The following is a 57,671-nucleotide window of genomic DNA, read 5'->3' as shown; positions in this document are numbered from 1 at the left end:
GGATGGGCAGCATGGCTTGGCGTTGGACCGCCGCGGCGGAGATCCGCGCGGACCGCGACACCCCGTACCACAGCGCCCCGGCCGGTGGTACGCCGGCCGCGCGCTCCGCGAGTTTCCCGGCCACCGGCCGATGGAGTAGGGTCGCCCCATGCGGACCGGCTCGTTCGGCCTCGCCTCCTCCGCGCTCGCGCTCGCGCTGGTCGCGCTCGCGCCCGCGGTCCTCGTGGGGTGCCCCGAGAACTCCTGCTTCCTCAAGATCTGCCAGGGCAGCAGCTGCCGCTGCTCCATCTCGTCGTGCAGCGACGGCGCGGCCTTCGACACCACCCAGAACCGCTGCCGCTGCTTGAAGGGCTACATCCCGATCGCGGGGCAGTGCCTCACGCCCCAGGCGGCGAACGCCTACTGCGGCGTGGGTCGCCACTACGAGAGCGGCGGGTGCGTCGCCGACCGCTGCCGGCCCGGCGACGAGATCGACCAGAGCACGGGCTACTGCGTGTCGCGCGAGCAGGTGGCGAGCAACATCGGCGTCGCCGTCGGCGCGGGGCAGAAGCTCGGCTGCCCGCCCGACCAGGAGCTCATCGTCGACGGCCCGACCGCCGCGTGCGTGCCGCGCGCGCAGACCTGCGCGCGCGACGAGGTGTGGACCGGCCAGGTTTGCGCGAAGGTGGGGCAATGCCCGACGGGCGCGATCTGGGACCCCGCGCTCGCGCAGTGCGTGCAGTACGCGCAGGGCTCGGGCGACAGCGGGCTCATGGTCCACGTGGGGCAGTGGGCGTCCGCGAACTACGGGCCGAACGGCGGCATGGGCACGAGCGGCTTCTGCGGCGCGTTCGCGAAGAAGCCGCACAGCTTCGGGATCGTCGAGGGGGCGTCGGCGTACGTCCGGATCACGGTGATGATGTCCTTCCCCGAGGGCGAGATCGCCCGCGGCGTCGTGCAGGCCGTGACGGTGTTCGACGCGAGCGGGAACCCGGTCCCGCCGCGCGGCGCCGCGGAGGTCGACGCGGCGGCGCGCAGCATCTTCAGCACGCTCGTCCAGGGGGGCGGGCGAGCGAGCGCGCCGACGTCCTCGACCACCGTCCGGTGCGCGATCGTCCACGCCGGCAAGCCCCAGCCGGTCCCCGCGGTCGGCGGCCTATAGAGCGACGGTCCCCCGCTTCGGATACGGGCCCATCTCGACGTTTTTGGTGCTCAGCGCCCTTTCGTGCGCTTGCGCGCCGAAAACGCCGATCTGGGCCCGTCTCCTGTGCGGGGGACCGCCGCTCTGTGCCGGGGGGCAGAGCGGGGGGACGGCGTGCCGCGTCACGGCCTCGACAGCGTGCTGACGACGCGCGTGGCGGGGAGCGCGCTGAGGCCGACGCAGCTGACCACCTTGTTGCGCTCCAGCACGAAGTTGCGCGCGGTGGGCTCGATCTTCGCGAACTCGACGCTCAGCCGGGTGCCGTCGAAGCTCGCGCGCAGGGGGCGACCCTCCACGGCGCTGCGGACGTCCTGGCAGGTGCCGCGCGAGCGCGCCGGGTCGAACGGGCGCGCCCCGGGCGCGATGAAGCGGATCCGATCCTCCACGGCGAAGACCGCCGTCTCGCCGGGGATCTCGCGGAGCGAGAAGCGGGCCTCGCCCTCCACGTAGTCCTGCGGCGCGAACTGCTCCGGGCGGCGGACGCGGAATTCGAGCGCCTCGCCGGCGAGGACGGCCTCGAGCTCGCGCCCGTTGCCGATCCACAGGCCGACCAGCCCGGCGAGCGGCGAAGGCTGCGGCGCCTTCGCGCTCGTCTCCGGGGCGGCGACGCTCGCGCTCGCGTCCGGGGGCGGCGGCCGCACGCCGCCCTCCTCCTCGCCGTCGACGTCGGGCTGCCCGCCGAGGACGCCCAGCCCGAGCACCGCGGCGGCCCCGCCGACCACCGCGAGGGCCCCGGCGCCGATCGCGAGCCACGGGCGCGATGCGCGCGCGCTCGCCCCCGCGGCGCCCGGCGGCGACGGCGCTGCGAGGTGGGCCGCGTCGACGGTCGTGGCCGCGGGCGGCGGCGGGCGGCTCGAGGCGGCGAGCGGCGCGGCCGAGATCGCGGTCGACGCAGGGCGCGCGATGGCGTCGAGCGCCGCGAGCAGCTCCTCGCAGCTGCCGAAGCGGTCCGCCCTGTCCTTCGCGCACGCCCTCTGGAGCAGGGCGTCGAGCTCCGGGGAGACGTCGCGCCGCGCCGCGCCGACCCTGGGGAGCGGCGCCTCCGCGTGCAGGCGCATGATCTCGATGTCGCTCGCGGCGTCGAACGGCACCTGCCCGACCAGCATCTCGTAGAGGACGATGCCGAGCGCGTAGATGTCCACCCGCTTGTCGAGGTCGCGGCGCCCGAGGACCTGCTCCGGCGACATGTAGTCCAGCGAGCCGATGATCCCCTTCGTCAGCCCGCGCCCGGCGAGCGCGTCCGCCTCGGCCTTGGCGATGCCGAAGTCGGTGACCTTCGCGACGCCATCCTTGCCGCGGATGAGCACGTTCGCCGGCTTGAGGTCGCGGTGGATCACCCCCTCGCGGTGCGCGGCGGCGATGCCGGAGGCGATCTGCCGGAAGAGCGAGAGCGCCTCGGGCACCGGCATCGGCCGCCGCTCCTCGGCGTACCGGGTGAGCCGCTGCTCCAGGCTCTCCCCGTCGATGTACTGCATGACGAGCCAGAGCTCGTCGCGCTCCGCGACCACCGCCTTCAGGTGGACGACGTTCGGATGATCGATCTGCGCCAGCGCGCGCCCCTCGGCGAGCGTGCGCGCGCGCACGTCGGACCGGTGCGCGAGCTCCTGCCGCACCGCCTTGAGGACGACGTGGAGCCCGGTGTGGACGTCCCGCGCGAGGTAGACCACCCCCATGCCGCCCTCGCCGAGCACCCGCTCGATCACGTACTTCTGGTCGACGAGCGTCCCGGCCGGGAGGTGACCCCCCAGCGCGCGCCGCGGGAGCGAGCCCGCCAGCGGCGCCGGGATCACGGCCGGCGCTGCCCCGGGCGCGTGCGCGCCGCCGGCCCCGGGCCCCGGGGGGCTCCCTCGATGCGCCGGATCCTCGGGCAGCAGCGCCCCGAGCAGCGGCTGCCCAGGGACGGTCGCCCGCGGGCCGCCCGGCGCAGGCGACGCGGGAGATTGCGCGGCCTCGCCCGCGTCCCGCGCGGCGAGCGGAGCGCCGCACGCCACGCAGAACCGGGCCGAGTCAGGGTTCTCTCCGCTGCAAGCCGGGCACCTGGCCATGGCACGGTCAGCTGGAGCCGCGGCGCGCCCCTCGAGCAGCGCGCCGGAGGCGCCGCGTCACGTCCAGTGGCCCGCGCGGAGGGCCGCGGAGTCGATCGTCTTGATCTTCGGCGCGAGCGCCTCGCGGAAGATGGCCTCATCGTCGTCGTCGAGGCCGCTCTCTCCGAAGCCGGACGCGACCTCCATCGAGGTCGCGAGGATGCGGAGGAACTGCTGGAAGCTCGATGCGCAGAGCTCCGGCTTGAGGGAGTCGGTCCCGGTCATGCAAGTGAACACGGGACAGTCCCCCTCGGCGTCGAGCTTCGAGATGTCGAGAAAGTAAGGATCTCCGAGCAATGCGCTCCGAGCGATGAGGATCCAGCTCTTGCGCCAGCCCGCGAGAGGGCCGTCGCCCCCGTTCGCTTGCTGCTCGGCCAAGAGCCTGTCGGAGGGAATGAGGCGTACGCGCTCGACCGGAGTCACCGTCTCGACGTCCACCGGGTCTGCCTCCTGCAGGAAAGCGCGGTACCTGGAGGGCACCCGCAGCGTCCTGCGCAGCTCTTCCACCACCGCTGGAGCCGCCTTTCCGAACCTCGCAGGAATACCTCTTCGGGCAAAGGCATCCTTGAGCGCCGTAACCGACTCGGCAAGGTCGCTATCCACCGAACGTCCCTTCCTTTGCAAGTCCACCGGGCGGCCGCCGGGGCGGGCGCCCTCATCGCTTTGAAACCGTCTCGCTCCCGGGGAGAGTACCGGCGCGCGCCCGGAGGAATACCCCGCGCCGGGCCAGGTAGTGTAACAGAAAAACGATGGTCGACGTCGCGTACGCTGAGAGTCGATTCCGGCCCCCGGAAATCGCGCACCGGTACGGCCCGGGGGTGCATCTGCTCGATGACCCGCTCGCATGGACCCTGCTGGCTCGAGCCTGCTCCCCGGAGACGGTCCAGCCCGACGTCGGACGCCTCGTCCGGGTCCTCTACCAGATGCTGGCGCGCACGGTCCTCGCCGCCGAGCTGGGGCGCATGCGCGTGGACATCCCGACGCGGATGATCTCCTCCCACCCCGAGGCCGTCTACCGGGGCGCCGCGCTGTCGCGCGCCACCAGGGCGGTCACGGTCGGCATCGCCCGCGCCGGGACCATGCCCTCCCAGGTCGTCTACGAGCTGCTCAACGAGGTCCTCGACCCCGCGCTGGTCCGGCAGGACCACCTGTTCATGAGCCGGCAGACGAACGAGCACGGAGAGGTCGTCGGCGCGACGTGGCACGACGCCAAGATCGGGCGCGACGTCGAGGGGCGCCTCGTGCTCTTCCCCGATCCGATGGGCGCGACCGGCACCTCCATGGTCAGCGCCCTCTCGTACTACAAGACCGCGCTCGAGGGGCGGCCGGCCAAGTGCGTCGCCATCCACCTCATCGTCACGCCCGAGTACCTCCGCCGGGTCACGACGGCCCACCCGGACGTCGTCATCTACGCGCTCCGGCTCGATCGCGGCCTCTCGCCGCCGCGCGTCCTCAAGACCGAGCCGGGCACGCACTGGGACGAGGAGCGCGGCCTGAACAGCATCCAGTACATCGTCCCGGGCGCCGGCGGCGTCGGCGAGATCCTCAACAACGCCTGGGTGTGAGCGGAGCGGGGCCGCGTCAGCGGCGGCGCTTCGTGCGCCGGTTGTGGCCGGCGGCGAGCGCGCGGTAATCGATGGCCGCCGGCGGCCGGCTCATCGCCGGGCGCAGATCGCCCGAGATCCGCGTGAGCTCGGCGATCATCGCGCCGAGATCGCTCGCGCCGGGGGCCCTCTGCTGGGCGAGCTCGGCGTAGGCGGCCTCGAGCGCGGCGATGCCCTTGCCGGAGACGTGCCCGCGGCGCGACAGATCGACGTAGCTCCGCGCGAGCGCGACGCTGTCGAAGTTGTGCGCGACGACCAGATCCTGGGCGACGCGGAGGACGGCGTGGGCGGAGATCCGGCCGTCCCCGTGGAGCACGAAGGCCGCCTGCAGGTAGTTGTAGAAGGGGACCACCCGGTCGCCGAAGATCCGGAAATCCGACGGGGAGGACTGCCGATCGAGGTGGATCAGGATCCGCTCGACGACCGGGCCCTTCTCGACGTAGCTCGCGAACCGCGTCGCATCGACGATGGTGTCCTCGTAGGCGTGGCCGAGCCGCATCACCTCGCCGAGCTCGCGCGGGGTGACCTTCCCCTCGCAGACGTCGGCGTACAGCGAGTAGACGAACGCGTCGGCCTCGGCGTCGTCCCCGAGGAGCACCTCCCGGATCAGCGCGCCGCTCGCGTCGACCTGGCTCGGGAGCTCGCAGCGCCGCTGGAGCAGCGCGGGCAGCTTGTAGCCGAGCTGGCCGCGCAGCGCCCGGAAGCGCAGCCGGAGCAGGTTCTGCAGGTTGGGCTTCAGCGTGAGCGACGCCCAGCGCGCGCCGTCGAGCCTGAGCTTCTGCTCGATGCGGGAGCGGAGCTGCTCCGGGCTGCCCGAGAGGATGTGGGTCTCGACGCCCGCGCGGCCGAGCTCGCGCAGGAGCGAGCCCGCGCCCGGCACGGTGCGCTTCTGATCCGGCCGCTCGATCGCCGTCCGGACGAGGTCGCGCAGCGTGTCGAAATCCGTCCTGAGGTAGGTCTTGTCGAGGTCCCAGCGCGCGATGAAGGGGACGCGCGGCGTCGTGGCCGCGGCCTTCGCCGGAGCTCGGGGATCTTGCGCTCGTTCCTCGCCGTTCACCGTCTCTCGCTCAGCGCGACATCCACTCGCGCCGCATCTTGTCGAGCGATTGCACCACGTCGTTGTCGGCGCTCTGCCGGGCGAGGTCGAGCGCCTCCCGGAGATACATCGACGCCTCGCCCGTGCGCTCGCGCTGGTGCGCCACGTACGCCAGCGCGCCGAGGACGAGCGCGCGATCGGGGCCCCCGGGGCCGGCGAGGTCGAGCGCCTCGCGCAGCACGCCGTCGGCGTCCGTCAGATCGCCGGCGCGCGCGAGCGCCTCGCCGAGCTTCCGGCTGAAGATGAGCACGGCGCGCACCGGATCGTCGAGCTCGCCCCGGAAGATCTCCCGCCGCGCGAGATCGAGGCCGCGGCGCAGGGCGAGCACGCTGCCGGCGCCGTCCCCGCGCGCCGCGGAGCGGTCGGCCGCCTGCTCGAGGAGCATCAGCGCGACGAAGGCGTTCTGCGCGTGGTAGGCGTGGATCGCCTGCACCTCGAGCGGCAGCGCGAGCGGATCGCCGGCGCTGTCGAACGTCGCCTTGGCGTGCAGATCGCGCCGCACGCCGGCCGGGATCGTCGCGAGCGTCACGTCGCGGAGGAGCGGGTGCGTCGTGCGGATCCCGCTCGCGTGCTCCTCGATCATGCCCGCGACCACGAGCTTGCCGAGCAGCTCGTCGAAGGCGCGGATGTCCGGGAGCAGGCGCTGCAGCGTGGACCTGTCCGCGGCGTCGCCGATGACGGCGAGCGCCTGCAGCGTGCGGCGCGCGTCCTGCGGCAGCCGCTCGATGCGCGCGGCGACGAGATCCGCCATCCGCGCGGGCGGATCGCTGCCCCCCTCCAGGGTGTAACGGACGAGCTGGTCGAGGTAGAGCGGCGGCACCACGGCGGCCCCGTCGCCCACGCCGTTCGCGATCGCCGCGTCCGGCGGCAGCCCCAGCACGACGGGCTCGGCGCCGCCCTCGGCGAGATCGCGCCGCGGCGAGGTCCGCGCGCCCGCCCCCGGGCCCGAGGGGCTCTTGCGGGCGGCGCGGTGGTCCAGGCTCGCGCTGCTGCTCCGGAGCAGCGAGAGCGCGATGTCCTTCGGCAGCCCGAGGAGCGTGCGCGCGACCCCGCCCCACTCAGGCTCGAAGCCCGGCGTGTGGCTCGCGAGGATGAGCAGCGCCGCGAGCGGCGGCTCCGCGATCACGTCGGCGAAGGCGTTCCGGCTCGCGCCGTCGACGGCGTGCAGATCGTCGATGGCGAGCAGGACGCGGTGCGGGTAGGCGGCCTGGTGCGCGCGAGAGAGCGCCCAGCGCAGCGCCTCCGCGGCGATGAAGCGGCGATCGTCGGGGGACAGGCTCCCCGCCGCCGGCTTGCTCCAGACGTGGCGGCGCATGTCGCTGCCGCGATCGCCCTTGCCGAAGATCTCGAGCAGCCCGCGGCGCGCCTCCGGCGTCGCGCCGCTCCAGTGCGACGCGTTGCCGCCGTCGGACGGGAGCTCCGCGAGCCCGGCGATCGCCCAGCGGAGCGCGTAGTAGCCGACCTCGGCGCCCCACGGATCCGGGCCGGTCTGGATCACGACGTCGCCGCGCCTCGCCGCGGCGTCGAGGAACTCGCGGAGCAGGCGGGTCTTGCCGACGCCGTGCTCGCCGACGACGCGCGCGGCGACGACCGAGCCCTGCACGTCGGCCAGGCAGGCGTCGAGCCACGCGAGATCCTCCTCGCGCGCCGCGAACGGGAGCGGGAGCGGCGGGCTCGACGACGCGCGATCGCGCCGCGCCGCGGCGGGCGCCGCGCGCGTCGGCGCGGGCGAGTGCGCCTGCGCGATCCTGGCGCCGCACTCGCCGCAGAATTTCTGGCCGCGCGGCACGATGGCGCGGCACGCGCCGCAGATGACGGTCGCGTCGGCGAACGAGAAGCGACCCGACGGCGTGTCGAACGTCCCGATGGACGCGCGCAGGGCGGCCGCGAACTCGTCCGCGGACTGGTAGCGCCGCGCCGCGTCCTTCTCGAGCGCGCGCAGGGTGACCTCGACGAGCGCGTCGGGGATCTCGCGCTCGGGCGCGATCATCGCCGGATCGGGCGGCGGCAACGAGAGGTGCATCAGCACGACCTGCGTCGGCGACTCCGCCTCGAAGGGGAGCCGGCCGGTCAGGAGCTGGAAGAGGATGACGCCGCACGCGTACAGATCGCTCCGCGCGTCGATCGGGTCGCCGCGCCCCTGCTCCGGGGCCATGTAGTCGGGCGTCCCGCACACGATGCCGGGGCTCGTGATGCTCGGCGTCGCGACCTCCGCCTTCATCTTGGCGAGGCCGAAGTCGACCACCTTCACGAAGTCGCCGCCCGAGCGCATCGGCTCGAGCACGACGTTCTCGGGCTTGAGATCGCGGTGGATGATGCCGAGGTGGTGTGCCTCGGCGAGCGCCGCGAGCACCTGGCAGAGGATGTCGACGATGCGCCGGAAGGGGAGCGGGCCGTCCTCGTAGACGACGCGGGCGAGATCGCGCCCGCGCAGGAACTCCATGACGAGGTAGAGCTGCCCCCCGTTCTTGCCGAAGTCGATGACGCCGACCGAGTTCGGGTGGTTGAGGCGGCTCGCGGCGCGGGCCTCGGTGATGAACCGGACGGACGCGCTCTCGTCCCCGAGCAGGTGGGGGTGGATGATCTTGACCGCCACCGTGCGCCCCAGGGCCTTCTGCTCGGCCCTGTAGACGCGCCCCATCCCGCCCACCCCGACGAGCTCGAGGATCACGTAGTTGCCGGGCAGCGTCGTTCCGATCAGGGGGTCGTCCGACGTGCGGCTGAGCTCCGAGATCGGGAACCCGCAGACCGGGCAAAATTTGTGCGCCTGCTCGCACGGATTCGCGCATTGCGGGCAGACCACTGTGGACACGCGCGGGACCTTACCACGTTCGGGATAGCGATTGGAGGCGAGGTCTCCCTCGGGCCGGGAGGCGCGGCGAAGAGGGGGGCGGGAGGGCTCGTCCAGCCGTCTGTTAGGACCTGGATCCTTCTTGGGGTAACCTCGGGCGCGATGGTTACGCCTCGCCTACGTCTCGGTCAGCTCCTGGTCGACGCGCGGATGATCACCCAGGAGGCCCTCGAGAGAACCCTGGAGCTGCAGCGCACGGACGGCCGGCGGTTGGGCACGCTCCTTGTCGAGCAAGGTCTGATCAACGAGACCCAGCTGACGCAGATCCTGTCGCACCAGCTCGCCGTCCCCTGGGTGTCGTTGCTGCACATCGAGTTCTCGCGGCAGCTGCTCAACCTCGTCCCGCACGATGTCGCCGAGCGGTACTGCCTCGTCCCGATCTACGTGCGCCACGTCCGCAACCAGGGCGAGACGCTCTACGTGGCGATGGACGATCCGACGAACGAGGACGGAATGAAGGAGTGCATGGCGTTCTCCGGCCTGCCCGTCCGCGCGATGATCGCCCCGCCGAGCGACATCCGGAACGCGATCCGGGTCTACTACGGGGCGCGGGCGCGCTCGGTGCCGCCGCCCGCGGCCGCGCCGCGGGGGCAGGCGAACGAGCCGGCGTCGCGGGCGCGCCCGGCCGACCCGCCGCCTTCCTCCGAGCTCACCGCCGCCCCGAGGACCGCCAGGCCCTCGGAGGAGGTCTCGTCGACGCCGGAGCCGCTGCTGCTGACGAGGCCTTCCCACCGGTCCGGGTCTCGGTCCGTCGAGGACACGGTCCCCGCGATCGAGACCTCCGAGGTCGACGAGGCCGAGGTGGCGGTCGTCCAGAACGAGATCGACGGGTGGGAAGCGTCGCAGCCGACCCCGCGGCCGGAGCCGGAATTCCACAGCCGACCGGAAGAGCGGCAGATCCGCGGCCGTCCCGACGAGCGCTCGCGGCCGACGCTGAAGGTCGCGCCGTCGCCGGAGCTGCTCGCGGCGGCGCAGGCCGCGCAGGCGGCGCAGGCCGCGCAGGCGGCTCCGTCGGAGCGCCGGAAGACGCTGCGCCCCAGCGCCGCGCCGGGGCCCGCGGGCGAAGGTGCGTCGGGGGTGGAGGCGGGCGCGGCGCCGAGCACGCCGGCTGCGGCGCTCCTCGGGGCCGTGCTCGGGCGCCCCGCCGCTGCAGCGCGCAGCGCGCCGGAGAGCGTCCCCGAGCTCGGCGATGAGCCCCCGAGCGAGCGCGAGGTGCGCAACATCCCCGCGCCGCAGGGCCGCGGTCGCCGGCGGATGGTCTCGCTCACGCTCCTCGACGGCACGACCATCACGTTGCCTGCGCGCGGGACCAAGTCGCAGCAGCGCCAGGGGCCAGCCTCCACCCGGGCTGCCCAGTCCGAGCCGCCTCCGCCGGCCACCACGGACGATCCAGGCCTAACCGCGCGCGATCTCGTCTCCGCGCTGCGCGCCGTCTCCCACGGCGCCGACGCGAGCGAGATCCTCGGCAACAACGTGCGCTGGGAGGCGATGTTCGCGGCGCTCCTGTCGCTGCTGCTCAAGAAGCACCTCATCGCCGACTGGGAGTTCGTCGACGAGCTGAAGAAGATCTGACGCCCGGGGACGCCGGCGCTCCGCGCGCCGCGCCGGCGTTCAGCGCGCCTCGCGCGCCGCGCCGGCGTTCAGCGCGCCTCGCGCGCCGCGTCGGCGTTCAGCGCGCCTCGCGCGCCGCGCCGGCGCGGATCAGCGCATCGACCTCGTCCTCCGAGAAGCCGGCGTCGCGGAGCACGGCGCGCGTGTGCTCTCCGGCGCGAGGCGCCGGCGCGAACGAGGCGTCGCGCGGCGTGACGGGCGTCCGGAGCTGCGGGACGCGGCCGCGCGGCGAGGCGATCTCGAACAGCAGCCCGCGCGACGCGAGGTGGGGATCGGTCGCGGCGGTCCATGGATCGATGACCGGCTCGAGGCAGCAGTCGCGCTCGGCGGCGAACGCCTCCCACTCGGCGCGCGTCCTCTCCAGGAAGACGGCCGCGAGCCTGTCCTTGAGCTCGACCTGGTGCGGCCCGGGCACGAGCGCGTCCACCTCCGGATCGAGGCCGGCGCCCTCGCAGAACGAGCGCCAGAACTTCGGCTCCAGCGCGGCGAGCGCCATCGCGTGCCCGTCCTTCGACAGGTAGACGTTGTACGGCGCGACCCCGCCGGTGAGCAGCTCTTCGCCCGCGCGCGCGGGCGCGCCAGCAGGCGACGCGCCGCCCGCGAGCGCCGCGGCGAGCGTCGGGAGGGCGAAGCCGAGCACGCCGTCGGTCATGGCGATGTCGAGCACCGCGCCCCGGCCTGTCCGCTCCCGCTCCCGCAGCGCCGCCAGCACCGCGATGGCGCACCACATCCCGCCGCTCACGTCGGCGACCTGGGAGCCGGGCACCTGCGGCGGCCCCTCCGGCGGCCCCTGCGCGCCGAGGACCCCCGCGCGCGCGACGTAGTTCAGGTCATGGCCCGCGCGCGCGGCGAGGGGGCCCGTCTGGCCGTAGCCGGTCAGCGCGCACACGATGAGCCGCGGGTTGTCCGCGCGCAGCGCGTCGTGGCCGAGCCCGAGCCGATCGAGCACCCCCGGGCGGAACGGATCGAGGAGCACGTCGTACGTCGCGACGAGCCGGCGGAAGGCGTCGCGCCCCTCGGGCCGCTTCAGGTCGAGCAGGACGCTCCGCTTCCCGCGGTTCAGCAGCTGGAACGCGGCCGACTCGCCGGCGAGCTGGGGCGGCATGTGGCGCAGGAGGTCGCCGCCGCCCACGTCCTCGAGCTTGTCCACGGTCGCCCCCAGATCCGCGAGCACGAGCGTCGCGAACGGGCCGGGGAGGAGCCGCGAGAGATCGAGGATGCGCGTGTCGGTGAGCGGGCGCATGACGACGTCGATGGCCGTCGCGCAGGGGCGCGCGCGTCGAAGGGGGCCCGGCGGAGATCCGCCGGGAGCTGGGTCAGCCCGCGCCCTGGAGCTGGAACAGCTTCGGGAGCTTCATCGCGAGCATCTGGTTGCCCGTGACCTTCAGCTTGCCCGCGAAGAAGAGCTGCATCGAGTTGGCCTGCGGGTTCTCGTACAGCTTCTGGAAGTCCTCGCTGCTGACGGTGATGGTGACATCCGCGCTGCCCGGGTTGCCTGCTTCGGCCTTGGGGCCCGCGTCGGTCAGGTCGAGGAACCACTCACCGCCGCCTTCGCCCGTCACGTTGAGCTGGTACTTCGCGCCGATCTGCTTGGCCGCGTCGGGGTTCTTCGCCAGGGCGGCAGGGAGCTCCTCGTTGAACAGCTTCTGGATATCGACGGCCATGGATCGCCTCCGGATGTCGTAGGGGACGCAGCGACTTGAATCGTCTGAGCGCTTGGCGCGGTTTACCCGCGCCTGAACGCGCGCGTCAAGCGAAGCCCGACGCCGGAGCGCCGGCGCGCTCCATCCGCAGGGCCCTCACGCGCGCGCCCTCACGCGCGTGCGCGCGGCGCCTGCGCGGCGGGGCGGGGCGCCCTGTCCAGCGCGGATCGGATGGGGACCATGAGCAGGCGATCGATCGCGACGCGCTGCTCGGCGGGCGGCGGGCCCTCCGGCGTGCCCTGCATCAACCGGAGATCGCGGAGCGCGCCGCGATCGAGCGGGCCGAGCGCCGCGCTCGATCCGTCGGGCGCCGGCGTCATCGCGGGCAGCAGACAGACGAGGACGAGCTCGCTCGTGTCCTGACGTATCCACGTCCCCTGGTAGACGGCGATCGCCTGTCCGAGCGCCTCCTGGAACACGAACGCGCGCCACTCGAGCGGCGCCGTCAGATCGAAGACGCGGCCGCCGGCGCGGAGCTCTCGGCTGTCCATGCTGAGCATCGCGCCGCGCGCGTCGGTCAGGACGAAGCGCTCGAGGCACCCGGGCGAGCGGAGCGTGAGCTCGTCGAGGAGCGCGGCGAGCGCCGCCGGGCTGAGCGCGATCGGCTCGCCGTCCGGGCCGATCGCCTCGAGCCCGACCTCGTCGGAGCTCACGACGGACGCGCGGTCAAGCAGCGCGGCGAAGGCGCGGCGGGACGGTCCGTCGAAGCTCGCGCCGACGCAGGACATCCCCGCGCTCGAGCTGAGCAGCGCAACGAGATGATCGCGGCGAGGGGTCGCGAGGAGCGTCACGCCGAACCGTTCGCCCGTCGTGAGCAGCGCGTGAGGCGCCACGCCGTCCTCGCCGTGAAGGAGCAGCCGATCGCCATCGAGGCTCAACCCGCGCCGGCTCGCCTGCGCGGCGGGCGAGCGCGGCCTCCGCCGGCCGCGCGCGGCGAGCGCCACCGCCAGCGCGGCGAGGGCGGCCGGGACGATCGCGCGGAGCAGCACGCCGCGCGCGGTCGCGGCCAGCACGAGCGCGACCACGAGCAGCGGGAGCGACCAGCGCCAGCGAGACGCCGCGCCGTCCGTCTGCGGCATGCCGGGAGCGACCGTGTCGAACCACCGCGTCGCTCCCGTCCCTGGAGGAGGCGCGGCGACCGTGTCGCCCGTGCTCTCGTCGGGGCGCTGCGCGGCCTGCCAGCCTGAGGCTGGTGGCGGCTCGTGCGCGCGAGCCTCGAGCGGTGGGAGCGTGGCGACGGCCTCAAGAGGGTCCTTCTGGCCCTTCGCCTCGCGTCCCATCGCACCTCCACCCCAGCCGAGAGTCCGCGTGCAGGATAGCACTGGGCATGTCCGGCGCGAGAGGAGACTTTGGCGCAACGCGCTGCGTATAGGCAGCGCGGAGGTGCGTCAGGGCTTCTGTGCGTCCATGCGTCGGGGCGTGCCTGGCGCCGTTCGCACAGGAGGGCTCACCTGAAGGCCCTGTGCTGGATCACCCAGGGCGACAGCCGCGGCGCGCCCGGCTCGGGGACGCCGCTGCCAGCGGGCCGCCGCTCCGCCCGGGCGGCCGCGATGGCGAGGGCGGCGGCGAGCGCGGCCTCCTCCTCGGGGGGGACCGCGGTGGGCCCGCAGAGCTCCGCGGTGTGCTCGGCGATGAAGCCCGTGTCGTAACGACCGGCCTGGAAGTCGGGGTGAGCCAGGAGGTTCTCGTGGAACGCGAGGTTCGTCCGGATGCCCGTGACGGCGTACTCGGCGAGGGCGCGGCGCATGCGCGCGATGGCGGCGCGCCGATCGGGCGCCCACACGGAGAGCTTCGAGATCAGCGGGTCGTAGTGGCTGGGGACCACCGCGCCCTCGTAGAAGCCGCTGTCGTCCCGCACCCAGGGGCCAGCCGGCGGGCGGAGCGTCGTGAGCGCGCCAGGGCTGGGCAGGAAGCCGGAGCTCGGATCCTCCGCGTAGATGCGGCACTCGAGCGCCGCGCCGCGCCGCGTGATCGCCTGCTGCCGCAGCGAGAGCCGCTCGCCGTCGGCGATCTTCACCATCTCGGCGACGAGGTCGATCCCGGTCGTCCACTCGGTGATGGGGTGCTCCACCTGGAGCCTCGTGTTCATCTCGAGGAAGTAGAAAGAGCCGTCCTCCGCGAGGAGGAACTCGAACGTGCCCGCCGAGTGGTAGCCGACCGCGAGCGCGCCGCGCACCGCGACCTCGCCCATGCGCTGCACGAGCTCCGGGCTGGCGACGGGGCAGGGGGACTCCTCGACCACCTTCTGGTGGCGCCGCTGGATCGAGCAGTCGCGCTCGAACAGGTGCACGAGGTTGCCCTCGCGGTCGCCGAGCACCTGGATCTCGACGTGACGCGGCCGCAGGATCGCCTTCTCGAGGTAGACGGTGGCGTCGCCGAACGCCCGCGCGGCCTCGCTCTGCGCGCGCTCGTAGGCCGCCGGCAGGTCCTCCGGGCGGTGCACGAGCCGCATGCCCTTGCCGCCTCCCCCGAACGCCGCCTTGAGCATCACCGGGTAGCCGAGCCGCTCCGCGAGCGCCTGCGCCTCCGCGGCGCTCGCGGGCTCGCCGCCGGGGACGATCGGCACGCCCGCCTCCGCCATCTTCGCGCGCGCCGCGGGCTTCGACCCCATCGCGGCCATCGCGCTCGAGGGCGGGCCGATGAAGGTGATCCCGGCCCGCTCGCAGGCCTCCGCGAACTCGCGATTTTCCGACAAGAACCCGTACCCGGGGTGAATGGCGTCCGCCCCGCAGCGCCGGGCGACGTCGAGGATGCGATCGATGCGGAGGTAGCTCTCGGCCGCAGGTGCTGGGCCGATGGGGTACGACTCGTCCGCCAGGCGGACATGGAGGCTGCTGCGGTCGGCGTCGCTGTACACCGCGACGCCCTGGATGCCGGCCTCATGCAGCGACCGGAGGATGCGGACGGCGATCTCGCCGCGGTTGGCGATGAGGACCTTGCGGATCACGCGCCGGCCGTATCACACGACAGCGCTCGCGCGAATGGCTCGTCGCGTCGAAGCCCTGGCCGCGCCTCGCCGCGGGCCAGGCCACGGGCGGGCCTTACGCTGGATCAGGCCCGCGAGAGTCTTTCCACAGGCCGAGCAAAAGGGTAGGTCTCCCCCTGTGCAGCGCCGCGATCTCCCGCCCGAGCTCTCGTTCGCGGCCCTCCCAGCCGTCGAGCCGCGCGAGCCCACGAGCCCGCCGCCGTCGCGCCGCCCGCGGGGCGCCGAGCCGGAGGTCCTCTCCGTCGCGGAGCTCGATCGCCGCCTGAAGCGGATCCTCGAGGGGTCGACCGCGGACGCGCGCGTCGAGGGCGAGATCTCGAGCCTGCGCGTCGTGGGCAGCGGCCACGCCTACTTCACGCTCAAGGACGAGAACGAGGAGGCGGCGATCGACTGCGTGATGTACCGGACGGCGGCGCCGCGCGCGCGCAAGCTGCTCGCGGACGGCGCGCGCGTCGTGCTCACGGGCCGCGCGACGGTCTACGTGCCGCGCGGCCGGCTCCAGTTCTGCGCGGACGACGCGCGCCTCGCCGGTCGCGGCGCGCTGCTCGAGGCGCTCTTCCGGCTCAAGGAGAAGCTCGCCGCGGAGGGGCTCTTCGCGCCCGAGCGCAAGCGCAAGCTGCCGGTCGATCCGCAGATCATCGGCGTCGTCACGAGCGGCGACGGCGCGGCGATCCACGACATCGTGACCGTCGCCTTCCGCCGCGGCGGCGTCCGGCTGATCCTCGCGCGCACGCCGGTGCAGGGCGCCGGCGCGGGGCAAAGGATCGTGCGCGCGATCGCGCTGCTCGAGGAGCTCCCGGGCATCGAGGTGATCATCGTGGGCCGCGGGGGCGGCTCGGCGGACGACCTCAGCGCGTTCAACGAGGAGATCGTCGTCCGGAAGGTCGCGGCCGCGAAGGTGCCGATCGTGAGCGCGGTCGGGCACGAGATCGACGTCGCGCTGACCGATCTCGCCGCCGACGCGCGCGCCGCCACGCCCTCGCAGGCGGCGGAGATGCTCGTCCCGGACGCGGCCGCGCGCCGCGCGGCCCTGGAGCACGTCGAGGCGCGCATGCGCCGGGCGATGGCGCACCGCCTCAGGGGCGCGCGCGCCGACCTCGACCGGCAGCGCGCCCGCCTCGGCACGCCCGCGCAGATCCTCGCGGAGCCGCAGCAGCGGATCGACGACGCGGTCGCGCGGCTGCGGCGCCGCATGGAGCGGATCCTCGCCGAGGACCAGGGCGGCCTCCAGCGCCTCGAGCGCCGGCTGGCCGCGCGCCACCCGCGCGCGGTGCTCGCCGGCGCCCGCGGGGCGCTGCGGCCGCTGTCGGTGCGCCTCGACGCGGCCGCGCGCCGCCACATCGCCCTCCTGCGGGAGCGGTTCGCGGGCGACGTCGCCCGGCTCGAGGCGATGTCGCCGCTGCGCGTGCTCGCGCGCGGCTACGCCATCGCGACGGACGCGTCCGGGCGCGCGGTCCGCGATCACCGCGAGGTCGCGCCGGGGGACGCGGTCACGGTCCGCGTGCACCGCGGCGCGCTGCTCGCGCGGGTCGTGGCCGCCGCGGGGCCGGGTGAGCCGCTCGTCGAGGTCAGCGCGCCGCCCGCGCCCGCGCCGCCCGCCTCGCCGGCGCGGCAGGGCGGGGGGCCGCGCGAGCGGGCGGGGGGCCGCGCGTCGAGGCGCAGCCGGGGGCAGCCCGGCGCGCCCGCGTGCGAGCAACTCGGGCTCGGCTTCGTGGCGGACGAGCGCGCGCCGGCGCCCGGGCGCGGCGGCGCCTCCGGGCAGGTCTCGGCAGGGCAAGGCGGAGGAGCAGAGGCCGGCCCGGAGGAAAGGCATCATGTCGAACCCTGAGCGGCGAATGTTCGGTCTGGTCGGTCACCCGGTGGGCCACTCGGTCTCGCCGGCGATGCACTCGGCCGCGTTTCGGGCCCACCAGCTCCCCCACATCTACAGCGCGTTCGACGTGCCCACGGCCGCGGAGCTCGCGCGCTTCGTCGACGACATCCGCAGCGGCCTCATCGCGGGCGCGAACGTCACCATCCCGCACAAGCGCGCGGTCATGTCGCTGGTCGACGAGGTGGACTCGAGCGCGGAGGACGTCGGCGTCGCCAACGTCCTGTGCGCGTCGGCGTCTCGGCGCGTCACCGCCCACAACACCGACGTGATCGCGCTCCGGGACGAGCTCGCCCTGCTCCTCGGCTCCGCGCCGCCGCGCGGGGACGACGCGGCCGGGCCGCGCGGCCCGAGCCCGAGCCCGCGGCAGCGCGCGGTGATCATCGGGGCGGGCGGGGCCGCGTTCGCGGCGATCGCCGCGTGCAAGATGCTCGGCTACCACCTCATCAGCATCACCACCCGGTCCTGGACGAGCACCGAGGTGATGCTGGAGTCGCCCGCGGGGCAGCGCGCGTCCGAGCTCGGCGCGCTCACCGCGCCCTGGCCGATCCCGTCCGACAGGGCGGTCAGCAGCAAGTCGTCGGCGGCGCTGCGGCTCAACTGGACCGAGTTCACCGTCGCCGCCGACCTGATCGTCCAGGCCACGAGCGCCGGCATGGTCGGCGGCCCGCCGGGCGACGAGGTCACGAGCATCATCCCGTGGGACTCGCTCTCGCCGGGCGTGTGCCTCTACGACGTCGTCTACAACCCGCCCGTGACCCCGTTCCTGCGGCTCGCGCGCGAGAGGGGGCTCCGCGCGGCCGACGGGCTCGGCATGCTCGTCGGCCAGGCCGCGCAGTCGTTCACGCTCTGGACCGGCCTCCCGGCCCCGGTCGACGTGATGCGCGCCGCCGCCGAGGACTCGCTCAGGAAGGCCACCGGCGGTCGATGAGCTCCGATGGATCCCGGATGAACGCGCCGGCCCACGGCGATCTCGCGGCGGCGCTCGCGGCGGCGCGCCCCCAGGGCGCCGCCCTGGAGCACGCCTCGCCCTGGCCGAGCGTCGAGGTGCGCGGCCGCCTCGCCATCGCGCGGCAGGAGTGGCTGCACACGAACGGCGCGGGCGCCTACGCGAGCTCGACGCTCTCCTGCATGCACACCCGCCGCTACCACGGCCTGCTCGTCGCCGCCCTCGACCCCCCGCGGCGCCGGCACGTGATGCTCTCGCACGTCGACGCCAGCATCCGCACGATCGTGCAGGGCACGTCGGCCGAGCAGCGGCGGGGCTGGCCGCGGTGGGACCTCGCCAAGCACCAGTTCCCGGGCATCGACCCGGAGGTGGGCCCCTTCTATCTCGAGCGCTTCGATCAGGACCCGCTCCCGCGCTGGACGTATGTCGTCCCGAGCGGCGAGCTCGAGGTGACGCTCGGGCTCGTGCGCGGCGAGAACGCGGCGGTGCTTCGCTACATCTGGCGCGGGGCGGATCCGGTGCTGCTCACGCTGCGCCCGCTGCTCGCCGCCCGCCACATGCACCAGCTCCTGCGCGAAAATGGCGGCATCTCCCAGAAGGTCGAGCTGCGCGCCGGCGCGGCGCGCGGCGAGCCCGGCGCGGGGCGGGAGCGCCTGCCGGTCGGCGAGGTCCGGGTGCAGCCGAACCGGCTCTTGCCGCGGATCTGCTTCCGCTACCAGGGCACGTTCGTCGGCTCGCAGGACTGGTGGCGCCGCTTCGAGTACCTCTGCGAGCACGACCGGGGCCTCGACTTCCGCGAGGATCTCTGGACGCCGGGCCACTTCGAGGCCGTGATCGGCGCCGAGCCCGTGCACCTGCTCGTGGCCGTCGGCGCGCTGCCCGACGAGGATCCGGAGGCCCTGCTCGCGGCGGCGAGCGCCGCGCTCCGCGCGGAGGACCCGGGGCCCCAGCGGCCGCTCCTGGAGCGGCGGCTCCACATCGCGGCGGAGGCGTTCCGCGCCGACGCCGCCGCGCGGCCCGGCGTCGTCGCGGGCTACCCCTGGTTCGAGGTGTGGGGCCGCGATGCGCTCATCGCCCTGCCGGGCCTCTACCTCGCGCCCCGGAAGACCGAGGAGGCGGTGCGCGTCCTCCGCGCGCTGATCGACGCCATGCAGGACGGGCTCGTGCCGAACCGGCTCCCCGACGGGGGCGAGCCCGCCGACTACCACGCCGCGGACGCGACGCTGTGGCTGTTCGAGGTGGCCCGGCTGCTCGCCGACGCGCTCGGCGACGTGCACCCGTTCATCACGGGCGAGCTCCTCTCCGCGCTCCGCGACGCCTTCGAGGCCGCCCTGCGCGGCACGAGGGGCGGGATCCACGTCACCGAAGACGGCCTCTTCGCCGCGGGGCGCGCCGGCGAGGGCGCGATCGACGGGCTCACGTGGATGGACGCGCGCGTCGGGGGCCGGGCGGTCACGCCGCGCGCCGGTTGCCCGGTCGAGCTCACGGCGCTGTGGGCCAAGGGCTCGGAGACGCTCGCGCGCCTCGCGCGGGCCGCCGGCGACGAGCGGCTCGCGGAGCGCGCGGAGGCGGCCGCGAGCGTGGCGCGCCGGGGCTTCGCCGCCCGCTTCTGGTGCGAGGAGACCGATTACCCCTACGACGTGATCTCCGAGCACCCGGACGGGGAGGGGGCGTTCCGCGACGCCTCGATCCGCCCGAACGCGGTGATCGCGCTCGCGGTGGATCCCGCCTGCTTCACGCAGGAGCAGGCCGCGGCGCTGCTCGAGCGGGCCCGCCGGGAGCTCGTGACCCCCGCCGGTCTGCGCACGCTGTCGCCCGCCGATCCGGCCTACGCGCCGCGGTACGAGGGCGGCCCCGAGGCGCGCGACAGCGCGTACCACCAGGGCACGGTCTGGCCGTTCTTGCTCGGCTTCTACGTGCGCGCGGCCCGCCGCCACGCCGCGCTCGGCGAGCACGCCCTCTCGTGGCTCCACCGGCTCGTGGCCTCCGCGGCCATGAACGAGATCACGCTCGGCCACGTGCCCGAGCTCGCCTTCGGGGAGCCGCCGCATCACCCCGGCGGCTGCTTCGCCCAGGCCGTCAGCGTGGCGGAGCTCCTGCGCGCGCTCGCCTGGGATCTGCCGTCCCAGGAGCCGGGCGGGGCGGCCGGCGCGCCGCTGCGCTGAGCCGCCGAGGGCCCCGCGCGCCGCTGCGCTGAGCCACCGAGGGCCCCGCGCCGCTGCGCTGAGCCGCCGAGGGCCCCGCGCCGCTGCGCTGAGCCGCCGAGGGCCCCGCGAGGGAGGGCTGCCCCCTCGCGCGGGGCGCCTCAGTCGGCGCGCGTGAGCGGCAGCTCCTCGCGGATCGCCCTGCCGCGCTGGGCCGTGAAGCGCAGGAGCTTGCCCGGATCCTCGGCCTCCATGGCGAACGACTCGATCGGCTCGAACAGCGCCTCGAGCTTCCGCGGGCCGCACGTCGGCAGGAAGCGGCGGAGCACGCGCGGATCGTAGAACCGGAAATACTGCTGCTTGCCCGTCCCGCTCTCGACCAGCAGGAACCGGTGGAGGTGCTTGCGCACGTCGCCGAAGGGGCGATGGCTCGTCAGGAAGACGCCCCAGCTGTCGCCCCAGCCGCCGTCGACCAGCGCGTCGAGGAGGCTGGACCCGCGCGGCAGGTGCACGAGCGTAGGACCGACGTCCGCGAGGATCTCGCCCTGGAAGCCGGTGTAGAGCGAGGCGGTGTGCTCGTCGGCCGCGCCGAGCAGCAGCCGGATGCGGGGGTCGCGGGCGGCGTCGACCACCGCGTAGAGCGGCGCGCGCTCCTGCCGGAGCCGCTCCCGCGCCGACGCGGCGAACGGCGCGCCCCGCGCGATGGCCGCGATCCGCCGCGAGCGGCGCGAGGGCGGGGCGGGCTCGGTCGGCGCGCAGCGGGGGTTCGCCGCCGCGCCGCAGGGGCTCGGCTCGCCGCGCACCACGGTGAACAGGGTCCCTCCGGCGCGGATCTCGTCGCCCTCCCGGAGCGACACCTCGCGGGCGCGCTCGCGGTTCACCTGCGTCCCGCTGCGGCTGCCGAGATCGCGGAGCAGGTAGCTGCCATCGAGCTGCTCCACCGAGAAATGCAGGGCGGAGAGCTCCACGTCGCCGGCGATCGACAGGTCCGACTCCGGCGCGCGGCCGACGAGCAGCGGGCGATCGCCGGGGATGTGGGCCGTCTGGCCAGCGAGCGGGCCCGAGGTGACGCGGAGGAGGAAACCTGCTTCCCGGTCTTCGCTCATGGTCGTCTCCATCGCTCCAGGCGCCGATGAGGCCGCGAGCAAGCGTAGAACACCGGTCGGCGTGAATCCACACGAAGGCGGGGGCCGTCAGCCGTGGCGGTCGCGCAGGGGCTCGAGCCGGATCCAGCGCGCGACGAACGCCCGGTCCTCGGGGGCGAGCACGCCCGTGAGCCACGCCGTCGCGAGGTAGAGCCCCGCGTAGAGCGGGGCGCCGAGCGTGAGGCAGAGCGCGGGGCGCCGATCGACGGCGCCCGAGGCGAGGAGCAGGACGAGCGGCGCCGCGGCGACGACGGCGGTCGCCGCGACGCGCCCGTAGTGGCGCCACGGGAACACGCCGCGCAGGCCGACGCCGGACAGGTGGGCGATGCGCGTCACGGTCAGGCCCATCGCGAAGAGCTGCGTCAGGACGGCCGCGAGCGGCGCGCCGACCATGCCGATCGTGGGCAGGAGGACCAGGTTCGCCGCGGTGTTGACCCCCATGGCCACGACCTGGATCCGGAGGATGGCGGACGGCTGCCCGAGCGCCATCAGCATGATGCCGTACGCCGTCACGCGCAGCGGCAGGAGCGCGGAGTAGATGCGGAACGGGACGGCCGCGCCGGCGTACGCGTCGCCGTAGATCGTGCGCATGAGCGGCTCGGCGAACAGGAGCACGAACGCCGCGATCGGGAGCATGATCAGCGTCGTCTTGCGGATGCCCGAGTGCCAGAGCTCGATCGCCGCCGCCGCGCCCTCCCCGCGCGTCCGCCCCTCCTCGACGCGGGCGACGAGGTCGGGGAGCATCGTCGACGCGACGGAGTACGCGAGCACGCTGACGAGCGGCAGCTCCTGCGAGCCGACGGCGAACTCCGCGTACAGCCCCGCGCTGAAGAAGAGGCCGATGACGAACTTGTCGAGCTTCTGGTTGAAGAGGCCGGCGAAGCGGGTCCCCGAGAGCGGGAGCGCGTAGGCGAGCTGCGCGCGGACGCCGCCCGGGAAGGGGGCGGCGGCGACGTCCTGGAACAGCCGCGCGTAGAGGCGGTACGAGAGCCCGAGCCGGAGCGCCTGCGCCGCGCACTGAGCGGCCACGATCCAGACGATCGAGCACCCGAGCGCGGCGGGGACGATGGCCCCCGCGGCGTTGGTGGCGGTGACGAGCAGCGCGACGCCCGCCGACTTGCGGTGGTTGTTCGTGGCGATGAAGAGCGGGCCGAAGAGGCTCGCCGGGAAGGCGAACAGGCTCATCAGGGCGATGAGCAGGAGGGGCGTCGTGATGCCGTCGCGGCCGTCGAGGAAGACGCTGGGGACCAGGGCGAAGGCGCAGAAGGCGAGCGCGGCGAGGGCCCCGAGGCCGAGCAGGAGGAGCAGGCTCTGCCGCACCAGCCCCTTGAGCTCGGGCCGCGTCACCTTGGGCGTGAAGTAGAGGAGCGACTCCGGGAGGTAGAGCAGCGCGAGATCGCGCCCGGTCATGAACAGCATCGTCACGAACGCGAGCACGCCGTACTCCGCCTTGCCGAGCAGCCGCACCACGACGACGCCCTGCACGAGGATGATGAGCGTGTTGACGACCTGCCCGCCGACGATCATGCCGATCCGGTCGGCGAGCGACGCGCCCTGCGCCTCGTCGGAGCGCGGCGCCTCCTCCTCGGCCTCCGCCGCCCGCGCGGGCGCGCTCGGGAGGACCGGGGTGGGCTGCTCGCTCCGCATGGCGGCTCGGTAGCACATGCGGGGGCAGGCGCGGCCGCCGCGGCGAGCGCGCGAGGCCCGGCTCGGCCGTGATATAGGCGCGGCGATGAGGCGCGCGCTCCTCGTGAGCTACTACTTCCCTCCGCGGTTCAGCGTCGGCGGTAAGCGCGCGTACCGCTTCGCGAAATTTCTGCCGGAGCACGGCTGGGCCGTGACGGTGCTCACGGCGAGGCCGCCGCCCGGCGAGCGGCTGGATCCGTCGTTCGCGGCGGGCTCGCCGCCCGCGTGCGACGTGCGCCGCGACTACCTCTCGGAGGCCGAGCTCGCGCGCATGCCGCGCCGCGCGCTCGGCTCGGACGGCACCGTGGAGGCGCCGACCGAGGCCGCGCGGCCGGTCGCGCGCCTGAGGGGCCTCGCGCGCGTCGCCGCCGAGATCCGCTACGTCCCGGTGATCGGCCCCGACGCGGGCCGCGTCCCGGCCCTCGCGGCCCGCGTCGCGCGCCTCGCGCGCGAGGTCGGCGCCGAGGTGATCTTCGCGAGCGGGGCGCCGTGGGAGGCCGTGCTCGCGGGCGTGCTGGCCGGCAGGGCGATCGGCCGGCCGGTCGTCGCCGACTTCCGCGATCCGTGGTCGTTCGGCCCGGTGATGGCGACGCGGCCCGCGTGGGTCCGCGCCGCGGCGGCGCTCGTCGAGCGGGCCGCGGTGGGCGCCGCCGCCGCGTTCACGGTGACGTCCGAGATGACCCGCGACGCCTACGTCGCGCGGGGCGTCGGCCGCCGCGTCGAGTGCGTCCGGACCGGCTTCGATCCGGACGCGGCGGTCGCGCCGCGGCGCGACGGGGCGGTGACGCTCGTGCACTTCGGCAACTGCTACGGCGAGCGCACGCTCGCGCCGTTCGTCCGCGCGCTCGCGGCCGTCGCGCGCCGCAGGTCGCTCGGCCCGGGCGCGATCCGGCTGCTCAACCTGGGGCGCGTCGCGAAGGGCGACCTCCGCCTCGCCGAGGAGCTCGGGGTGTCGCCGCTCCTGGAGCACCGCGCGGTCCTGCCGTACGCCGAGGGGCTCGGCCTCGTCGCGGGCGCCGACCTCGCGCTCCTCACCGGCTTCGGCGACGAGCCGCACCTCCTGCCCGGCAAGCTCTACGACTACCTGCTCGCGCGCGCGCCCGTCCTCGCGGCCTCGCCGTCCCCCGAGGTCGCGCGCATCCTCGAGGCGACGCGCCTCGGCTGGACGCACGCGGCCGGCGACGCCGCGGGGATCGAGCGCCGCATCGAGGACGCCGTCGACGCGCGCGCGGCCGGGCGGCCGCTCGTCGAGCCGGACCACGCGGCGCTCGCCGGCCTGAGCGCGCGCGCCACGGCCGGCGCGCTCGCGCGCCTCTTCGAGGACGTCACGGCGCGCGGCGGGGGGTGACGCCGCGCGCGGGCGGCGCCCCGTCGACCTCCTTGCCTGCGCGGCGGCCCCCGTGGCATGCAGGCCCGCGATGCCGGAACAACCTCTCCAGGATCGAGCGGGGCTCCCCGAGGGCGAGCGCGTCCTTCAGGAGGCGTGGCGCGCGAGGTACGCGCCGGAGGTGAAGGAGCTCATCGTGCGGCGGGAGGTCCCGTCGCCGAAGCTCACGCTGATCGTCATCTCCTACAAGGCGAAGGACTACCTCATCGAGTGCCTCCAGCACGTGCGCGGGCAGACGGCGGCGCTCAGCGTGCCGTTCGAGGTCCTGCTCGCGGACAGCGGCGGCATCGAGCACCTCAGGCCGCGCTCCGCCCCGCTCGTCGACGTCGAGCTCCGCCTGACCGACGGCATCCCCCTGAACGCCGCGCGCAACGCGGCCATCGCCTGGGCGCGGGGCGAGTACGTCGCCTTCATCGACGACGACGGCCTGATCGCGCCGACGTTCGTCGAGGTCGTCTGCCGCGTCTTCGAGGATCCCCGCATCGCCGCGATGCGCGGCCGGATCATCCCCAAGGAGCACCCTTACTTCTGCACGCTCGCGGGGCACTACGACCGCGGCGACGAGATGATCGACGACGTCCTCTCGACCGAGGGGCACATGGCGATCCGGCGCGGCGTCTACCTGGAGACCGGGGGCTTCCCGGATCGGTTCTACGGCGCGGAGGGGATCTATCTAGCCTACCAGATCGCGAAGACGTTCCCCGGCAAGCGGGTCGTCTACGCGCCCGAGCTCCTGATGCGGCACGACTACTTCGACAGCTGGGAGAACTTCATCTGGAAGACGCGCAAGTACCAGGGCATCCGGCGCGAGGTGGGCGACATGGCGCCGGATCCCGAGTTCCTGCGTTACCTCGACGCCTACCTCTCGCGGCGGAAGCCGCAGCGCCCGCGGACGCTGGAGCAGACGGTGGCGCTCGGCCTGCTCAAGGTGGTGCGCTGGGGGGTCGTGCGCATGCCGGCGTGGGCGGTGGGACAGCCTTGACGGCCGAGGTCGGCGCGCCGCGCGCGGGGGGGGTCCGATGACCGAGGACAGCGGCTTCGAGCGGGATCTCGAGGCGATCAAGCGGCACTACACCGAGCGCTTCCTGCCCGCGAACCCCTGGGCGAGCCTGCTCAACGCCCACCCGTACCTCGTCGCGCGGCAGCGGCAGCGCCGCCTGCGCGAGGCGCTCGTCGCGTGCGGCGTGCGCACGCCCGAGGCGCTGCGCGAGATGTCGGTGCTCGACGTGGGCTGCGGGTCGGGCTCCAACCTCTCGTGGCTGGTCGAGCTCGGCGCCGATCCGTCGCGCCTCACCGGCATCGATCTCATCCCGGAGCGCACCGAGCTCGCGCGCTCGCGCTTCGCCGGCATCCGCTTCCTCGCGGGCGACTTCCTCAAGGCCGACGTCGGCGGCCCGTTCGACATGGTGATGATGTTCGCCGTCCTGTCGTCGGTGACGAACGCGGAGCTCAAGCGAGGCCTCATGGACAAGGCGCTCGGCCTGCTCCGGCCGGGCGGCATCTTCTTCTTCTACGATCTCGTCTCGCGGCGGCGCGTCCCTGGCACCGCCGCGTACCAGCGCCTGACGTTCGCGGAGCTCGAGGGGTACTTCGCCCCCCGCCGCCTGCACGTCTTCCGCAGGGACATCCTCCGCCGCGACGTCGCGGAGCAGCTCGTGCAGCGCTTCGGGGTGACCGTGGCCGAACTCGTCCAGGCCACCCGGCTGCTCAACATCGACGGCGCCTTCGCTTACGCCCGCGGCTAGCTCCGCCCGGCAGGGTGCCGGAGGCGCGGAGTTCGCGCCGGGAGGTCGGGGTGGGGCAAAATTCCCCGCCGGGGAGAAACGGTCCGGTGGGGATCCCGGGGCGCGGGCCGCCCGGGATGTCAAGCGGCCGGCGCCGGGATGGCACAGGACGTGCGGAGAATCGGGCGTCCACGCGCGAAGCGCGTGGTGAAAAGCCGCCATCGCCGGTGAGCGCGACGCGCACAGCGTGGCGGCCCGCCGCAGGAGATGACTCCCCATGTCCCAGCCCGCCCTCCCCTCATCGACCGCAGTCGCCTGGCACCACCTGCCTGCCGGCGACGCGCTCTCCAGGATCGGGAGCGCCGAGACGGGCCTCACCGACGACGAGGCCGCCCGACGACTCGAGGAGGTCGGGCCCAACGTGATCCAGCGCGCGAAGGGCGACAGCGCGCTCAAGCTGCTCTTCCGCCAGATCAACGACCCGCTCATCTACGTGCTGCTCGCGGCGGCGGCCATCGCGATCGCCATGGGCGAGGCGATCGACGGCGCGGTCGTGCTGGCGGTCGTGGTGCTCAACACGGCGATCGGCTTCGTGCAGGAGTTCCGCGCGAGCAAGGCGATCGAGGCGCTCGTCGGCATGGTGCCCCAGACGGCCACGGCCCTGCGCGGCGGTCAGCGGCGCGTGATCCCCGCGGCCGAGGTGGTCCCCGGCGACGTGGTGGTGCTCGAGGCCGGCGACAAGATCCCGGCCGACGCGCGGCTGCTCTCGGTGAAGAACCTCCGCGCGGACGAGTCGGCGCTCACCGGGGAGTCGGTGCCCTCCGACAAGCAGGTCGGGGTGGTCCCCGAGGACGCCGCCATCGGCGACCGCAAGAACCTCGCCTTCGGCGGGACGCTCGTGACGAGCGGCACGGGCACGGCGGTGGTCGTCGCCACGGGCGGCGCGACCGAGCTCGGTCGCATCTCGTCGATGCTCCGCGAGGCGACCGAGATCGAGACGCCGCTCACGCGATCGATGGCCAGGGTGGGCCGCGTGCTGACCGTCGCGATCGTCGCGGTCGCGCTGCTCATCGTGGGCGTCGCGCTGCTCCGGGGCTACCCGCCGGTGGACGCGATGCTCGCGGGCATCTCGCTCGCGGTCGCGGCGATCCCGGAGGGGCTGCCCGCGATCATCACGATCTCGCTCGCGATCGGCGTGCAGCGGATGGCGCGGCGCCGCGCGGTGATCCGGAAGCTGCCCGCGGTCGAGACGCTGGGCAGCACGGCCGTCATCTGCTCCGACAAGACCGGCACGCTGACGCGGAACGAGATGACGGTCCGCGCCCTGTGGACGCCCTCCTCCGGGGCGCCCGGGGGCGAGGGCGGCGAGGCGTTCGAGGTCGCCGGCGTCGGCTACGCGCCCGAGGGCGAGCTCCGCCGGGGCGGCGCGCCGGCCCCCGACGTGCCCGAGGCGGTGCGCGCGCTGCTCCGCGCGGGGCTGCTCTGCAATGACGCGTGCATGACATGCAAGGGCGGCGCCCACGGCATCGAGGGCGACCCCACCGAGGGCGCGCTCGTCGTGGCGGCGCAGAAGCTCGGCGTCGACGCCGAGGCGACGCGCCGCGAGCACCCGCGGCTCGACGCCGTCCCCTTCTCGTCGGAGCGGCAGCTCATGGCGACGCTGAACCAGGCGCCCGGCGGGGAGCGGGTGATCTTCATGAAGGGAGCGCCCGAGGCGGTGCTCGGCAGCACCGCGCTCGACGAGGCGGGGCGGGCGCAGGTGATGGCGCAGGTGGAGCGGATGGCGGCGCAAGGGATGCGGGTGCTCGCCGTGGCGGCGCGGCCGCTCGATCGGAGCGCGACCGCGCTCGACGAGGCGGACCTCGCGGGGGGCTTCGAGCTGCTCGGCCTCGAGGGGATGATCGATCCGCCGCGGCCGGAGGCGATCGACGCCATCAAGGCGTGCCACGACGCCGGGATCACGGTGAAGATGATCACGGGCGATCACCTGACGACGGCGCGCGCGATCGGCGAGCAGCTCGGGCTCGTGGGCGAGGGCGCGCGGGCGATGAACGGCACCGAGCTGTCGCGGCTGTCGGACGACGAGCTGCGGGCGGCCGTGGCGTCGACGCACGTGTTCGCGCGCGTCGCGCCGGAGCACAAGCTCCGCCTGGTGAAGGCGCTGCAGGCCGGCGGGGAGGTCGTCGCCATGACGGGCGACGGCGTGAACGACGCGCCGGCGCTGAAGCAGGCGAACATCGGCGTGGCCATGGGGATCACGGGGACGGCGGTGTCGAAGGAGGCCGCCGACGTCGTGCTGACGGACGACAACTTCGCGAGCATCCGGGCGGCGGTCGAGGAGGGGCGCCGCGTCTACGACAACCTGGTGAAGGCGCTCGCGTTCGTGCTGCCGACGAACCTGGGCGAGGCGCTGATCCTGCTCGTGGCGGTGATGACCTTCCCGATCCTCGGGGGCACGCCGATGATGCCGATCACGGCGGTGCAGATCCTCTGGGTCAACCTGGTGGCGACGGTCGCGCTCTCCTTGCCGCTCGCGTTCGAGGCGATGGAGAAGGACGTGATGAGCCGCCCGCCGCGGGAGCCGGGCGCGCCGATCCTGAGCCGGTTCGTCCTCGTGCGCACGGTGATCGTCGCGGTGCTCATGACCGCGGGGGCGATCGGGCTCTTCCTGTACGAGTACTTCTCCGAGGTGCGCGGCGGCGTCGTGTCGGACGTCGCCTACCGCGAGGCGCAGACGGCGGCGGTCACGACGGTCGTGCTGTTCCAGATCTTCTACGTGCTCAACTGCCGCTCGCTGCGCGACTCCATGCTGAAGATCGGGCTCTTCACGAACCCGTGGGTATACGTCGGGATCGGCGCGCTCCTCGCGTTGCAGCTGTGCTTCGTCTACGCGCCCTTCATGCACACGCTGTTCGGCTCGGCGCCGCTCCCGCTCGACGCGTGGATCACCTCGACGCTGGTGGCGATGTCGATCCTGCCGGTGATGACCGTCGAGCGGTGGTGGCGCAACCGCCGCGAGCGGCGCGCGGCGGAGGGCGCACGCCGGGCGGCGGCGTCCGAGGCGGGCGCGATGATGCACCGCGGCGGCGCCACGCCGAGCCATCCGTGACGGCGGGACCATGCGAGAGGGAGCGCGCGTCGGCCGCAGGGCTGCTGTCGGCTACGGGGCGGCGGCGCGGTCGCGCCGCGCGCCGCGCGCGGGTTATCGACGAGGCAGGCCCGGGTGGACCGCGGAGCTCGCTCCCTGCCGTCAACGTGGACGTGCAACGTGGAAGTGCATCACGACCGTCCACGTCCACATTGGGTCAGCGCCCATCGGGCAGCCGGGAGCCCTCTGGGAACCGGGAACGGCTCGGGGGAGGCAGCCGGGAGCCCTCGGGGAACCGGGAACGGTTCGGGGGAGGCAACTGGGAGGTCGTGTCCCAACCAGGGCAGACGATATTTCAAACTTGAGCACGCGGCGCCCGAGGGAGGCGCGCAGGTCGCCGCCCTCCGGGCCCCTGAAAGGCGGCACCGCCCTGGATCAGGGCTGGGTTCCGGACCCTTGACCCTGCGTGGTGCCGCTTCCGGTCGCGCCGCTTCCGGGACTCGGGCTCTGGCTATCGGCTCCGGCGCCGTGGGCGCCGCTCTTCTTGTTCTGCTGACTCCCCGGCTGCGTGCCCGTGGTGGGGGGAGGCTGGGAGCTGTTCGTCTCGCCACGGAAGCCACCCGGAGTCCCCGCGCCCGGCGTGGTGCCCGCGCCCGGCGTGGTGCCCGCGCCTGTCCCCATGTCCGAGCCCGTCCCCATGCCCGAGCTGGTCTCCGTTCCAGGGACCATGTCGTGGGTACCGGATCCCATGCCGCCCGTCGCGGGCTGACCCATGTCGCTGCCGGTCCCCTGCATTCCGCTGGCGCCGCTCGTCCCCGAGCTCGAGCCCGGGAGGGCCCCGCTGCTCGTGCCTGTGCCCGAGCCCCACGGGCTCTGGGTTCCCTCCGTGGTGCCCTGATAGCCGGAGCCGGTGGCGTCATCCGCGCTGCGCGCAGGCTGCGGGTCCCTGGAGCATCCAAGTCCAGCGAGACCAACCAGGGCCGAGAGCGCGACAGAGTGAACGAGGTATCTCATGATCGTCCTCCACGCTGCGCCCGGGGCGGGCGCAGCGTTCAAGTGAGCTCCGGTTTCGCCGGAGCTCTTCGTGACAACGTCAGCTCCTCGATGAGCGCCGCCGGCCATTGCACGGCCCAGACCAATCATGGAATTCCGCCAACACCATCGGGGATATTCCCCGCGGCGCCGGCGCGCTCCCGTGCTGTCAGCCTCGTGTGGGGGCGCTTTGCCACAGATGTGGCGCGGTTGCTGCCGACCCCGCCGGAGAGCGCGGCCATGGCGCGCGGCAGCGGTGTCGTGCTCGGCGCAGCGGCGCTCGTCGGCCACGGCGGCCATCGCTCCGTTGCGCCTCGCGGGCTCAGCGGCAGTGCGCGGGCCTCGCGCGGCGCCGGACGTTCTCCAGCGCGGACGATCCGGTCTGCTCCTCCACGCTGAGCGACGTGATCCGCGGATCCGACGAGGTGTCCACGCGCACCGCCATCGAGAGCGCGCCGCGCTGGCAGCGGAGGCCGAAGCGCGCCGACGTCGCGCTCTCCACCATGGCCGAGCCGTCGAGCGCGCACGCGCCCATCCGCTCGCCGATGTCCCGCAGCTCCTGTCGCAGCGCCCCGAGGTGCGCTTCCGAGAACCAGCCGGGCCGGAGCCTGCGATCGAGGACGTCCGTCCGGGCGCGCCCGATGACGGCGGCGACCGCCTGGGCCGCACGGCGCACGGACGGCGACGGCGGGACGACCCGCGCGACCATCGCGCCGGTCGCCTCGAGCTTCCCCAGCACTTCCTTGTTGAGCGACTCGAGATCGGCGCCGGCCACGTTGGCGAGCGCGACCACGCCGACGCCGCGCCGCGGGAGGAGCACCACCGACGCGGAGAAGCCGTCGATGAGGCCGTTGTGGAAGACCACGTGGCCGAGGTCGCAGTCCTCGCGCACCTGCCAGCCGAGCCCCGGGCCGTCGGCGCCACCGCTCGCCGGGAACGCCGAGCCGTTGCGCGCCATCATGTGCGACTCGCGCACCGTGCTCCGCCGCAGGACCCCCGCGTCGGGCGCGTCGCGCGCGGGCCAGGCGGCGAGCTGGAACCCGATGAAGCGACCCATGTCCGCGAGGCTCGCGTAGAGCCCCGCCGCCGCCTCCGAGGCCCCGAGCCGCCACGGCTCGATCGGCGTCACCGCGTCGCCCGCGCGCACGTGCGGCGACGCGAGCCAGCCCGCCGGCACCTGCGCGGCGTCCCAGGCGGCGTCGCGCATCCCGAGCGGCGCGAGCAGCGCCTCGCTCACGTAGCGCCGGTACGGGACGCCGGCGGCGCGCCCGACCAGGAGCCCGAGCAGCGAGTAGCCGAGGTTCGAGTACGACGTCTCGGTGCCCGGCGCGCTCTCGAGCCCGAAGCCGTCGAGCGTGGACAGGATCTCGCGCTCGGTGACGTCGCGCGCCGTCGACGCCGGAGAGAACACACCGAGCCGCGGCAGCCCTGCGCTGTGCGTGAGCAGATCGCGCACCGTCATCGGTCGCGAGTCGCGCGTCGGATAGACCACGCCGGCGAGCGCGGGCAGGTAGCGCGCGGCCGGCGCGTCGATCGCCAGCCGCCCCTCGTCGCGGAGCCGCAGGACCGCCGCCGCCGTCAGCGGCTTCGTGATGGATCCGATCCGGAAGCGCGTGTGCTCGTCGACCTCGCCGCCGAGCGCGATGTCCCGCACGCCGACGACCTCGCGGATCGCGAGCTCGTCGTCGATGACGACGCCCAGGGCGAGCGCGGGCAGCCGCTCCTGCTGCGCGGTCCGCCGCGCCAGGGCCCCCACATCCGCCGCCGCGGCGCGGAGCCTCTGCCCGCGATCGGGGTCGGGGAAGCTCGGCGTCGGCGCCGGCTCGCTGGCGAAGCGCTGCACGAGCGGGGCCGGCGCCGACGCCTTCGCCGCGACCCGCGGCGCGAGCTCGGTCGCCGCGCACCCGCTCACGAGCGAGAGCGACGCGACGACGGCCGTCGTGAAGAGCACGGCGAGGGGGTCTTCAATCATCGCTCGATCGGAGCGATGAGTATTGGGGGTCAGGCGCGCCCGTACCAATGAAATGAGCCGGAGCCGGCGCACCTCGAGAGGCGCGCAAAGGACGTTCCACGTAGCCTGCGCGACAGGGGGACACGCGGGGCGGCGCCTCGCGCGCCGGCGCACGTCCCCGCGTCGGCGGATGGCCAGCGCGCCCCGCGCCGGGGCGCGGCTCGCGCTCCCCGTGTGGCGCGCGCCCCACAACGCGCTGGTACCCCGTCGCGGGCCGCGGCATGCTCCTCGGTCGACATGATCTACCTCGTCGCCGCGACGCGCCCGAATTTCATGAAGCTCGCCCCCATCTGCCGCGCCCTCGAGGCGCGCGGCCTCCCGATGCGGCTCCTTCACACGGGTCAGCACTTCGATCCCACGATGAGCGACGTGTTCTTCCGGGACCTCGGGCTGCCCACCCCCGATCACATGCTGAAGGCGGGCGGCGGCTCGCACGCCGAGCAGACGGCGGCGGTCCTCGTCGGCGCCGAGGCGGACCTCATCGCGCACCGGCCCAGGGTGGTCGTCGTGGTCGGGGACGTGACGAGCACGCTCGCCGGCGCGCTCGCGGCGGCGAAGCTCGGCATCCCGGTCGTCCACGTCGAGGCCGGGCTGCGCTCGCGCGACTGGACCATGCCCGAGGAGATCAACCGCGTCCTCACCGACCAGCTCTCCGATCTGCTGCTCACGCCCTCTCACGACGCGCACCCCAACCTGCTCGCCGAGGGCGTCCCCCCCGAGCGCATCCGGTTCGTCGGCAACGTGATGATCGACTCGGTCCACTACGCCCTCAAGCGGCAGACCGACGCGCTCGCGCGCTTCGGCCTCGAGCCGAAGAAGTACGCGATCGCCACGCTCCACCGCCCGGCGAACGTGGACAGCGCCGAGCGGCTCTCCGAGACGCTCGACGCGCTCGCCGCCATCGCGCAGCGCCTGCCCACGGTGTTCCCCGTGCACCCGCGCACGGTCGCGCGCGCCGAGGCGTTCGGGCTGTCGGGGCGGCTCCGGGACACGAGCGGGCTCCGGATCATGGATCCGCTCGGGTACGACGATTTCGTGACCGTGATGGGCAACGCGCTGCTCGTCGCGACCGACTCCGGCGGCATCCAGGAAGAGACGACCGCGCTCGGGATCCCGTGCCTCACGATGCGCCAAGGCACCGAGCGGCCCATCACCGTGACGCAGGGGACCAACACCGTCGTGGGGCTCGACGCCGCGCTCATCGCGCGCGAGGTCGACGCCATCCTCGCGGGCCGCGGCAAGCGGGGCACGGTGCCCGAGGGGTGGGACGGCAAGACCGGCGAGCGCATCGCGGACGCGCTGGAGGCGTTCCTCGCGGGCGATCCGCCGCCGAAGACGGCCGGGCCGCGCGCCTGAGCCGGGCGGTCAGCCGGGCCGTCGCGCCGCCGCGCGGGCCGACGCGGCGTCGTCCACGGCGAGCGCTTCCTCGGCCGCGGCGGCGAGCGCCGCGAACGAGGCCGCGGCGAGGGCGTCCTCCACCGCGTCGAACGCGGACGCGCACATGCTGAGCCGGGTGACCCCGAGGCCGGCCAGGAGCGGCGCGACCTGCGGATCGCCCGCGGCCTCGCCGCACACCGAGACCGGCCGAGCCGCGGCGTGCCCCGCCTCGACCACGGCGCGCACGAGCCGGAGCACCGCAGGGTGCGCCGGGTCCGCGAGCGCGTGCAGCCGCGGGTGGCCGCGCTCGGCCGCGAGCGTGTACTGCGTCAGATCGTTCGTCCCGACGCTGAAGAAGTCGGCCCGCCGCGCCAGGCGCTCGGCCATCAGCGCCGCCGCCGGCACCTCGACCATGATGCCCGCGGGCACGGGCCAGAGGTGCGGCCTCCCGGCGGCGTCGAGCGCCTCGTGCGCGCGCTCGAGCGCGGCGCGCGCCGCGGTCACCTCGGCGGCCGTGGAGACCATGGGGACCATCACGCGGACGTCGTGGCCGCGCGCCGCGACCAGGATCGCGCGGAGCTGCGCCTCGAGCAGGGCCGGCCGCTCGAGCGACAGGCGCACGCCGCGCACGCCCAGGCTGGGGTTCGCCTCGGCCTCGAGATCGAGGTAGGCGAGCGCCTTGTCGCCGCCGGCGTCGAGCGTGCGGACCACGATCGGCGCGCCGGCGAAGACCGCGAAGATCTGCGCGAGCAGGTCGGCCTGCTCGTCCTCGCCGGGCGCCTCCCTGCGGTCGAGGAACAGCATCTCGGTGCGCAGGAGCCCGATGCCCAGGGCGCCGGCCTCCCGCGCGGCGCGGGCGTCGGAGAGCCCGGCCACGTTCGCCCAGAGCTCGATCTCGCGGCCGCACGCGAGGCGCACGCGGCCGGCGCGGGCGCGCGGCCGCCCCCGCGCCGCGCGGGAGGCCGCCTGCCGCCGCGCGAGCTCCTCCGCGGTCCGGGGGTCGGGATCGAGCCAGATCTCGCCGGTCGCGCCGTCGAGGGCCGCCTGCGCGCCGCCCGCCTCCGGCACCAGCGCCGCGGCCCCGGCGACCGCGGGGATGCCGGCGCCGCGCAGCAGGATCGCGGCGTGCGACGTGGGGCCGCCGCGGCGGTCGATGACGCCGAGCACCCGCGACGCGTCGAGCCGCGCGGCCTCCGACGGCGTGAGGTCGTCGGCCACGACGATGGCCGGCGGCCCCTCCGGCAGCGCGGCCGCGGCGCCGCCGAGCAGGGCGCGCAGCACGGCGTCGCCCACGTCGCGGACGTCCGCCTCGCGCGCCCGCAGGTAGGGGTCGTCGAGCTGCTGGTAGATCGACACCGCGGCCTCGATCGCCTGGCCGAACGCCCAGGCGGCGGTGCAGCGGTCCCGCTCGATGCGCTCCACCGCCGCGCCCACGAGGGCCGGATCGGCGAGCAGCGCCTGGTGGGCCTCCAGGATGTCGCTGCCGCGCAGCGCGCTGCCGAGGTCCTGCGCCGCCTGCGCGAGCGCGCGCCGCAGCCGCTCGACCTCGGCCGGAGGGTCGTCGATCGCGGCCTCGGGGATCGGCGGGAGCGAGCGCGTCAGCCGGACCAGCGGGCCGAGCGCGATGCCCGGCGCGACGGGGATGGCGCGGCCCGACACGGCGCGCGCCGCCGGGGGGCCCTCCGCCGCCTCGCGGCCCGGGAGGGCCGCGAGGGCCGCGAGGGCCGCAACCGCGTCGGCGGCCTCGCGCCCGGTCGCGCGCAGGCGCAGCACGTCGCCGCGGCGCGCGCCGAGCGACGAGAGCGCGATCAGGCTCGAGGCCGGCACCGGGCCGAGGCCGGAGGTCAGGTTCTCGACGGTGATCGCCGCGTCGAACGACGCCGCGCGCGCGACGAGCTGCGCCGCCGGGCGGGCGTGCAGGCCGCTCGGATCGGCGAGCGTGACGTCCGCCGAGGCGAATGGAGCGGCCGCGGCGAACGGAGCGGCCGGCGCGGCGGGCGGAGCGGGCGGAGCGGCCGGCGTCGCTGCGAGCGGCGCGGCCGGCGTCGCCGCGAGCGGCGCGGCCGGCGCGGCGAACGCAGCGACCGGCGCTCCGGCGAGCGGAGCAGCCGGCGCGGGCGCGTCCGCCGCGCCGGCAGGGGGCGCGGCCTCGCCGAGCTGCGCCGCCTTGGCGGCGAGCGCCCGCCGCGCCTCGGCGGCGACCTGATCGAGCGCGCCCCCCGACGCCGCCCGCACGGCTGCGGCGACGGTGCCCTCCACGAGCGGCCCGCCGGTGAGGCGCGTGCGCGCGGCGAGCGACGGATCGACCAGCTCGAGCGCCGTCTCGGCGCTCAGGATCGCGCTGCCGAGGTCCATGAGCACGACCGCGCCGGCCGGCCCGCACACGCGCTCGATCGCCGCGGCGATGGCGACCGCGTCGGTGCCGAGCTCGGCGCCCCCCTCGCCGGCGCCCGCCGCGCAGGCGATGGCGACCGCATCGCCGGTCATCTGGCGAGCCAGGGCGACGGTGGCCTCGGCGAGCGCGCGGCTGTGCGAGACCAGGACGAGCCCGACGCGGCTCGCCGCGGCGCTCATGCGTCGGCCGTCGCGGCCAGGCTCCGCAGCAAGAGCCAGCAGGACGTGGCGCCGGGGTCCTGGTGCCCGGCGCTGCGCTCCCCGAGGTAGCTCGCCCGGCCCTTGCGGGCGACGAGCGGCACGGTCGCCTCGGCCCCGGCCCGCGCCGCCTCCGCGGCACGGGCGAGCGCCTCGGCGAGCGACACGCGTCCGTCTGCCCCCGAGGGCGGCGGCGCCTGCCCGGCCGCCGCGGGCGGCTCGTGGAGGGCGGCCTTGAGCGCGTCGACCGCGGGGCCGAGCGCGTCGACCATCGTCTTGTCGCCGGGCGACGCCTTGCCGCGGCGCTTCACGCCGTCGAGGCCCGCCTCGAGGCAGCTCGCCAGGGCCGCGAGGTCGAGCTCGCCGGCGCCGGCCGCGCGGAGGCCGGCCTCGCGGAACAGCGTGCCGTAGAGCGGCCCGCTCGCCCCGCCGACGGTCGACAGCAGGATCATCCCCACCTCCTTGAGGAGCGCGCCCACGTCGCCGCGGTCGAGGCCGCCGAGCCGGGCGCGCACCGCCGTGAAGCCGCGCGCCATGTTGATCCCGTGGTCGCTGTCGCCGATCGCCGCGTCGAGCTCCGTCAGGTACATCTTCTCGCGCTCCAGCACGTCGGCCGCCCGCTCGAGCCAGGCCGCGACGCGATCGCCGCTCAGTCCCTGCATGGCTCAGGCTCCCCAGCGCAGCGCCGCCGTGTGCACCGGCGCGTCCCAGTAGCGGAGCATCTCGTCGTCGAGCCGGAGGAGCGTCGCCGAGACGCCGGCCATCTCGAGCGACGTGACGTAGGGCCCGACGAGGCTGCGGGCGACCCGGAGGCCGTGCTCGCGCGCGATCGCGTGCGCCTTGCGGTAGACGACGTAGAGCTCGATGAGCGGCGTCCCGCCCATGCCGTTGATGAACAGGAGCACGTCGTCGCCCCGCCGGAACGGCAGGTCCTCGAGGAGGGGTCGCATCAGGATCTCGGCCACCCGGTCGGCGGGCTCGAGCCGCTCGCGTCGCCGGCCGGGCTCGCCGTGGATGCCGATGCCGACCTCCATCTCGTCCGGGCCGAGCTCGAACGACGGCTTGCCGGCGTGCGGCACGGTGCAGGCGGAGAGCGCGACGCCCATGCTGCGGCCCGCCGCGTTGACGCGCCGGCACAGCGCCGCGACCTCGTCGAGCGGCCGCCCCGCCTCGGCGGCCCCGCCGCAGATCTTCTCGGCGAGCACGGTCGTCCCGACCCCGCGCCGCCCCGCGGTGTAGAGGCTGTCCTCGACCGCCACATCGTCGTTCACGATCACGCCCTCGACGGCGATGCCCGCCTCGCGCGCGAGCTCGGCGGCCATTTCGAAGTTCATGACATCGCCGGTGTAGTTCTTGATGATGTGGAGCACGCCGGCCCCGGCGTCGACGGCCCGCGTCGCCTCGGCGATCGGATCGGGCGTCGGGCTCGTGAACACCGCGCCGGGGCAGGCGGCGTCGAGCATGCCGCGCCCGACGAAGCCGCCGTGCATCGGCTCGTGACCGCTGCCGCCGCCCGAGACGAGGGCGACCTTGCCTGTCCCCTTCGCCTCGGCGCGCGTGATGAAGAGGGGCGCGGCGTTCACCCGGATGAGATCGCCGTGGGCCAGCGCCATGCCCTCGAGCGCCTCCCTGACCAGATCCTCCGGCGCATTGATGAGCTTCTTCATCCTGCCCTCCGCTCGGCTGCGGCGCGAAGGATATCCCCATGCCGTCGCCGGCCGCGAGGGGGGATCTTTCCGCGGCGCTGTCCTACGCTGCGGGCGCCATGGATCGACTCGCTCCCATGCTCCGCCCCTCGGGCCGCCCGGCGGGCTTCCAGCGCTGGAGAGACCTCCTCTTCCTCCACTGGGAGACGCCGCTCGCGGCCCTGCGCGCCGTCGTCCCGCCCGAGCTCGATCTCGACACCTTCGAGGGCAGGGCTTACGTCGGCGTCGTCGCCTTCACCATGCGGGACGTCAGCCCCTGGTGGTCGCCCAGCGTGCCGGGGATCTCGAACTTTCACGAGCTCAACGTCCGCACCTACGTGCACCGGGGCGGTCGGGATCCGGGGGTGTGGTTCTTCAGCCTCGACGCGGCCAAGGCGCTCGCGGTCCTCGTGGCGCGGGCCGGCTGGCACCTGCCCTATCACCACGCCTCGATGGATCTCGAGACGCGGGGCGGCGAGGTCCATTATCGCAGCGAGCGGCGCTGGCCCGGCCCCGTGCCCGCGCGCTTCGCGGCGCGCTATCGGGTCGGCGCGCCCATCGGCGCCGCGGCGCCGGGGACGCTCGAGCATTTCCTGGCCGAGCGGTACCTGCTCTTCGCCGCGAGCGGGCGTGGGCTCAAGATCGGGCAGGTGCACCACGTGCCGTATCCGCTCCACCGGGCCGAGGTGCTCCACGTGGAGGAGAGCGTCGTGGCCGCGGCCGGCCTGCCCGCGCCCGACGGGGCGCCGCACGTGCTGTACAGCCCGGGGGTGGACGTGGATGTGTACGCGCTCCGGCCTGTCGCGCCGAGGGGGTGAGGCGAGGCGCGAGCGCGGGGGCTCGGCGCGCTCAGCGCCGCAGCAGCCAGTGGATGACCTGGGACTCCAGGCCCGGAGCGGCCCCGAACCCGAGGCTCAGCGTCTGCGGAAAGCCCACGTGGCCGCCGAGCCGGAGCCACCGGATGTCGAGCAGCGGCGAGGGCGGGTAGGCCTCGAGCGCCGGGCGCACCGTGTCGAGCGGCACCATGGGATCCGCCTCCGTCGCGACGAGCAACGACGGGACGGAGAGATCGCGGAGGCGCGGGGCGGCGCTCTCGCTCGCGTAGTACGCCTCGGGGCTCTGGAAGCCGAACCGGCGCGTCATGATGCGGCGATCCCACTCGCGGATCGTGCGGATCGCGAGCGCCTCGCCGACGGGCAGGGGCACGGCGCGGCGCGACGCCACGGCGGCGTACATCTCCTTGAGGCCCGACAGCACGTGCCTGCGGTACACCCAGCGGCCGGGCTGATCGATGGCGGTCACGGATCGCTCGAGATCGAGCGGCGGGCAGATCGCGGCCACGGCGCGGACGCGCGCGTCGAGCGAGCCCGAGGCGGCGTAGCGGAGGGCGATGTGCCCGCCCAGCGAGTAACCGAGGACGAGCACGCGCTCGTACCGGCCGAGCTCCGGGGAGGCGATGGCCGCGTGGAGATCGGAGAACAGGCCGGCGTGGTAGAGGTCGTCCCCGTCGCCCCCGGCGCCGCGCAGGTTGAGGCGCAGGCAGGCGAGCCCCGCGCCCTCCGCCCGCCGGGCGGCCTCGATCATGTAGTAGCTCTCGCTCGTGCCGCCGAGCCCGTGGATCACGACGAGGATCGCGCGCGCGCCCTCCCGGTGGCGGATCCTGCCGAGCAGCCGGACGGGCCCGGCAGGGGACTCCTCCACATGCACCGAGAAGGGCGACGACGGCGTGAGCGCGGGAGCGCGGAGCTGGTGCCTGAGCCAGGGAGCGATCGTCCAGAAATGACCGTGGAAGATGCGCTGCATCCGCGCGTTCGTACCACGCGCGGCGCAGCGCTTCTATTTCGCGCCCTCGGTCAGGGGCACACGACCTCGGTGGTGCCGCCGCAAGAGTTCCGGCACTCGTCGCAGTAGGCGCAGGCGAGGGCCGCGTCGAAGATCGCGGCGCTCTCCGGATCCCCCTCCCTGCAGGCTTGCTCGCAGGCCTGGTCCTTGTTGCACGTGCGGAAGCAGCTCACGTAGCTGTCGCAGTTGGGTCGGTTGGTGCAGGCCGCGAGCTCGTCCTTGCAGTTGCCCGCGAACGCGCACTGCACGCACCCCGAGGTGCCGTCGCCGCAGACGCCCGAGTCGTCGCACACCAGCTCGACGTGGCTGCGCACGGTGAGCGTGAAGTCGCCGAAATCCTCCGGTCCGTTGCCGTCGACCACCACCACCACGGTCTGGTTCGCGGCGAGCGTCACCGTGAGCTCCGACTGCTCGGTGAAGCGCACCTCGTCGTCGTCGTTGCACGCGATCTGCGCCCCCCGGCAGGTGGCGTCGTGCACGTGGAGCACCGTGTCGAACGTGGAGCCGTACGTATCGAAGGTGTAGTCGCCGGCGAACTGCGCCGTGAACGTGTAGGCCGAGTCACGGCTCTCCGTGGCCAGGCAGCCCTCCACCTGGGTCGGCGACACGCTGTTCGGCCGGCCGCGCGTGCTGCCGGTGATCGTCTGCGGCGTCGTGCCGGAGAGCTCGCCCGCCGGGCAGCTCGGCTCGCTCTCGCGGGTCACGCTGAGCTGGAAGGCGCCCGTCTCCCCGTCCGCGCCGTCGACCACGACGTAGACGGTCTGGCCTTCGGCGAGATCGCGCGAGACGCGCGCCGCGCCCGGGTCCGCGTTGCAGGCGATCTCGGAGCAGCCGGTGGCGTCGAGCAGGGCGACGACGGTGTTGAAGGTGGAGGCGCTGGTGTCGAAGGAGTAGCGGCCCGCGGTCCGCGCGGTGAACATGTAGACGCGCTCGCTCGAGCTCGTCGCCACGCACGAGGGCGCGAACGTGCTCGCCGCGCCGACCGTCGTGTTGTTCACGACCTGCGGCACGACGTCGCCGAGGTCCGCCCCTGGGCTCACGGTGCACGCACACGCCCCGGTCTGGCAGACCTCCAGGGAGCTGCACTCGACCCCGCACCCGCCGCAGTTCGCCTCGTCCGACTGGGCATCGATGCAGGCGTCGCCGCACGCCGTGAGCCCGGAGCCGCAGCCGCCCTCGCACGCGCCGGCCACGCAGGTCTGGTCCGCGCCGCACGCGGTGCCGCACTCGCCGCAGTGCGCGGCGTCGGTCTGGAGATCGACGCAGGCGTCGCCGCACGCCGTGAGCCCGTCCTCGCAGGCGGCGACCACGCACGTGCCGTCCTCGCAGGTCTGGCCGTCCTCGCAGGCGTTGTCGCACTCGCCGCAGTGCGCGGCGTCGGCCTCGACGTCGACGCAGGCGTCGCCGCACCGGGTGCGCCCGTCCTCGCAGGCGGCGTCCTGGCACGCGCCGTCCTCGCAGATCTGGCCGTCCTCGCAGGCGTTGCCGCACTCGCCGCAGTGCGCCGCGCTGGTCCCGGTGTCGACGCACTCACCGCCGCACGCCGTCTGGCCGTCCTCGCAGCCCGCGACGCAGGCGCCCTCGCTGCAGGTCTCCCCGGTCGCGCACGCGTTGCCGCATTGACCGCAGTTGCTCGCGTCCGCGCTCAGGTCGACGCAGCCGCTGTCGCACCGCGTGGTTGGAGACATGCATTCGTTCGTCGTGGCGCCGCCGCCCGAGCACGCGGGGGCGAGCACCGCCGCGGCGAGGCAGAGCAGGGTGTACGTCGGCGCGAGCCGGAAGCGCGATCTGAGCTTTTCCATGAGCCTTCCCTCGGCAGAGATGCCGGCGACGGGGGTACGGGGGTAGTAACGAGAGACTACCTGGCAGGATACGCCCATGGCCTTCCAGGCTGTCAATGCTTGCCGCGCGCGCAGATCGCGCCGGCGCCCGTCTCGACCGCGGCCTCCGCGCGCGCCCCTGCGGGCGACGCTGCGCCGTCCTGCTTCGGCGCCGGCAGGAACAGGATCCGCGTCAGCGCCTCGGCGATGGCGTCTTGGGTGAGGCCCAGATGTCGCTCCCCGTCGCACACCACGATCCCACGGGCGCCCTCCTCGGACATGCGCATCATGGCGCCGACCGCTGCGAGCACGAGCTCGTTCCCGCCGCCGATCCGATCCATCACCGGGGACGAGGGGGGCGAGCGCTTCAGTCGCGGCGCGCCTCGTCCTCCGCCCCGCCGGGCTCGCCGGGCGGGAGGCGGATGCGCACCGTGCGGATCTGCCGAGGGCTCGCGTCCACGATGTGGAGCTCCGCGCCGCCCGGCGTCGTCAGCACGTCGCCGGGGGCCGGGATGCGCCGGGCGAGCCCCATGCACAGGCCGGCGACCGTGGACCAGCGATCGTCCTCCGGCAGCTCGACGTCGAGCTGCCGGCTCACCTCGTGGATCGGCATGTCGCCTTGCACGAGCGCCGACCCGTCCGGCTCGCGGCGGATGGTCTCCTCGGGGAGCGTCTCGTGCTCGGCGAAGATCTCGCCGACGAGCTCCTCGACGAGGTCCTCCATCGTGACGATGCCGCTCATGCCGCCCTGCTCGTCGATGACGACGGCGAGCTGGAGCCTCCGCCGCTTCATCTCGGCGAGGAGCTCGACGGCCAGCATCGACTCGACCACGAAATACGCGGGGCGGAGGATGCTCTCGAGCGAGAACCGCCCGTCGCTCCAGAGCAGCTCGAGCACGTCCTTCATCGTGACGTAGCCGATCACGTCGTCGACCGACCCCTCGTGGACGGGCATGCGCGTGTGGCCGTGCTCCAGCGTCACGCGCCGGACCTCCTCCGCGGTCGCGTCGCGCGGCAGCGAGACGACGCGGGCCCGCGGGAGCATCACCTGGAGCGCGGTGAGCTCGGCGAAATCGAGGGCCCGGGAGGCGATCTCGCCGGCGCGCCGGTCGACCGTGCCCGACTCCGTGGCCTCGTCGACGATCTGCTGGATCTCCTCGGGCGAGATGCGCGCCTCGACGAAGTTCGTGCGATCGCCGAAGAGCCTCAGCACCAGGTTCGAGCTCGCCGTGAGTAGCCACACGAGCGGGCGGGCGAGCGACGACAGCCCGCGGAGCGGCGGGCCGACCAGCAGCGCGTACCGCTCGGCGCCGCGGAGCGCGAGCGACTTGGGCACGAGCTCGCCGAGGACCAGCGACAGGAAGGAGACGAGCGCGACGACCGCGGCCAGGGCGAGCTCGTCCGCCGCGTCCTCGATCCACGGGACGGCGCGGAGCACCGGCGCGAGCTCCTGGGCCAGGGTCGAGCCGCCGAAGGCGCTGGCGGTCGCGCCGACGACGGTGATGCCGATCTGCACGGTGGCGAGGAACCGCTCCGGGTTGTCCCGGAGGCGCCTCACGGCGCGCGCGCTCCGGCTCCCCGACTGCACGAGCTGCTCGAGCCGCGTCTTGCGGAGCGTGACGACCGCGATCTCGGCGCCCGCGAAGACGCCGTTCACCAGCACGAGGGCCAGGATGATGAGGATCTCCGAGAAAATGATGTCCCTCCCTGGGTCTTCGGGTGCATAGCGCATCGCCCCCCGGCGCGGCAGAGGCGACGAGGATGCCGGGCGAGAGGCCGGCTCACGCGCGCTGCCGGTCGAAGCCGTGCTCGCGCTCGACGCGGCAGACGCGCACCTCGTACGCCTCGTACCAGTCCGCGCGCCCGCGCGCCTGCGCTGCGCGGTGCTCCTCGTGCCGGCGCCACGCGCGGATCGACTCCAGGTCGCGCCAGTACGAGACCGTGATCCCGTGGCCGTCGGCCGCGCGCACGCTCTCGATCCCGAGGTAGCCCGGCTGCTCGCGGGCGAGCGCCTCCATGCGCTCGCCCATCGCGTCGTAGCCGCCGTCTCCCGGCGTCCGGCGCGAGGTGAAGATGACGGCGTAGTAGGGAGGTTCGAGATCGGGGCAGGGGAATCGCATGCCCCCATGATGCCGCACCCGGGGCCTCGCAGCCCGGCGGGCGTGGCGGGGCGGAGGGCGCCCCTCGTCCGCCGCCGCCGCCCGCCGCCGGGCGTCCGCCGCCGCCCGTCCACGGCGCGCGGCGGCGCGGACGGCTCAGGCGGCCTTGCTGGCGCGCCGGGCTCGCACGGCCTGGGCCAGGAGCTCGAGCACGGGCACCGTGTCGCTCCAGCCGAGGCACGCGTCGGTGATGCTCTGGCCGTAGGTGGGGGCCTTGCCCGGCGCGAGATCCTGCCGGCCGCCGACGAGGTGGCTCTCGATCATCACGCCGAGGATGTCGCGCGAGCCGGCGCGCAGCTGCTCGGCGAGGCTCTCGGCCACGAGCCGCTGGCGCGACGGATCCTTCTGGCTGTTGCCGTGGCTGCAGTCGACCATCAGCCGGCGCGGCAGGCTCGCCTTGGTCAGGCGGTCGGCCGCCTCCCGGACGTGCTCGGCCGAGTAGTTGGGCCCGCGCTGCGACCCGCGCAGGATCACGTGGCACGCCGCGTTGCCGCGCGTCGCCACGATCGCCGAGATCCCCTGCTTGGTCACGGACAGGAAATGATGCGCCTCGCGCGCCGCCCGCACCGCGTCGACCGCGATCTGGACGTCCCCCTCGGTGCTGTTCTTGAAGCCCACGGGGCACGAGAGCCCGGAGGCGAGCTCGCGGTGCACCTGGCTCTCGGTCGTGCGCGCGCCGATCGCCCCCCAGGCGATGAGATCGGCGATGAACTGGGGCGTGATCGTGTCGAGGAACTCGGTGCCGCTCGCGAGGCCGAGCTCGGCGATGTCGCGGAGCAGGCCGCGGGCGACGCGGAGCCCCTTGTTGATGGAGAAGCTCCCGTCGAGATTCGGGTCGTTGATGAGCCCTTTCCAGCCGACCGTGGTGCGCGGCTTCTCGAAATAGACGCGCATGACCACGAGCAGATCGTCGCTCAGCCGATCGCGCGCCTCCCGGAGCCGCTCGGCGTACTCCAGCGCCGCCTTGGGGTCGTGGATGGAGCAGGGGCCCACCACCACGAGCAGCCGGTCGTCGTCGCCCGTGATCACGCGCTCGGCCTCCTTGCGGGAGAACGTCACGGTCTCGGAGGCCGAGGGGCTGACGGGGATCTCCTCGATAAGGATGGCAGGGGGAATCAAGGGCCTGAGCCCCGCAATACGAAGGTCGTCGGTCGAGTAGTACATCGTTGGGAGATCCAGCATAGCGCGACGCGATATGCCCCGACTACCTGCGCGTGGGACGGAAGGGGTCCGGCTTCCAGTCTAGCTGAATATTTGAGCTTGTCGGCGTCCGGGCTGCGGAGAGCGGCCGTGGAGGCTGGTCCGAGGGCCGGTGCCGGGGAGCTCGCGCGCCCGCATCCCGGCCCTTCGGGGCGCAACCGCTCACGCGCTCCCCGGCGCGCTGGCCTGCTCCGCGCCGGCCCTCCGGGAGCGCGGGGGACTGCTCGGGGGCGGTCGGCCCGGCGCCGCGGGCCGCGCCGGGCCGGCAGCGCGCGCGACCGGCGCGGCCGGCCGCGGGCCCCGTCCCCCGGCGTCACGCGCCCCCGGGCGCGGTGATCGCCGGCGCTTTCGCTCCGCGCGGGGCTCCTCCATGAGCGCGCGCAGCGAGGTGAGCGCACGTGCGCGCCACTTGTACGCCGTCGAGAGGGGGATCCCGTGCTGCTCGGCGACCATCGCCATGGGGATACCCTCGATGTCGTGCTCGACGAGGATCATCTGCTCTTCGGCCTGCAGCGAGCGGAGCCGCGACAGGACGAGCGAGCGAGTCTGCTCCGCGCCGATCTGCTCCTCGGCGTTGGGGCGCTCGTCGGCCACGCGCGGCCCCCCGCCGGACGACAGCTCCTCGCGCCGGTGGTGCGCCCGGTCGCGGTAATGGGCGGCCACGTGGACCGTGATGCGGTTGAGCCACCGCTCCGGCCGGGCGCGCAGCGGGTCGTAGGTGGGAAAGCTCTGATATCCCGCGAGGAACACATCCTGGAGGATATCTCGTCGATCGCGGCGCGGGACCCCGAGCCGCCGGAGCCAGTTCCAGACGGAGGCGTAGGTCTTTCCCCGGAAGAGCCTGACAAAGGCGCGCTGTTTATCCAGCGGCATCGACGGAGCGGAAGCGCGGTGCGGTTGTCCCATGCTCGCTCAATTAGGAGCAGCCGAGCCCCCATCTCAAAAAAAGCAATCGACTGATGAAAAAAGATATTCTGTGCGCGCGTGACTGACGATGTCCCCGTGCGGGAGCGCCGTGGACGTCCGGAGCGCCGGGGTGACCCCGCGGCGTCGGTGCGATCAGCGCGCCGCCCTGGCGCGGAGCGCGCGCAGGGTCGCGTTCCGCTCCGCGGTGAGGCGGCCTGCCGGGAAGCGCCGTTCATGCGCGACCAGGAGGCTGTCCGCCTCCGCGTAACGGTCGTTCGAGAGCGCCAGGATCGCGCCGTCGATGAGGGCGCGCTCCGCGGCCATCTCCCGATCATCCGAGGCGAGCTTGCGGTGCGTGGCGGCCGCGGGCGAGGGGGGGGAGGGAGCGCGTCCGGCTCTTTGCGTCGCGGGCCGCTGCGCGGGGGGCGCGGCGCCGTCCGCCCGCGAGGCCCCGGCCCCGGCGCCCGCGGCGGCGGCCCTCCCGCCGTCCGGCGGAGCGTCCGCCGCCAGAGCGGCGCCCGGAAGCAGCGCCGCGCCCGCGGACGGCGCCGCGCCGGGGGGCAGCGCCGCGCCCGCGGACGGCGCCGCGCCGGGGGGCAGCGCCGCGCCCGCGGACGGCGTGGCCGTCGCCTGGTCGTCAGGGGCCGGGCTCGGGGCGTCGCGCAGCGCGCCGAGGACGAGCGCGACGGCCAGCGCCGCGCCCGCGAGCGTGAGCGCCACGCCCGCGAGCGTGATCGCGGCGCCCGCGGCGGTGTTCAGCGCGCTCGCCACGCCGGCGCTCGAGGCCACGCCGCCCGTGATGGCGAGCCTGCGCGGCGAGAGCGCCTCGATGATCCAGCGCCAGAGCCTCGCGAGCAGCGAGCGCCCCACCTCGCGATCCGCGCGCGCCTCGTGCACCAGCGCGCTGACGCTGATGGGCACGACCGCGAGCCCGCGGCCGCGCTGCCGCGCCTGCCACCGCCGCATCGCCGCATTGAGGTCGGCCCAGGCGAGCCGGTGCCGGCTCCACGCGGTGCTCAGCGGGATCGCGAGCTGCTCCGCGATCTCGGCCATGTCGAGCCCCTCGATCTCGTGGGCGACGAACACGAAGCGGCGCTCCAGCGGCACCTCCTCGAGCAGCTGGTCGAGCACGCAGCGTCGGTCCCTCGCGATCACGCGCTGCTCGGAGTCGGGCGTGGCGTCGGGCACCGCCGCGAGCTCGTCGAGCGAACGGAGCCGCTCGCGCCGGCGGTGCGCCCGCCGGAAATGGTTCGACGCCTGGTGGGTGGCGATGCCCATGAGCCACGAGCGCACGCTGCCCCGGCTCGGATCGTAGCGCGGCAGCGCGCGGTACGCGCCCGCGAGCACCTCCTGGGCGACATCCTCGACGTCCTGCGCGCGGACGCCGAGGCGGGCGAGGTAGCGGGCGATGAACGCAAAGTGCTCGTCGGCGATGTCCTCCATCATCGCGTGGGAAGGCTCCATGGCTGTGCTCTTGCGTGACGGTGACCCCATCTCTTCCCCCCTCGGGCGAGGCGACGTTGCCGTCGCGTCGCCGCTCAACGCGGCGCCCTCGTGCTCCGGACAAGGGCAGCGCGCTGCGCGGGCGCCCCGCGCAGCGCAGAGAGATTGACGACCAGACGGAGCCCGAAGCGCCCTCCGAGCGAGGGCGCCTCCCAGAGCGCGCGCTCCGTGCCGTTGCTCGTGTGCGTGAGGATGACCGGCGTGGCCCGGATCACGATGTCTCCGTAGAGCTGGACGCCGATCTGCTCGGATAGTGGCATTTCCAGCCCGGCGCGCGGGCCGAGCGCGAGCCAGAACGAGGGAGCCTCGGTGGTGAGCTCGAGGTCGGGGCTGGAGCTGCTCATCGATCCGAACGACACGAAGCCGCAGGCGAAGAGGCGGTGGACCTGCGCGCACGGCACCACGTTCGCCGCGGCGAGCCAGGTCGAGACCCTGGCCGTGCCGTCGACGCGGAACGTGACGGGCAGATCGAAGCGGCCCTCCAGGCCGAGCGAGAACGACGGGTAGCGGAGCGCGATGCTGAGCGCCGGCCCCGCGCTCGTCTCCTGCAGTATCCCGTGCGACACGAACCCGTCGAGGCCGGCCTTGAGCTTGGGCCACGCGGGGCGCGGAGGCTCCTCGGGCGGAGCGTCCGGGGGGGGCGCGGGCGCGTCGGGCAACGGGGCCGGCGCCGGGCGCGAGGGGGGCGCGGGCTGCACGCGCAGCGTCGGGTCGATCGCGACGCGGAGCGAGAGCGCCATGTTCAGGACGAGCTCCCGACAGTCGTTGTTGTAGACGACCAGGTGCCGCGACCAGGTGACGACGCCGGCCGCGTCATGGAGGTCCAGGGTGGCGTGCATCTCCCTGTCCGGCCCCCGGAACACAAGGGCCTTGATCGCCACATCGGCCTCGGGCTCCACCGGATCATAGCCGAGCCGCTGGGCCAGCTCCTCCCGCAACAGCCGTTCGCGCGGACAGTGCTCGGCCCCCGGAGCGCGCTGGTACTGGAGCTGCACCGCGACCCGTGGCGGCGCGGCGCCGGCGCGCCAGGGCAAGAGGAGGACCGCCGCTAGCGCGACGACGCAGGCGTGGGGGATGCGGCACCTCGGGGGCTCACCTCCGGGGGGGGCGTTCCGGCGAGCCCCTCGGGTGGCTCGCCTGCCCATCCGCCCCTCCGGGGAGCCCGCGAGGTGCCGCATCCCCCACGCCTGCGGCCGCCGCCACGAGCGTCCCGGCGTCGCCCCGCTCGCCCCGGCGTTCGTCGCTGGTGTTGCTGACATGGTGCCCATCGCGGCGTGATGCCCCGCTCGTCCAGGTCCGGATCACCTCCGGAGCGGCCGCGCTCCCTTCGAGGAGCGGCCGGAGTGCCTCCACTACAAGCATCCCACGGGGAGCACGAGCCCCACGCCGACCACCCCGGTGAGCGGCGGGAGCTGCCATACCTCGCGGTGATTCACCCAGACGGACGGGCGGCTATAGTGGGCGTGCAGCTCGGCGAACCCGCGCAGCGAGAGGTGCTCGGAGAAGAGCCAGTCTCCGCTGACCCGCATGCCCACCGCGCTGATCCAGGGCCTGTGCGATTGAACGCTGACCCCGGGGTCGCTCGTGATCCGCAGCTCGCCGGCGCTGAACACAGCGCACAGCGACAGCGACGCGCGATGTCCGCAGACGTCGAGCGCCGGCATCGCGAGGCTCGCATGGACCAGGACGCCGTCCGCGAAGGTATCGGCCATGGACGTGAGCATGCGCGCCTCGAGGCCGAGCGACATGCTGGTCCAGCGGAACCTCGTGCCGAACGAGGCCCCTCCGCCGAGCGCCGGCAAGAGGCCCATCGCGAGCAACGGGGCCGCGGAGATCTCGCCGCGCAACATGTCGTCTTGCTCATGCGTCTTCCGTCGAGGTTCAGACCGAGGCATATCAGCGTGCACCGGGGTCGTTGCCATCGAGACAGCGAGCGCGGCGGCGCAACCGGCGCGTAGCATCGGCGTGCCGGTTAGGGTGGCATCTCTGCCGCGCGACGCGGACTGAACACCATGAACCGAAGCGCCCCGCTGCGTCCCGTCCGGCCGCCATCCCCCGTCATGTGCCCCCCTCCTCAACGTCTCCGGCGCCCGTGGGATACCCTGAGTCCCCCCTCACTGTACCCCTACCGTGCGGCGGAGGTGGGCCCGATGTCGCCGCTCCCACGTCGTGATCCTGTAGATACTGACTTTGGAGCGCACGTAAAGCTTTTTGTGTGCCCATGCGGACGCCGGAGAAGTGCATTCCGTTTCGGCCTTCTAAATTCTCTCGGTCGAGAGATTTTTACCGGACAGATTCTCCGGCCCGTCACTGCCTGCGCCCATGTCCTGGTGCACTGGCTGCGCCTGATCTGCGTCAGGATTTGCCGGAGTTTGCGACGCTCCGGGCGTCCAGGGGGCCTGTCCGGGCCTGTCACTTCATTTCTTGCCTGGACGTGTCGTGCAGCAGAAGGTGCTCGGCTCCAAGAGCTTGATCTCTCCCACCACCTTGCCACCACCCGGCTCGCAGCTCCCGAGGTCCGGGGCTGGCAAGATGGTCCCCTTGGACGGGCGAGGCACCTCGACCGGCGGCAGGGGGGGGGTGGCGTCTGCGTGCGGCGCCGTGCGGAGGGCGAGCGCGCCGTCGATCGCCTCGATCCGGTGGGACGGGACCCAAGGCGCACACACGTCGCGTGTGGGAGGGCCGCACGTGCACGGCGTGCATCTGCGCTCGTCGCGCCTCTTGCCGAAGAGCACGAGCTTTTCCGGATAGTCCTGCGGGCAGCTCACCTCTCCCTCCCCGAGGTGCATGATGCATTGCGAGAAGCCGTACGTGTGTTCCACCGGTGCGCATGTCTGCGACGTATCGTTTCCACAGGTATCTTCCCGGATCACGCCCCGGCATGCCCTCCCGATGCGCGACCACGGCGAGAAAATGAGGCGCGGCACCGGAGGGCTCTCGACGATGGGATCGCACCAGCCGACCTTGGCCTCTCGAGGGAAGAGCGGGTAGTTCCCGTTCAGCAGGCACGGGCCAGGCCCCGGGCAAACGCTGTTCGCGCTGCCCGGGGTGTGGCCAGGCGCGGGCGTCGTTTCAGGGGTCAGCGGCGGGGTGGTGACGATGAGGTCGTCACGCTCCACGCAGCGCGGCGTGCCGCACGTGCACCGCTCGCACCCCATGACGTCGTTGGGATCGGTGTAGCCCTGGAATACGAGGGTGGGGGCGCTGTCAGGGCATGAAGGCAGATCCATGATCGTCCCGTACCAGAGCAGGGCAGGGCCGGCGAAGCCTTCGGGAGGTCGGGAGACGCACTCCCCGCTGCACGCACCGCACCGGGCCATGCACGCCGCCGGGTCGGGATCGCCGCTGCACTGCTGTTCGCACGACAGGAAATCGATGCCGCCGGTGATCCCGCAGCCGCCCACGCACGCGATGAGGACCAAGACAAGGGCGAGATGGGGCGCCTTCATGAGACCTCCTTGTCAAGCGCAAGCTCGCGTCGCTTGCCTTACTACAGATCCAGCGCCCTTCGGCGAAAACGAGCCTCCCGAATCCAGAAAATGGTCAGTGGACTGCATTCCGATCTGGCGCCGTGAATTCTAAACAAATGTGGCGGAGGATGGCGTTTGCCTGCGAGGTGCGGGGCAGCCGTGGAGCTGCTCTGAACGAAACGATGATCCGCTGTGCATCGCCCAGGGGGGCCAATCCTCCACGCCTCGGCGGCGAGGCGCCCTTGCGACACGCTCGGCGGCAACGCGCGGTCCGGGTCATCGCGCGGTCTCCCGGTGAGCGCGGTGAGCGCGGCGGTCTCCCGGTGAGCGCGGTGAGCGCGGCGGTGCCCCCGACGGCGCCGGCGCCGTCAGGCTTCCGTCCGTCTTGTCCGGCCTGTGGAAAGCGGTCGATCGCGGCTGGCAGGACCGGTTCGAGTGCGGGCCGATCCTCGAGCGCGGGCCGAGCCTTGCGCCGCGCTGGATGGACCTCGCGGCGCGCCATCGCGGGCACCTGGCGCGTCGGTGGATCTCGCCGCGTCGGCCGCGCGTCGGCAAATTCCTGCTAGAGCAGCGCTCCGCTCGGCCGGGGCGCGCTCTCGGAAAACCGGAACACGAGGCGGCGGGGGGAGACGCCTGATACTCTCCCCGCCCTCTCCGTTCCCGTGAACCGTGACCATCTTCAAGAACGGTGCCGGCCAGGAGAGCGCGAGCACGCGTTCTCCCGGGGACCGGGCGCCGGCGTCTGGAGTCTCAGTGCAGCAGGGTCTTCTCGAAGCCATCCGCAAAGCCTGTCTCCCGGGCCTCTGGTCCCAGGGGGTGAAGCTCGCCCGCGAGGGCGCCGCCTTCGGCCGCGAGGACCGCGACGATGCCGTCGTGATCCGCGTCAAGGCGGCGGGGCAGCCCGTCGCGCCCACCGTCACCCTCTACCCCGCGGACGCCGAGTGGACCTGCGACTGCGGCGGGAAGGTCGACCCCTGCGCCCACGCCGTCGCGGCGGCCATCTCGCTCTCGCAGCCGGCCGCCCAGGGCGCGCAGGGGCAGCCCGCGCCGGCGGGGCAGGCGCAGGGCCAGCCGGCCGCGCAGGGGAGCGCCCCGGCCGGGCCTGCCGCTCGGGCCGCGCGGCTGCGGTACCGGCTCCGGCGCAAGGGCCTCGTGCTCGCGCTCGAGCGGATGATCGTGCTCGCGAGCGGCGCCGAGGAGCCGCTCCGGGTCTCGCTCGCCAGCCTCGCCGGGCGCGGCGCGAGGGGGCCCGTGAGCGCCGAGCGGCCCGGGCCGAGGCTGCCCGAGCTCTACCCGACCCACGAGGACCTCGCGGTGGACCGGCTCGTGGGCCAGAAGCAGCACGGCTATTTCCCCTCGGACCGCCAGCCCGAGCTCTTCGCCGCGCTGGCCGGCGCCGCCGACGTGGAGCTCGACGGCGCGCCCATCCGCGTCTCGAGCGAGGCGATCGGCCCCCGCGCGGCGGTGCGGGATCACGACGACGGCGTGGTGCTCGTCGTCGAGCGGGATCCGCGCATCGACGAGGTCATCGCGTCGGGGGTCGTCCGCTGCGGCGACACGCTGCACCTGCTCCGGGAGACGGACCTCACGGGCCCGAAGCTCGAGCGGCTGCCGCTCCGGCGGGGGTTCTCGCGCGGGGATCTCGGCAAGCTCGTGACCCAGGTCCTGCCGGAGCTGAAGAAGCGCGTCCCGGTCACGATCCTGAGCCAGCGGCTGCCCCGCGCGGGCGGCGCGTCCCGGCCGCGGATCCAGCTCGATCTCAGCCAGAAGGACCACACGCTCTCGGTCGTCCCCACCCTCGTGTACGGCGATCCGCCGGAGGCGCGCATCGAGAACGGGCGGCTCGTGCACCTGTCCGGCCCCGTGCCCATCCGCGACGAGGCCGCGGAGCGCGAGCTGCTCGCCCGGCTGCGCGACGAGCTGCACCTGATCCCGGGCCGCCGGGTCGACTTCGACGGCGCCGAGGCGATCCGCTTCGCCTCGCGCCTCGAGGCGTGGGACGCGCGCGCCTTCGAGGGCGCCCGCGGCGAGCTCTTCGGCAGGGCCGAGCTCGCGCCGCGCTTCGTCATCCGCGATCGCGCCTTCGACGTCGAGTTCGAGCTCTCGGCGGGGCCGGAGGGCGACGGGGAGGGCGAGGGCGGCGAGGGCTCCGCCGCGCCCCCGAGGCGCGCGGACGCCGCGGCCGTGATCCGGGCGTGGCAGGACGGCTTGCCGCTCGTGCCGCTGCTCGGCGGCGGCTGGGCGCCGCTGCCCGCGGCGTGGCTCGAGAGGTACGGGGCGCGCGTCGCCGACCTGCTCGCGGCGCGGCGCGACGACAAGGAGGTGCCGCCCGCGGCGCTGCCGGCGCTGGCCGCGCTGTGCGACGAGCTCGAGCTCCCGCGCCCGTCGGGGTTCGACAGGTTGATGCCGCTCCTCGACGGCTTCGCGTCGCTCCCCGAGGCGCCGCTGCCGGCCGACCTGACCGCGACGCTGCGCCCGTACCAGCGCCGCGGGGTCGACTGGCTGTCGTTCCTGCGCGACGCCGGCCTCGGGGGGGTGCTCGCCGACGACATGGGCCTCGGCAAGACGCTGCAGACGCTCTGCGCGGTGCGCGGGCGGACGCTCGTCGTCTGCCCGCGCAGCGTCGTGCACAACTGGGCCGACGAGATCCGGCGGTTCCGGCCGGGCCTCCGGCACGCGATCTACCACGGGTCGAAGCGCGCGCTCGATCCCGCGGCCGACGTCACGCTGACGACGTACGCCGTGCTCCGCAACGACGTCGAGCGGCTCGCGGCGCAGGCCTGGGACGTGGTGGTGCTCGACGAGGCGCAGGCGATCAAGAACCCGGACAGCCAGGCGGCGCGGGCGGCGTACGCGCTGCGCGCCGAGCTGCGCATCGCGCTGAGCGGCACGCCGGTCGAGAACCGCCTCGAGGAGCTGTGGAGCCTGCTCCATTTCACGAACCGCGGCCTGCTCGGCGGGCGCGGCGCGTTCCAGGAGCGCTACGGCCGCCCGATCGCGGACGGCGCGGCGGGCGCGGCGGCCGAGCTGCGGCAGAGGATCCGCCCGTTCGTGCTGCGGCGGATGAAGCGCGAGGTGGCGCCCGAGCTGCCGCCCCGCTCGGATACGGTGCTCTACTGCGAGCTCGAGGAGGCCGAGCGCGAGGTGTACGAGGCGGTGCGCGCGGCCACCCGCAAGGACGTGGTGGCGAAGCTCGCGGCGGGCGCGAGCGTCATGGCGGCGCTGGAGGCGCTGCTCCGCCTGCGCCAGGCGGCCTGTCATCCGGCGCTGATCCCGGGCTCCGGCGCCGGTCCTGCGGAGGCGGGCGCGGCGAGGGCGCCGCGGACCGCGCCCTCGTCGAAGGTGACCCGGCTGCTCGAGGCGCTGGAGGAGTGCGTGGCGGACGGGCACAAGGCGCTCGTGTTCTCGCAGTGGACGTCGCTGCTCGATCTGGTCGAGCCGCACCTCACCGCCGCGGCGATCTCGTTCGTGCGCCTCGACGGCGCGACGCGCGACCGCGCCGGGGTGGTGGGGGCGTTCCAGTCGGCGGGCGGGCCTCCGGTGATGCTCATCTCGCTCAAGGCGGGCGGCACCGGCCTGAACCTGACCGCGGCGGATCACGTGTTCCTGCTCGACCCCTGGTGGAACCCGGCGGTCGAGGATCAGGCGGCCGATCGGGCGCACCGGATCGGGCAGGATCGTCCGGTGCTGGTCCATCGGCTGGTGGCGAAGGACACGGTGGAGGAGGGGATCCTCGCGCTCCAGGAGCAGAAGCGCGCGATCGCGGGCGCCGCGCTGGGCGAGGCGGACCGGGCGGTCTCGCTGACACGGGAGGATCTGCTCGCGCTGCTGGGCTAAGGTTCAGTCAATGCGCGAAGGTAGCGCGAGCGACCAGGGAATCGCCGGACCGAGGAGGGCGCCCCGCGAGCGGCGGCCCGGAGTGGACCAGGACGACCGAGGTTCTACTTTAGCCGCTGGGACGTTGTTATCGCCGGGGCTCTTTATCCCCGGCCTCTACCGTTTCTTGAAACTTCGGATTATGGCGGTAGAACGGACTATCTCATCGTCTTCGAGAGACGTCGGGCGCTCGTGGGATCGTTACCGCTTTCGCTCGGATCCTAGTCTCTGAACCTTGCCAGCCCCTTGGCCTCCAGGAGAGGAGGGCCTCCATGCCAGCCTTGGCTGCCGGTTGTCCGTCCCCGGAGTTTCCGGCAATTCACCCGATTTGCGTCCGCCGCTCGCGCGGCGGAGGGCCTTCAGCAAGCCTGCTCGGTCGTCCTGGTTCATTCTTTGGCGACGAGGAACCTCCTGTCCAGCGTCATCGCCTGCCGGTACCGCCCGGCCTCATGGTAGTATACCACGAGCGGCTTGTTCGGGGCGATGAGCGCGCCCAGTAGCGGAGCGAGCGCAACGGGCCCGCGGTAGAACAGGTGGAATCGGCCGTACCTGGTGTCCTCGACGCACCGGCGGACCGCATCGCGGACGATCCGCGCCTCCTCTTCCCAGCGTTGCGCGTCAGGGTCCACGTACCCTGGGGAAGCGTGATCGATGAGCACGTCAGCCTCGGAGAGCCCGAGCTCGGCGAGCGAGCTATCCACCACGGGGCGAACTGACTCGCCGCCGATCGAGATCAGGATCAGGCCGTCGCGCTGGGATCCAGCCAGCTCGCCCCGGAGCAGCGGCGGCGTCCCGGGCGAGATCGCGGGCTGGAGCGCAGGCAGGACGACGGTGAAGCGGCCTGGCTCGACGATAATCACCGCTGGTTTTCCGGCGGTGGCGAGTGTTTCCTGGAGGATGGTGGGGATCCCCTGACCCAGGGTCTGGGCAGCGCCGAGCCGCAGCAGGAAGCTCGCGAGGGAGGGGTTGCGCCACGAGGGAGCGGAACCTCCCTCGCGGACGCGCTGGATGTCGAGCCCTGGGACGAGGCCGCCGGGGTTCGTGATCTCGATCCGATCTGTGAATACCGTGATTGGGATCGGATCGCTTGACTCGTAGTCCCGGTGCGCAATGGCGTTGACGACCGCCTCGTCGAGAGCGCGCTGCGAGTACCGCGGCCGGTTCGCCGTCCGTCCGCCCACGCCGCTCGACTTGTCGATGGCGAGCCCAGTGTAGAAGCGCAACTTGTCACGGGTATCGCGGAGCAGCTTGGGGATCGGCCCCTCGGCGTCGAAGCGCTGGCTGTGGATCGCGGCGCGCGTGTTGCCCTCGTAGACCGCGAGCACCACCCGCGCACCGCGGAGGAAGCGCGTGGGCGTGTGCCCGAAGAGGAGAAGGACGAGGCGGGTCGGCGCGGGCTCTGCAGTGCCAGGCGCCAGCTGGCGCAGCCCCACGAGCGGTGTCGCGACCGTCTCGATGGAGACCCCCGGCTTCAGGTACTCGAGCGCGGGACGTGGCAACCGGAGCGGCTCGAGGAAATCCTCGAGCGCGAGGCGATCGATGTCCGCCAGCGTGGCGTCGGGGCAGATCGCGTCCAGAAACGGGGGCAAGCTCTGCTTGCGACGGAGGAGTTCGACGAGCAGCGGCCCCCGGTCCTCGAAAGTCCGGCTGTCGGCGCGAAATCAGTACTGCGTGCCGCCCTCCTTGGTGAAGTGGGCGTGGACGTGCGGCGACGCTTCGATACCACGATCCTTGCCGGATCCGCGATTGCAGGCGGTGCTCCTTCGTGGGATGAGCGCTTGCGATGCGAACGTCGACCCTGTCCGTCGTCACGCTGCTCACGTGGCTCGCTGCGTGCATTACCCATGGACCGGGAGAGCCAGCGGCCGAACCGAACCTTCCCGCATCACCGGCCGCTTCCACCGAGCCCCCGTCCACCGCGACCTCTACGTCGGTGCCAGCGACAGAGGCGTCGACCGCCCCTGCGCCGGCGACAGACGCGCCGACCGCCCCTGCGCCGACGAAGGCGGCTCCGGCGACCGGCGATGAGGAGCTGCTCGGGTCTTGGAGGTCCGCCGCGTGCGGTCCGCGCAAATACGAGCGCCTGCTCTCCTTCGGGGGGGATGGTAGCTTCGCCGCGGAGGATCGCGTCGCCCCATGTCCGCCCAGGGTCACATGCATCTGGTCCGGCATCATCCATCGCAAGGGGACCTTCAAGCGCTCCGGTGACACGCTCACGTTCTCCGTCGCTGACACGTCGCGGGGCCCGGGCGGACATCCGTTCCCCACCACGCTCACCGTCAATCTCAAGATGGGCACCCTCGCCGAGGTGGTCGAAGGCGGCACGCCTTGCTCCTACCAGCGCGATGCCAGATAAGCGCGCTCACTCCGGGAGCAGGCGCACGGGCTGGAGGTGGGCGGAGCCCCGCCTCCCGGCGCGCCCGATTCGCACAGCTACGCCTGCGTGCTATGCACCGCCGCTTCGATGAGCTCCGAGAGCGAACCCACCGGCGCAGGCCGGCCGTTCACGGCCGCCGAGCTCGACGCCTGCCTGAAGGTGCTCGAGTCCCTGGTCGACGACCGCGCGCAGCTCGCCGCCGTCAGCGCCGAGGATCGCCGCCGGCTCCTCCTCGCCGCCGGCCGCGTCTCGCGCCCCGAGCGCGCCGAGCAGCGGGAGCTCGCCAGGGCCTTTCGCAAGCGCGACCGGCGCGCCGAGCGGTCCGCCGACGCCGCGCTCCTCGACGCGGTCGGCATCCGCGTCGCCCGCCGCGAGCCCGTGTTCCGCACCCCGGACGCGCCCGCCCTCGCCCCGCCCTCCGCGTCCGGGTCGCCGGGCGCGCCGCCCTCCGCGTCCGGGTCGCCGGGCGCGCCGCCCGAGCGCGGCGGCCCGGAGCTCGCGAAGCCGCGCAAGTGCTACGTCTGCAAGGCCGAGTTCCGCACGGTGCACTTCTTCTATGACGCGATGTGCACCGCCTGCGGCGACTTCAACTACCAGAAGCGCAGCCAGACAGCGCCGCTCGACGGCCGCGTCGCGCTGATCACCGGCGCCCGCGTCAAGATCGGGTATCAGGCCGCGATCATGATGCTCCGCGCGGGCGCGCGGGTGATCGT

Annotated in this window: 42 protein-coding genes (2 of these 42 cut by a window edge); 15 read left to right on the top strand and 27 right to left on the bottom strand. The window is 74.0% G+C overall.

What is annotated here, in order from left to right; genetic code table 11:
- Positions 1 to 13, bottom strand: partial view of a histidinol dehydrogenase gene (gene hisD, locus WMF31_RS25890; RefSeq protein WP_436604503.1) — the start only. It extends 1,373 nt beyond the left edge of the window; 13 of the gene's 1,386 nt are visible here — the first part of the coding sequence; the start codon lies at positions 11 to 13; its stop codon lies off the left edge, out of view.
- Positions 14 to 148: 135 nt separating this feature from the next.
- Between hisD and WMF31_RS25885 the strand changes: the two genes are divergently transcribed.
- Positions 149 to 1,141, top strand: coding sequence for a hypothetical protein (locus WMF31_RS25885; RefSeq protein WP_436604502.1), 993 nt, complete (start codon positions 149 to 151; stop codon positions 1,139 to 1,141).
- Between the two features lie 161 nt (positions 1,142 to 1,302).
- Here WMF31_RS25885 and WMF31_RS25880 read toward each other — a convergent pair whose 3' ends face one another.
- A complete protein-coding gene (locus WMF31_RS25880) occupies positions 1,303 to 3,225 on the bottom strand; it encodes a protein kinase domain-containing protein (RefSeq protein WP_436604501.1) in 1,923 nt (640 codons plus the stop codon).
- Positions 3,226 to 3,282: 57 nt separating this feature from the next.
- Entirely contained in the window at positions 3,283 to 3,774 is a 492-nt protein-coding gene (locus tag WMF31_RS25875) for an SMI1/KNR4 family protein (protein WP_436604500.1), read from the bottom strand.
- A gap of 239 nt (positions 3,775 to 4,013) precedes the next feature.
- Here WMF31_RS25875 and WMF31_RS25870 point away from each other — a divergent pair, with 239 nt between their 5' ends.
- Entirely contained in the window at positions 4,014 to 4,829 is an 816-nt protein-coding gene (locus WMF31_RS25870; protein ID WP_129346986.1) for a uracil phosphoribosyltransferase, read from the top strand.
- Between the two features lie 16 nt (positions 4,830 to 4,845).
- On the opposite strand, the gene WMF31_RS25865 is transcribed toward WMF31_RS25870, so the two are convergent.
- Both WMF31_RS25865 and WMF31_RS25860 read right to left on the bottom strand, forming a co-directional pair.
- Entirely contained in the window at positions 4,846 to 5,925 is a 1,080-nt protein-coding gene (locus tag WMF31_RS25865; protein ID WP_129346987.1) for a hypothetical protein, read from the bottom strand.
- Positions 5,926 to 5,935: 10 nt separating this feature from the next.
- Positions 5,936 to 8,776 carry a protein kinase domain-containing protein gene (locus WMF31_RS25860; RefSeq protein WP_436604499.1) on the bottom strand — a complete coding sequence of 947 codons (2,841 nt, stop codon included), beginning with the start codon at positions 8,774 to 8,776 and terminating at the stop codon, positions 5,936 to 5,938.
- Positions 8,777 to 8,917: 141 nt separating this feature from the next.
- Here WMF31_RS25860 and WMF31_RS25855 point away from each other — a divergent pair, with 141 nt between their 5' ends.
- Positions 8,918 to 10,387: a hypothetical protein gene (locus WMF31_RS25855; protein WP_242516102.1), complete on the top strand. Its 1,470-nt coding sequence runs from the start codon at positions 8,918 to 8,920 to the stop codon at positions 10,385 to 10,387.
- Positions 10,388 to 10,484: 97 nt separating this feature from the next.
- Here WMF31_RS25855 and WMF31_RS25850 read toward each other — a convergent pair whose 3' ends face one another.
- From WMF31_RS25850 to WMF31_RS25835, 4 genes are all read right to left on the bottom strand, one after another.
- On the bottom strand, positions 10,485 to 11,669 hold the full coding sequence (locus WMF31_RS25850; RefSeq protein WP_436604498.1) for a CaiB/BaiF CoA transferase family protein: 1,185 nt from the start codon (positions 11,667 to 11,669) through the stop codon (positions 10,485 to 10,487).
- Between the two features lie 73 nt (positions 11,670 to 11,742).
- Entirely contained in the window at positions 11,743 to 12,090 is a 348-nt protein-coding gene (locus WMF31_RS25845; protein ID WP_129346990.1) for an SCP2 sterol-binding domain-containing protein, read from the bottom strand.
- Positions 12,091 to 12,239: 149 nt separating this feature from the next.
- Positions 12,240 to 13,409, bottom strand: coding sequence for an IMP dehydrogenase (locus tag WMF31_RS25840; RefSeq protein WP_436604497.1), 1,170 nt, complete (start codon positions 13,407 to 13,409; stop codon positions 12,240 to 12,242).
- A gap of 167 nt (positions 13,410 to 13,576) precedes the next feature.
- On the bottom strand, positions 13,577 to 15,076 hold the full coding sequence (locus tag WMF31_RS25835) for an acetyl-CoA carboxylase biotin carboxylase subunit (protein WP_436604496.1): 1,500 nt from the start codon (positions 15,074 to 15,076) through the stop codon (positions 13,577 to 13,579).
- A gap of 157 nt (positions 15,077 to 15,233) precedes the next feature.
- Here WMF31_RS25835 and xseA point away from each other — a divergent pair, with 157 nt between their 5' ends.
- The 3 genes from xseA to WMF31_RS25820 are packed head-to-tail and all read left to right on the top strand — an operon-like array spanning position 15,234 to position 20,099.
- Entirely contained in the window at positions 15,234 to 16,943 is a 1,710-nt protein-coding gene (gene xseA / locus WMF31_RS25830; RefSeq protein ID WP_436604495.1) for an exodeoxyribonuclease VII large subunit, read from the top strand.
- The gene (locus WMF31_RS25825) at positions 16,930 to 17,916 is read left to right on the top strand and encodes a shikimate dehydrogenase family protein (RefSeq protein WP_436604494.1); all 987 of its coding nucleotides are present in this window, start codon (positions 16,930 to 16,932) and stop codon (positions 17,914 to 17,916) included. Before xseA ends, WMF31_RS25825 begins: the two co-directional genes overlap by 14 nt.
- Positions 17,917 to 17,933: 17 nt before the next feature.
- The gene (locus WMF31_RS25820) at positions 17,934 to 20,099 is read left to right on the top strand and encodes an amylo-alpha-1,6-glucosidase (protein ID WP_436604493.1); all 2,166 of its coding nucleotides are present in this window, start codon (positions 17,934 to 17,936) and stop codon (positions 20,097 to 20,099) included.
- A 140-nt stretch (positions 20,100 to 20,239) separates the two neighbouring features.
- Here WMF31_RS25820 and WMF31_RS25815 read toward each other — a convergent pair whose 3' ends face one another.
- Positions 20,240 to 21,184 (bottom strand): DUF4123 domain-containing protein, encoded by a 945-nt coding sequence (locus WMF31_RS25815; RefSeq protein ID WP_436604492.1) that lies wholly within the window; start codon positions 21,182 to 21,184, stop codon positions 20,240 to 20,242.
- An 87-nt stretch (positions 21,185 to 21,271) separates the two neighbouring features.
- The gene (locus WMF31_RS25810; RefSeq protein WP_436604491.1) at positions 21,272 to 22,870 is read right to left on the bottom strand and encodes an oligosaccharide flippase family protein; all 1,599 of its coding nucleotides are present in this window, start codon (positions 22,868 to 22,870) and stop codon (positions 21,272 to 21,274) included.
- A gap of 85 nt (positions 22,871 to 22,955) precedes the next feature.
- On the opposite strand from WMF31_RS25810, the gene WMF31_RS25805 reads away from it, so the two are divergent.
- The 5 genes from WMF31_RS25805 (at position 22,956) to WMF31_RS25785 (ending at position 30,006) form a co-directional block, all read left to right on the top strand.
- Positions 22,956 to 24,257: a glycosyltransferase gene (locus WMF31_RS25805; protein WP_436604490.1), complete on the top strand. Its 1,302-nt coding sequence runs from the start codon at positions 22,956 to 22,958 to the stop codon at positions 24,255 to 24,257.
- A gap of 70 nt (positions 24,258 to 24,327) precedes the next feature.
- Positions 24,328 to 25,278, top strand: a complete 951-nt coding sequence (locus tag WMF31_RS25800; RefSeq protein ID WP_436604489.1) for a glycosyltransferase family 2 protein — start codon at positions 24,328 to 24,330, stop codon at positions 25,276 to 25,278.
- A 37-nt stretch (positions 25,279 to 25,315) separates the two neighbouring features.
- Positions 25,316 to 26,041, top strand: a complete 726-nt coding sequence (locus tag WMF31_RS25795; protein ID WP_436604488.1) for a class I SAM-dependent methyltransferase — start codon at positions 25,316 to 25,318, stop codon at positions 26,039 to 26,041.
- A 256-nt stretch (positions 26,042 to 26,297) separates the two neighbouring features.
- The gene (locus WMF31_RS25790) at positions 26,298 to 29,129 is read left to right on the top strand and encodes a cation-translocating P-type ATPase (RefSeq protein ID WP_436604487.1); all 2,832 of its coding nucleotides are present in this window, start codon (positions 26,298 to 26,300) and stop codon (positions 29,127 to 29,129) included.
- Positions 29,130 to 29,880: 751 nt separating this feature from the next.
- Complete coding sequence (locus WMF31_RS25785) at positions 29,881 to 30,006, top strand: hypothetical protein (protein ID WP_436604486.1); 126 nt, start codon at positions 29,881 to 29,883, stop codon at positions 30,004 to 30,006.
- Positions 30,007 to 30,462: 456 nt separating this feature from the next.
- Here WMF31_RS25785 and WMF31_RS25780 read toward each other — a convergent pair whose 3' ends face one another.
- Entirely contained in the window at positions 30,463 to 32,112 is a 1,650-nt protein-coding gene (locus WMF31_RS25780) for a serine hydrolase domain-containing protein (RefSeq protein ID WP_436604485.1), read from the bottom strand.
- A gap of 276 nt (positions 32,113 to 32,388) precedes the next feature.
- Between WMF31_RS25780 and wecB the strand changes: the two genes are divergently transcribed.
- Positions 32,389 to 33,507 (top strand): non-hydrolyzing UDP-N-acetylglucosamine 2-epimerase, encoded by a 1,119-nt coding sequence (gene wecB / locus WMF31_RS25775; RefSeq protein ID WP_436604484.1) that lies wholly within the window; start codon positions 32,389 to 32,391, stop codon positions 33,505 to 33,507.
- Positions 33,508 to 33,516: 9 nt separating this feature from the next.
- On the opposite strand, the gene ptsP is transcribed toward wecB, so the two are convergent.
- From ptsP to dhaK, 3 genes are read right to left on the bottom strand one after another with little or no spacing between them, the layout of a single operon-like run.
- Entirely contained in the window at positions 33,517 to 36,102 is a 2,586-nt protein-coding gene (gene ptsP / locus WMF31_RS25770; RefSeq protein ID WP_436604483.1) for a phosphoenolpyruvate--protein phosphotransferase, read from the bottom strand.
- A complete protein-coding gene (gene dhaL / locus WMF31_RS25765; protein ID WP_436604482.1) occupies positions 36,099 to 36,782 on the bottom strand; it encodes a dihydroxyacetone kinase subunit DhaL in 684 nt (227 codons plus the stop codon). The genes ptsP and dhaL overlap by 4 nt, the downstream gene beginning before the upstream one ends.
- Positions 36,783 to 36,785: 3 nt before the next feature.
- A complete protein-coding gene (gene dhaK / locus WMF31_RS25760) occupies positions 36,786 to 37,787 on the bottom strand; it encodes a dihydroxyacetone kinase subunit DhaK (protein ID WP_436604481.1) in 1,002 nt (333 codons plus the stop codon).
- 98 nt (positions 37,788 to 37,885) lie between these two features.
- Here dhaK and WMF31_RS25755 point away from each other — a divergent pair, with 98 nt between their 5' ends.
- A complete protein-coding gene (locus WMF31_RS25755) occupies positions 37,886 to 38,623 on the top strand; it encodes a YqjF family protein (RefSeq protein WP_436604480.1) in 738 nt (245 codons plus the stop codon).
- 31 nt (positions 38,624 to 38,654) lie between these two features.
- Here the strand turns inward: WMF31_RS25755 and WMF31_RS25750 are convergent, their stop codons facing one another.
- The 11 genes from WMF31_RS25750 to WMF31_RS25700 all read right to left on the bottom strand — a co-directional run bounded on the left by WMF31_RS25750 (position 38,655) and on the right by WMF31_RS25700 (position 50,684).
- The gene (locus WMF31_RS25750; protein WP_436604479.1) at positions 38,655 to 39,608 is read right to left on the bottom strand and encodes an alpha/beta fold hydrolase; all 954 of its coding nucleotides are present in this window, start codon (positions 39,606 to 39,608) and stop codon (positions 38,655 to 38,657) included.
- Positions 39,609 to 39,658: 50 nt separating this feature from the next.
- The gene (locus WMF31_RS25745; protein WP_436604478.1) at positions 39,659 to 41,449 is read right to left on the bottom strand and encodes an MXAN_6577-like cysteine-rich protein; all 1,791 of its coding nucleotides are present in this window, start codon (positions 41,447 to 41,449) and stop codon (positions 39,659 to 39,661) included.
- A 92-nt stretch (positions 41,450 to 41,541) separates the two neighbouring features.
- Positions 41,542 to 41,808, bottom strand: coding sequence for a hypothetical protein (locus tag WMF31_RS25740; RefSeq protein WP_436604477.1), 267 nt, complete (start codon positions 41,806 to 41,808; stop codon positions 41,542 to 41,544).
- 26 nt (positions 41,809 to 41,834) lie between these two features.
- Positions 41,835 to 43,199 (bottom strand): hemolysin family protein, encoded by a 1,365-nt coding sequence (locus WMF31_RS25735; protein ID WP_436604476.1) that lies wholly within the window; start codon positions 43,197 to 43,199, stop codon positions 41,835 to 41,837.
- A gap of 49 nt (positions 43,200 to 43,248) precedes the next feature.
- The gene (locus WMF31_RS25730) at positions 43,249 to 43,587 is read right to left on the bottom strand and encodes an antibiotic biosynthesis monooxygenase family protein (protein WP_436604475.1); all 339 of its coding nucleotides are present in this window, start codon (positions 43,585 to 43,587) and stop codon (positions 43,249 to 43,251) included.
- A 135-nt stretch (positions 43,588 to 43,722) separates the two neighbouring features.
- Entirely contained in the window at positions 43,723 to 44,790 is a 1,068-nt protein-coding gene (locus WMF31_RS25725) for a 3-deoxy-7-phosphoheptulonate synthase (RefSeq protein WP_436606599.1), read from the bottom strand.
- 198 nt (positions 44,791 to 44,988) lie between these two features.
- Positions 44,989 to 45,699 carry an RNA polymerase sigma factor gene (locus WMF31_RS25720; protein ID WP_436604474.1) on the bottom strand — a complete coding sequence of 237 codons (711 nt, stop codon included), beginning with the start codon at positions 45,697 to 45,699 and terminating at the stop codon, positions 44,989 to 44,991.
- A gap of 186 nt (positions 45,700 to 45,885) precedes the next feature.
- On the bottom strand, positions 45,886 to 47,196 hold the full coding sequence (locus WMF31_RS25715) for an RNA polymerase sigma factor (protein WP_436604473.1): 1,311 nt from the start codon (positions 47,194 to 47,196) through the stop codon (positions 45,886 to 45,888).
- Between the two features lie 74 nt (positions 47,197 to 47,270).
- On the bottom strand, positions 47,271 to 48,269 hold the full coding sequence (locus WMF31_RS25710; RefSeq protein WP_436604472.1) for a hypothetical protein: 999 nt from the start codon (positions 48,267 to 48,269) through the stop codon (positions 47,271 to 47,273).
- Positions 48,270 to 48,587: 318 nt separating this feature from the next.
- Positions 48,588 to 49,085, bottom strand: coding sequence for a hypothetical protein (locus WMF31_RS25705; RefSeq protein ID WP_436604471.1), 498 nt, complete (start codon positions 49,083 to 49,085; stop codon positions 48,588 to 48,590).
- 567 nt (positions 49,086 to 49,652) lie between these two features.
- Positions 49,653 to 50,684, bottom strand: a complete 1,032-nt coding sequence (locus WMF31_RS25700; protein WP_436604470.1) for a hypothetical protein — start codon at positions 50,682 to 50,684, stop codon at positions 49,653 to 49,655.
- 774 nt (positions 50,685 to 51,458) lie between these two features.
- Between WMF31_RS25700 and WMF31_RS25695 the strand changes: the two genes are divergently transcribed.
- Positions 51,459 to 54,542 (top strand): DEAD/DEAH box helicase, encoded by a 3,084-nt coding sequence (locus WMF31_RS25695; RefSeq protein ID WP_436604469.1) that lies wholly within the window; start codon positions 51,459 to 51,461, stop codon positions 54,540 to 54,542.
- Between the two features lie 425 nt (positions 54,543 to 54,967).
- Here the strand turns inward: WMF31_RS25695 and WMF31_RS25690 are convergent, their stop codons facing one another.
- Complete coding sequence (locus tag WMF31_RS25690; protein ID WP_436604468.1) at positions 54,968 to 56,170, bottom strand: ATP-binding protein; 1,203 nt, start codon at positions 56,168 to 56,170, stop codon at positions 54,968 to 54,970.
- An 875-nt stretch (positions 56,171 to 57,045) separates the two neighbouring features.
- Here WMF31_RS25690 and WMF31_RS25685 point away from each other — a divergent pair.
- Positions 57,046 to 57,671 carry the start of an SDR family NAD(P)-dependent oxidoreductase gene (locus WMF31_RS25685; protein WP_436604467.1) on the top strand. It continues 949 nt past the right edge of the window, so 626 of the gene's 1,575 nt are visible here — the first part of the coding sequence; the start codon lies at positions 57,046 to 57,048; its stop codon lies off the right edge, out of view.

It is taken from the genome of Sorangium sp. So ce1036 (assembly GCF_051369805.1).
In the GTDB taxonomy this organism is placed as follows: Bacteria; Myxococcota_A; Polyangia; order Polyangiales; family Polyangiaceae; genus Sorangium; species Sorangium cellulosum_F.
The sequence above is the reverse complement of the archived record's forward strand: the minus strand, read 5'-3'. Positions and strand labels throughout refer to the sequence as shown.

Coding starts and splice junctions, on each gene's coding strand:
- WMF31_RS25885 (WP_436604502.1), top strand. CDS start 149: ATGCGGACCGGCTCGTTCGGCCTCGCCTCCTCCGCGCTCGCGCTCGCG.
- WMF31_RS25880 (WP_436604501.1), bottom strand. CDS start 3,225: ATGGCCAGGTGCCCGGCTTGCAGCGGAGAGAACCCTGACTCGGCCCGG.
- WMF31_RS25870 (WP_129346986.1), top strand. CDS start 4,014: ATGGTCGACGTCGCGTACGCTGAGAGTCGATTCCGGCCCCCGGAAATC.
- WMF31_RS25855 (WP_242516102.1), top strand. CDS start 8,918: ATGGTTACGCCTCGCCTACGTCTCGGTCAGCTCCTGGTCGACGCGCGG.
- WMF31_RS25850 (WP_436604498.1), bottom strand. CDS start 11,669: ATGCGCCCGCTCACCGACACGCGCATCCTCGATCTCTCGCGGCTCCTC.
- WMF31_RS25845 (WP_129346990.1), bottom strand. CDS start 12,090: ATGGCCGTCGATATCCAGAAGCTGTTCAACGAGGAGCTCCCTGCCGCC.
- WMF31_RS25840 (WP_436604497.1), bottom strand. CDS start 13,409: ATGGGACGCGAGGCGAAGGGCCAGAAGGACCCTCTTGAGGCCGTCGCC.
- WMF31_RS25825 (WP_436604494.1), top strand. CDS start 16,930: ATGTCGAACCCTGAGCGGCGAATGTTCGGTCTGGTCGGTCACCCGGTG.
- WMF31_RS25820 (WP_436604493.1), top strand. CDS start 17,934: ATGAACGCGCCGGCCCACGGCGATCTCGCGGCGGCGCTCGCGGCGGCG.
- WMF31_RS25815 (WP_436604492.1), bottom strand. CDS start 21,184: ATGAGCGAAGACCGGGAAGCAGGTTTCCTCCTCCGCGTCACCTCGGGC.
- WMF31_RS25810 (WP_436604491.1), bottom strand. CDS start 22,870: ATGCGGAGCGAGCAGCCCACCCCGGTCCTCCCGAGCGCGCCCGCGCGG.
- WMF31_RS25805 (WP_436604490.1), top strand. CDS start 22,956: ATGAGGCGCGCGCTCCTCGTGAGCTACTACTTCCCTCCGCGGTTCAGC.
- WMF31_RS25800 (WP_436604489.1), top strand. CDS start 24,328: ATGCCGGAACAACCTCTCCAGGATCGAGCGGGGCTCCCCGAGGGCGAG.
- WMF31_RS25795 (WP_436604488.1), top strand. CDS start 25,316: ATGACCGAGGACAGCGGCTTCGAGCGGGATCTCGAGGCGATCAAGCGG.
- WMF31_RS25790 (WP_436604487.1), top strand. CDS start 26,298: ATGTCCCAGCCCGCCCTCCCCTCATCGACCGCAGTCGCCTGGCACCAC.
- WMF31_RS25785 (WP_436604486.1), top strand. CDS start 29,881: ATGTCGCTGCCGGTCCCCTGCATTCCGCTGGCGCCGCTCGTCCCCGAG.
- WMF31_RS25780 (WP_436604485.1), bottom strand. CDS start 32,112: ATGATTGAAGACCCCCTCGCCGTGCTCTTCACGACGGCCGTCGTCGCG.
- wecB (WP_436604484.1), top strand. CDS start 32,389: ATGATCTACCTCGTCGCCGCGACGCGCCCGAATTTCATGAAGCTCGCC.
- ptsP (WP_436604483.1), bottom strand. CDS start 36,102: ATGAGCGCCGCGGCGAGCCGCGTCGGGCTCGTCCTGGTCTCGCACAGC.
- dhaL (WP_436604482.1), bottom strand. CDS start 36,782: ATGCAGGGACTGAGCGGCGATCGCGTCGCGGCCTGGCTCGAGCGGGCG.
- dhaK (WP_436604481.1), bottom strand. CDS start 37,787: ATGAAGAAGCTCATCAATGCGCCGGAGGATCTGGTCAGGGAGGCGCTC.
- WMF31_RS25755 (WP_436604480.1), top strand. CDS start 37,886: ATGGATCGACTCGCTCCCATGCTCCGCCCCTCGGGCCGCCCGGCGGGC.
- WMF31_RS25750 (WP_436604479.1), bottom strand. CDS start 39,608: ATGCAGCGCATCTTCCACGGTCATTTCTGGACGATCGCTCCCTGGCTC.
- WMF31_RS25745 (WP_436604478.1), bottom strand. CDS start 41,449: ATGGAAAAGCTCAGATCGCGCTTCCGGCTCGCGCCGACGTACACCCTG.
- WMF31_RS25740 (WP_436604477.1), bottom strand. CDS start 41,808: ATGGATCGGATCGGCGGCGGGAACGAGCTCGTGCTCGCAGCGGTCGGC.
- WMF31_RS25735 (WP_436604476.1), bottom strand. CDS start 43,199: ATGCGCTATGCACCCGAAGACCCAGGGAGGGACATCATTTTCTCGGAG.
- WMF31_RS25730 (WP_436604475.1), bottom strand. CDS start 43,587: ATGCGATTCCCCTGCCCCGATCTCGAACCTCCCTACTACGCCGTCATC.
- WMF31_RS25725 (WP_436606599.1), bottom strand. CDS start 44,790: ATGTACTACTCGACCGACGACCTTCGTATTGCGGGGCTCAGGCCCTTG.
- WMF31_RS25720 (WP_436604474.1), bottom strand. CDS start 45,699: ATGCCGCTGGATAAACAGCGCGCCTTTGTCAGGCTCTTCCGGGGAAAG.
- WMF31_RS25715 (WP_436604473.1), bottom strand. CDS start 47,196: ATGGAGCCTTCCCACGCGATGATGGAGGACATCGCCGACGAGCACTTT.
- WMF31_RS25705 (WP_436604471.1), bottom strand. CDS start 49,085: ATGTTGCGCGGCGAGATCTCCGCGGCCCCGTTGCTCGCGATGGGCCTC.
- WMF31_RS25700 (WP_436604470.1), bottom strand. CDS start 50,684: ATGAAGGCGCCCCATCTCGCCCTTGTCTTGGTCCTCATCGCGTGCGTG.